Here is a 57671-nt window from a genome sequence, read left to right as displayed (position 1 = left end):
TCGGTCAGTATAGGTTTCAAAAATGGGATCTGATGCATACGCTCTCTCTTAATGCCAACAATATATTCAATACTACCTACCGCAATCATTTATCACGTATAAAAGAAATCTATCCCGAACCGGGCCGCAATATCTCTTTGTTATACCGCATGTACTTTTAAGACTTCAAAATAACCAAGTACAAAAGCAGATATCTAATGTTCAACCATTTGACCAGCAGATTTAGCAAGATCCTCACGCTGCTGGTTGGAGTATGTCTGATTGGTACTGCTTTTCATATCCATCAGCTGCATCCGGATTACACGCTTCAAGATTCAAATAATCCTCATCATCTGAGCGTTGATCAGCCGGATTGCGTTGCGTGCATGAATCTAATGCAGGCCCTTGCCGATGTGCACGACACTGGCAATACTATTCGCGATGATTTTATCTCCATTTCGTTACTATCTGATCAGATTTTAATCCTTGAGTTTGTTTCTGATCTCAATAACAAATCTCCGCCTGTCTAATTACTGACTTACCTTTCAAAGATTAAAACACTAAAAAGATATTTATTCAGTAATTATGAATTATTCATTTACTAAATCACTACTTTTTGTTGTACTGTTTTGTCTCTCGACATTGCTCGGAGTGCAAACCACTTATGCTCAAACAAAATCAAACACCGTCATTAAAGGAACCGTTACCGATGACAACAATGAAGCCGTTGCCGGCGTAAATGTTGCCTTTCCACAGTTGAATCGTGGTACCTACACAAAAGCAGACGGTTCTTATACTATTAAAGGTTTACCCAGCGGAACCTACACCTTGGTATTCTCATTCGTTGGTTATGAAAACCAAAACAAAGAGGTAAGACTTAAAAAAGGAGAACCCTTAACGCTTGATATCTCGCTGCAGCGAACACTTATTCAAGAAGAAACCATAACCGTTACCGGCACGCCTTATGCCTCGGATCCGCTTACGACCCCGGCCGATGTAGATATCTTAACCGGTGACACCAAGTTTTCTAAACAGCAAACCTCACTGGGTGCCTCTCTTGATGAGTTGGCTGGCGTCTCCAGCATCTCCACCGGAAGCCAGATGGGCAAGCCCGTCATTCGCGGGCTAAGCGGTAGCCGCGTCCGTGTCCTTGACGACGGCGTAGCCATGGACTATCAGCAGTACGGGGTTCGTCATGGTCCCAACGTTGATCCCTTCACTTCTGAACGTATTGAAGTGGTACGTGGAGCAGCCAGTGTACAATATGGTTCTGATGCTTTGGGCGGTGCTGTAAATGTAATATCAAACTCACTACCCGATGCGGTGGATGAGCAGCCCTTCTTGCAGGGGCAGACGCTTGGTGAATTTGCTACCAACAATGATGAACTTGTGGGCGGACTGCATCTCAACGGAGCCTCTGGCCGGTTTGGTTTTACCAGTACCATTATTCGGCGCTCCTCCGGTAATATGAAAGCTCCTGAAGTAGCCACTTTCCAGGAATCAAATAACACCTCAGCCCCAAAATTTTCGGGAGAACTTGATCACACCGACTATGACCAGCTTAATGGTAGTTTAGGCATTGGATATCAAACCGGATTAGGTCAAATTTCTGCCGAATACACCCGCTGGCAAAACAATCATAACTTTTTACTTCCCAATGGAAAAGGATTGGGACAAAACCTGGAAAATAATACTGTTCAACTTGAGGGGAATTTAAATCTCGGAAATAATTTTATCCTCAAACCTAACCTCACCTATTCCAGTAACTTACGACAATCAAGTCCGGGAGGTGGAAATGCAGTTCCCCGTAATGAGCTGCCCGACGAAGGATATGCGCATCTCGATATACTTCTGAAGAATTACAATGCCAAGATGGGGCTTGAACATCCCGAAATCGGACCTTTTTCAGGTACTATCGGGCTGGAATATAAATACCAAGATCAGGCTACCCGCGGTGTAGAACCACTGGTACCCAGCGCAACAGTACAAAACGTTGCGGCCTTTGTCTTTGAAAAAGCTGAAATCAATGATCTCACACTCTCTTTCGGAGCTCGAGTTGATGCTCGTTCGCAGGAAGCCGAGCCGAATAGTGATCTTAATCTTCCAGACCAGTCTGCCGGTGAAACCAGTGATGTTCTGGATCAATCCTATTTGGAATTCAGCGGCTCTGTGGGAGCTACCTACCAGTTTACGGAATCATTGGCTTTAGCCGGAAATGTTGGGCGTGGCTTTCGAGCTCCCAGCCTTTTCAACCTCCACGTTGATGGTGTGCACGGGGGCATCGCCGCCTACCAGGTTGGAAATCCCTACTTGGATTCTGAACACTCACTGAATACTGATTTATCATTACGTTGGAGATCAACAAACCTAAAAGTAAAAGCCACTGTTTATCGAAATGCAATCGATAATTACATCTTTTTAGTCAACACCGGGGAATTTGCAGGCCCCAATAACGATGGTCCCCCTATCCTTGAGACCGTCCAGGGTAATGCCCACTTAGTTGGTGCCAATGCAAATATTACCGCACAAGTATTACCATGGCTGCAACTCTCAGGTACCTTTGAAACGGTTCAGGGCGAAAACGTGGATCAGGATATCTCCCAGGTAGATGACCTTCCACTACTTCCCCCCACCAAAGTAAGCGGAAGCATAAAATTTGTTAAACGCGAGCTTGCCGCTTTTCAAAACACCTTCCTGACTATTGGTGTTGAACATGTCGCGTCAAAAGATGCAGCCGGTCGCTATGAGCCATTTTGGCAATTTGGGAACGCCCCCAAGTTCAGTAATTTTGGAGTAGCATCAACCGATGCCTATACCTTGGTTAATGCTACTGTTGGCGGAGAGATCCCTCTATGGAATCGTCCAATTTCTCTTCAAATTTCAGCCAATAATTTACTTAATGAAGCATATCGCGACTTCCTCGATACCTATAAAGGATATGCGTTAAGTCCCGGTCGCAATGTCAGCTTCCGGGTTAAAATTCCCTTCAGTATTCTGTAATAACCAAAATTGGGAGCATCTAATCTGCAGGGTGCTCCCATTTTTTTATTTTAGTTTACATTATCGGCTGTTTAATACCTACATTTCAGTATTAATGTAATACTTAATAAAACCCTCACCTCCTCCATCAAAACTGAACCGGTAAAGCAATATAGTTTCCTATTATTTTATCGGTTAAAATTAGCACTTCGAACTGTTTGTCCGTAATTTTTGACTCATTAAAAGTAAACAGAAGCTGCAATGGACAACATCCACCATTACGAAATCAAGCACGAACTGGGATCGGGACAACACGGGACGGTTTATTATGCCATCGATACTAATTTGAAGCGCCCCGTAGTTATTAAAATTGTACATCCCAGCCGGGCAAAAGAGAAAAAGATTCGGGAACATATTCTTGAAGAAGCCCGTATTGCCTCGGCTATTCAGCATCCCAACGTGAGTGCCATATACGAAGTCGGTCAATATGAGGAGCGCCCTTACATTGTTATGCAATATGTTCCCGGACGTACACTGGCCGAATTGCTGGAGGATGGAGCCCTTAATCTACAGTTTGCTCTTTCTTTAAGTATTCAGATTGCCGACGGTCTGGCGGAAGCTCACAAGCTGGAAATATTGCACCGCGATCTAAAGCCTGCCAACATCATGGTTACCGATGGTGGACTCGTTAAGATCCTCGATTTTGGACTGGCCAAGCGACGCGAAGCGTCTGAAATAGATACAATAACGGATGAAAAACAAGCCGGTGATAATAACAAAATGCAGTCCTCCCGGTTTGGTACCACCGCTTACATGGCCCCCGAGCAGTTTATTACACTGCGCAGCAGTAAACAAACAGATATTTTCTCGCTGGGCATCATCCTGTATGAGATTGTCACTGGCCAACACCCATTTCTGTTATCCAGAAATACAGAGGAAACAGATCTCATCAGGGTTATTCGATCAGTCAACCCCACACCGCCTCACAAGCTGCATTCTGATATTCCAGAATCCCTTAGTAATTTGATAATGAAAGCGCTGGATAAACAACCCAGCAATCGTTTTGAATCTGTTTCAAATCTCCATGGTGCGCTTAAAACGTTGATGAAAAGCATGGATTTTGAACAGGGCATTATCCCCGGTGAACGTTCGGCACTCCTTCCCTCCCCATCTCAAAAACAAGATACGCGGGAACACAAGGGATTCCTTTCCATGCTTACCGAGTTTTTTCTGCAAAAGGATACACAAGATATTCCTGAAAACTCTATTGCAGTACTCCCATTTAAACAGGTGCAAGAGAATGGCAAAACACAGTATTTTGGATTGGCAATAGCCGATGCCATCGCCACACGGCTCTCTCAAAACGCCTCGGCAGTCATTCGTCCCCCAAGCACCTTTCTGTCGCTGTCCGACCAATCCATTGACGATATTGAAGCCGGAGAAAAATTAGAGGCTGAATATGTACTTACGGGATCCTTTTTCAGCACCGATGAAGGTTTCACCTTAAACTGGCAACTTGTTGAAGTCAACACAAAGGCTATACAAGCCGGTGATACCATTTCGATACCTTCTTTTGATTTGCTGAAAGTGCAGAACGACATTACCGAAGCAATCTTCGATGCCCTGTTTAGTCTTGGCAAGCTCGAACAAAGACAACAGAAAACCCCTTTTGATGATCTGCCTATTGATCTCTCTGAACAATATCTTGAAGCACAGGCTTTGCTCTCTCGATTTTTATGGGGATCAAATAATCCTAAAGACCTAATTGAGGGAAAAGAAAAATTTGAAGAGGTGTTGGAAAAAGCGCCTAACTTTGCTGCAGCCCACGCAGGACTCGGGCGCACGCACTTAAATTATGTAATGAACGGATATGGGGGCCCCACCTATTTTATGAAGGCTCAACAGCACTTGGAGAAAGCCCTTGAGCTCGACCCCGATAATGTAGAAGCCAAGCTGCAACGTGCCTATACCTTTCTTTGGCGGGGCGAAAAAGACCGGGCACGACGAGACATCCAATACCTGTTAAAACATAATGGACGTAATACGGAGGTGTTACTTGGAGCCGGTATTATTGTTCAACTTGATGGGCTACATCGCGAAGCACTTCGGCTCCTCGGAAAAGCGCTGCAAAAAAATCCTGCTGCAGCTATACAAATCTACAATCGCCGGGCACGGCTTAATCATTATTTGGGACAGCTGGACTTGGCATGGCTCGAAGTTGACAAAGGACTTACCCTCGAACCCCAGCACTCACTGTTAAAAACAACAAAAGGATACCTGTTTTTTAGTGAAGAAGCATATGAAAAGGCTATACCCATCTTGGAATCCGTCATTGAAGACGATCCCAATCGTCGGGTAACATATCCGACATTAGCAATGTGCTACGTTAAGAATAATCAGCCCAAAAAAGCACACTCATTAATTACCGACGAGCTGCTTACCATTGCTGCCACAGATTGTGAGATGGCATTTCGGTTAGCTTCTTATTTTGCTGTGGACGGCAATCACATCGAAGCCCTGCATTGGTTGCGTAAGGCCATCTACCTCGGTTATGAAAATTATCCCTGGATCAAAGAAAATCCTATTTGGAAACCACTCCATAACAATCAAGAATTCAAAGAAATATTAACTGATCTGGAACGCGTTTTTGAAACAAATAAAACGCGTTGGACAAAATTTCTTAATGACTTTTGGGAAGAGACCTGATTTGCTTATTTCTTCAACAAAGCTGTTTGAATATATCTCCAACTTTGCCCTGTAGTTATGTAAATCAATTAAAAACCCCATAATAGGGTTTTAATTTCTGCCATTGAAACACTTTCTTTAGCTTCACTAATTGCATAAAGAAATAATTGGGTTTAGCAGTCGTTGACGAACTGTTAAATCATCTAAAGCAAATACCAATTTTTTATAATACTTCACATGACTAATACCATAAAATATCTTTCCGCTATTCTTTTGGCAGTCGCACTTATCGGGTGCCAAAATGATTCAACCGAAGAAAATACTTCCCAACAACAGTCTCAGCAACAAGGCCAGTTGGAACAAATGCAGCAACAAGCTCCTGATGTTGATGTTTCTGATGAAGAAGCTGCTACTTTTGCCGATGCTGCTATGAGTGCTCAGCAAGTACAAATGCAGGCACAAAAGAAAATGATGGGAATTATTCAGGAAGAAGGTCTTGACATCCAGACTTATCAAAAAATTGCTCAATCGCAACAAATGGGACAAGGAGACTCTACCCAGTTTAGCGAAGATGAGATGAAAAAATTTGAGGCAGCAACATCTGGGATTGAAGAGCTACAAACTGAAATTCGAGATAGTGTAACTAAGGCTATTGAAGATGCTGGAATGGAAATGCAACGTTTCCAAGACATCAGTCGGGCTGCTCAACAAGATTCAGCTTTGCAACAACAAATTCAGCAGCAAATCCAAAATAAAATGGGTGGACAAATGCAACAAGGTACCCCACCCCAGAACTAATCAATAAAACGAATTAGTTATATACAGTCCGCTGTGCCAAACAGCGGACTTTTTTTATTTCAGAACCCCTTCAATATTTTGAGTAAAATAAACTTCTTTAAACTGTTATCCATCCGATAACAGCTCATCAGGAATGGGGTTATCTTCCCGTTCGCTGTTCCAGGTAATATTGGTAATCCACCATCGACTTTGATCATACACCAACTGTACACTATTCACCCCACGGTGTGTCACTTCCCCATCCTTACCAGATTTAATTATATAGGATGTCTGAACTGTAGCTATTTCTCCAAACTGGAACACTTCGCGATCCATCTCTTCTTCCCAAAAATCATTATTGGTAAAATATTCATCATTGCGTTCTATATATTGATCAGGCGTCATTGATACATACCGTAGCTCTCCATCTTCTGTTTGGGTTATCGCTGCCATAGATACCCCATCTTTAAACAAGTTCCCAAATCGTTGCCAATCGCGCTCACCAGCCGGACCGGAAATAACATCATACATAGCCGTAATAATACCATCAATATTATCGACATCATCAGCATTAGCCCGCTGTCCATATGTAACGCTGCTCAAGGTAAATAGAAAAACAAAAATTGCTCCGTAAAATACTTTTACTTTCATAATAACGTACGTTTGTTGTGATGAATATTGAGTTTCTACTGCAAGCTAAGAAATAAGTTACACCTCATTTCTATTTAATCGGAACGCTATCTCCACACATTTTATTTACATGCCATGCACTAAACCATTAACCAACATAGCAAAATAATTTCTAACAGCAACCAATCCCTCCTTTCAGATCTAAACCTCTATCTCATTTTTGGAATCACCCTATCGGCGGTGATGGGCGTGTCCAGTATCGCCCCTGCCCTGCCCAAGATGGCGAACGTACTCGACGTATCGAATGAGCGTATAGGCCTGTTGATTACCGCTTTCACCATCCCGGGCATGTTTTTAACCCCCTTTTTAGGTGTATTTGCCGACCGGCTGGGACGCAAAACTATTTTAGTACCCTCCCTGTTTATTTTTGGGATAGCCGGCTCAGCCTGTGCTTTTGCAACCGATTTCACCTGGCTTCTCATCCTGCGTTTTATCCAGGGCATCGGTGGGGCTTCGCTCGGTGCTCTCAACGTTACACTCATTGGCGACCTTTACAGTGGTAACCGACGGGCCACAGCCATGGGATACAACGGTAGTATCCTTAGTGTGGGTACTGCAGCTTATCCCGCCATCGGTGGTGGGCTGGCTCTATTGGGATGGTTTTATCCCTTTTTTCTTACACTAATCGCCATCCCTGTCGGCCTTATTGTACTGTTCAAACTCGACAATCCTGACCCTGATAATCACAAAAACATAAAATCCTATCTGGGCGATATCTTAAACGCTCTCAAAAAGAAACAGGTTATTGGACTCTTTGCCGCAAACTTCTTCACATTCATCCTGTTATACGGAGGATATTTAACGTTCTTTCCTATCCTATTAGATGAACAGTTTGGCAAATCATCCCTCTCCATCGGCATTATGCTTTCCGGTTCTTCCCTTGTTACAGCTATTGCTTCATCACAACTTGGCAATTTAACAAAACGTTTTGCAGAATCGAGTCTCATTATATTGGCAGCCATTTTATACTTGGGCGTTTTTATTAGTCTGCCATTCATTGAAAATATCTGGCTTTTTGCCTTGCCCATTATTGTTTTCGGGTTTGCACAAGGCATCAACATACCCAGCATACTTAATTTACTAACCCACCAAGCACCCAAAGAATATCGTGCAGCTTTTCTCTCTGTTAACTGGACAGTCATTCGCAGCGGACAAGCTATAGGGCCATTTATATTGGGATTAGTATATGCTGCGGTAGGACTGCACGGAACCTTTTGGGCTTCGGCGATTGCCGCATTGTGTTTTATCGGTGTGGCTGGTTTGTTGATCAAAAAGTAATTTTTTGACCTTTAACTGCTAAACAAAATAACTGCTTGCAGAACCTGATTTTTCTGCTCGTTCAAATACAATCTCATAGCAAACGCCCTCATTTTCAGCTGTTTTTACATTAATTTCTGCATCAAGCTGTTTAACCAGTTGATTTACTAACTGGTAACCCAATGAATGCTCCGCCATTACTTCAAAATCTTTGGGCAGACCCGAGCCGTTATCAGCTACCAAAATATTTATATTCTCCCCTTGCTGCTTAAACTTAACCTCCAATTTATTATCCTCTCCCTCATGAAATGCATACTTAAATGAATTGGTAACGAGTTCGTTGATAATAAGAGCAGACGGTAAGGCCTGATTTATATTCAGATATATCTCATCACAATCAATATTGATTTCAACATCTTTTCCATCCCCATTCATATTCGTTGAAATAGTTTCTACGAGCTCTTCTACATAATTTTCCAGGTTTAAATTGGCAAAATCCTCAGATTTATAAAGCTTTTCGTGGATTTTTGCCATGGAATGAATACGCAACTTGCTCTGCATCAGCACCTCGTGTACAGCCGTATCCTCATCCCAGTTCATTGCTTCAAGAAGCAATAACCCCGAAATAATAGCCAGGTTATTTTTCACCCGGTGATGAATTTCTGACAACAGTATTTCCTTTTCTTTAAGTGACTTTTTTAGATTACTCTCTGTCCTTCGCAGCTTGGTAATATCAGTATAGATACCAAATGCCCCAATAGCCTCCCCATTAATTTTAACCGGCAATGCTCCCACAAGAAGATGTTTCGCTTCCCCCGCTTTAGTTACCCGCGTATCTTCATAATACTTTGAGCTGCCTTCAGCCGAAAATACGTTTCCATAAATTTTATCAATCTCGTCATGTCGTTCTTCGGGCAATTGATGCTTAAGCAGATCCTCCCCACGGAGTTGCTCCTCTGAGTAACCAAATAAGTCTTCGAAACTCTTATTAAGCTGTTGCACTTTCCCGTCAGTATCAATCATCACAATTGCAACGGGAGAATCTTCAAACAGGCTTGTAAATAATCGTTCACGACGCTTTAACTCCTGCTGTGCTTTCTGCTGTTCGGTTACATCCTGCAAGACCCCTGACATGCGTATCATATTTCCTTCACTGTCAAACCTGCTCTCGGCCCGGCATTTTGCATAAAGGATATCTTCATCTCCGGGTTTCCCAATTCGAAGCATATAATCGAGGGGCTCTTCGGTTTTACCGGCCTGGCTCATCACATCTTCGAACGTTGACCGGTCGTCCGGATGCACTAACTCATAAAAAGCTTCAAAGGTATTCCCAAAGTCTTTTTTATCTACATCCAGGATATCAAATAGCGCATCCGACCATATTACCTTATTTTCCTCGGCCTCGTAGCTCCACCAACCGATTCGAGCCAGGCTCTGAGCACGCTCAAGACGCTGTCTCTCGTCTTCTAACTCTGCTTGTACTTTTTTACGCTGTGTTAAATCTCTTAGAATAGCCTGGATAAAAATATTCTCATCTAACGAAATAGCATTCAGGCTTACCTCCGTCTTAACGATATCCCCGCTTTTCTTTTCATGCGTCCATTCAAATTTCTGGGATGCCCCTTCGATAGTCTCGGTGATTTTCTCTTCAGCCTTTTCTTTTGATAATACGCCATCCGGCTGATATTCGGGGGAAAAAGACAATGGTGTTTTACCAATGATTTCGTCTTTATCATAACCAACCATTTCAGAGACTCGTCGATTACAGTCAATGATCGTCATTCCATCCATCAGAAAAATACCATCATTTGCATCTTCAAATAATCGATGATATTTCTTTTCTCTCCTTATCAACTCCCGCTCGTACTCCTTGCGATCACTAATATTTTCAATAAAGGCCAGTACCGATTTCAGGGTCCCTTTTTTACTCCGAAGTGCCGAAGCATGAATCAATACATCCATTTTACTCCCATCCTTAAGATCTATGGCAGTCTCAAAGCGATCTTTGCTCTTCTTACCTGATGAAAGTTTTTCCAGGCGACGTTTTATCTCCTCATTTTCACCTTCAGCAAACAAATCCTTTTCAACAAGAGAAGCCCCCAGCATTTCATCTTTCGTATAACCAGTTTTTTCCTCCGCTCGCTGTGACCACTCAAGGATCCTAAAATTATTATCGTACTTCACCATCCCCAAGGGATTGTTCTCAATATGCTGGCGTTGGTCACGATATGATTCCTCAATTTCTTTTTTCAGCCGTATTGTTTCTGAAATGTCATGGATGTGTACAATCTTGGCATTTCTCTCATCCATTGGAAAAACCTGGGTGGCAATTTGCACATATAATATTTCTCCCTCTTTTGTCCGGTGGCGCAACGTGCCAATATCATAAGTCCTGGATTTGTTACCCTGCTCTTTAAGTTTTTTATGCAACATTGGAATATCCTCTGGCGGCCGAATATCCTCGATCGTTAACTGCCTGAACTCATCTCTTGAAAACCCATACTTTTTTGCTGCACTTTTATTGACTTCCAATATCTCCAGCGTATCAGTATCAAAAATAAACATAGGACTTGGATGATCCTCGAAAAATAGCGTAGGTATATCCATAATTACCCCTGTATTTACGGATGAGCCATCCACATTAACCTTTTTGAAACCTATAAATCCCGATGTATTACGTTGATAGCTAATTTCTATTAGCAACTAATATTTTATTCGAGATACAAGACTAAGATCCCATAATTGTTTCTACCAAAACATAGTTTTTTTTCACCTATATTCGGCACATTAAAACAGTAATAAGACATAAATCATTTCTACCCTCATATATTTTTTAACACTCTAAATGAATTCTGATCTATATGAGCTGGAAAATGACAACAAAATTATTAGAAGTGAGTTATTATTTAAAAATAAATGCACTATTGTTCGATCTTGATTACTTCTATAAAAGCCTTTATGTAGAATTGAAATTGCTCACTCGCTATATATAAAAAAAAGAACCCCGAGAGTATCAGTCCCGGGGCTCTGTGCTTTAGGTTTCAGCATTTAGGAGTGACTAGAGTATCTGGTTGGCTAACCAGATGGGGTCTAGAGAGACAATAAATAGTGCGTTCTGTTTGCAAGAGTATGGCGCGGCCCTTTTGTTACAAATAAATTTATTTATCCTGATGAACTTATTATTATGGCACTTATGAAAACCTATTACGAATCTCCCATCGGCGGGTTAACACTTACAGCTTCGGCTAATTCCCTGCAGTCCATTACCTTTGGAGATGACCAATCCGAAGCTAATTCCACCTCATCAAACGAAATTTTAGATATAGCCATCAAGCAACTCTCCGAATATTTTGAAGGTCAGCGAACCTCCTTTTCTCTGCCATTATCTCCCGAAGGGTCCGACTTTCAACAATCCATATGGGAGCAATTGCAAGATGTTCCATACGGGCAAACCATCACCTATGGGGCCTTAGCTGACAAGCTTGGTGATCCCAATAAAGTACGTGCCGTAGGTAGTGCCAATGGACAAAATCCCATTCCCATTATCATTCCCTGTCATCGTGTTATCGGTGCAAATAACAATTTGGTTGGGTACAGTGGCGGCATCGAACGCAAAGAGTTTCTCCTGAAACATGAAGGAGCTTTACTTCTTTAATTTTCTAAAACGAATATACAGTTCTACCCTCATCTCTTTACCTAACCAAGCAACATAGAGAATAGATCTGCATAAACTCCTCTATCCAAGCATCTTGAGCAGACTACTCAAGGTGCTTGAGTAACCTACTCAGACTGTTTGAAGTTATAAGGAAACAGTGTATGTAGTTATAACCTCAAGCTGTTTGACCTTATAACTACATACTCCATGAGCTGTATAGCAGGGAAAATGACACCCCATTAATAACATTTAAAATCTTTTACTATCATCCCCAGCATTTGATTATTACATTCCATCAAATATCAATTACCGATACCGAAAACATGATCAAATACGTAGCTTCCATAGCATCTCTCTTCTTACTCTTTATCATTGGAATCAGTGCTACCCATGCCCAGGTACAAGAAGCCCCCGATCGAACCGAAGGCGAAGGCCCTTTTGATCGCCTTATTATCCGAGGCGTTACCCTTGTGGATGGTACCGGCTCTCCTCCCCGCGGACCGGTTGACGTGGTCGTTGAAGAAAACCGTATTACTTCCGTACAATCAGTGGGATATCCCGGGATCCCGATCAACGAAAATCGTCGCCCAAAAGCTGATGAAAATACCAAAGAAATTGACGCTGAAGGTATGTATCTGCTCCCCGGGTTTATTGACATGCACGCACATACCGGTGGTGAAGCCCAAGGCACGCCTGCCGAATATGTCTATAAGCTCTGGATGGCTCATGGTATCACCACCATCCGTGAACCCGGTTCTTTTAATGGGATGAACTGGACCTTACGACAGCGCGACCGAAGTGCTGATAATGAAATCACTGCTCCCCGAATTTTTCCCTACATCGGTTTTGGAATGGGCCATGACAGTGAAATAACATCCCCAGATGAAGCCCGTGAATGGGTGCAAATGATTGCTGATGAAGGAGCCGACGGCATTAAATTTTTTGGGGCTTCGCGTCCCATCTATGCCGCTGCCATTGAAGAAGCCAATAAACTGGGACTCGGCACTATGACTCATCACGCTCAAACACGTGTGGTATATAATAACGCCCTGGAATCAGCTCGACTGGGGCTCACAAGCATCACCCACTGGTATGGTATTCCTGAGGCACTTTTTACCGATCAGCAAATTCAAGACTACCCGATGGACTACAATTACAATAATGAACAGCACCGATTTGAAGAAGCCGGAAAACTCTGGGAACAAGCCGCTGAACCATATAGCGACAAATGGAACAGCGTAATGAATGAGATGCTGGAATTAGACATTACGCTTAACCCTACCTTTACCATTTATGAGGCCAGTCGCGACCTGAGTGCCCAGCGTCGCGCAGAGTGGCACGAAAAATATACCCTACCCTCGCTTTGGGAATTCTACAAACCCAACCGTATCTCTCATGGTTCATACTGGCTCAACTGGGGCACCGAACAAGAAATAGCCTGGAAAGAAAATTTTAACCTGTGGTTCAAGTTTGTCAATGAGTTTAAAAACCGTGGTGGTCGTGTGACACTGGGTTCCGATGCAGGCTATATCTACAAGCTGTACGGATTTGGCTATATCCAGGAAATGGAGATGCTGCGCGAAGCAGGTTTTCATCCATTGGAAATATTCCAGTCAGCATCCTTAAAAGCAGCAGAAGTTCTCAATATGGATAATCAGCTTGGTACTATCGAAGTTGGCAAACTGGCTGATATGGTGCTCGTAGATGCTAACCCACTTAAAAATCTAAAAACGCTCTATGGTACCGGAGCAGTCCATCTTAATGACGATAACAAACCCGTTCGAATAGGCGGCATCAGATACACCATCAAAGATGGTATTATCTATGATGCACAAGAGCTTCTCAAGGATGTAGAAGAGATGGTGCAGAAGTCGAAAGAAGAAAAAGATTATAAAATCACGCAACCGGGACTGGATTATTAACGACCACAGAAACTAAACCAGTGAGCTTGACGACCCTTTTATATCTTGCTTTGCAAAGGTGAAGGTAAACGAAAGGCCGTTATTATTTTCTATTTTTTGCTCAGCTTCAAGTTGCTTAATAAGTGTTTCGATAATAGTAATTCCTATCGATTTTTCACTCCGATAGTCGGAATCATCGGGCAATCCGCGACCGTTATCTTTTATATTGACGGTAATATTTTCGCCATTTTGCTTTAGTGTAACTTCGATTAATCCCTCTTTTTTATCCACAAAAGCATGCTCAAAAGCATTGGCTACTACTTCGTTAATGATAAGCGCACTGGGTACGGCCTGATTAACATTTAGATTAAAAGAATCATAATTCAAATCGATCTTAATCTGCTTATCAATTGCTGAAACTTTTCCAATATTCCCAAGCAGGTCTTCAACGTATGAACCGAAATCAATTCTGGAAAGCGAAGAGGATTCATACAGCTTTTCGTGTATCAATGCCATCGTTTTAATTCGGTTTTTACTGTCGTCCAATAGCCCTTTCACCTCTTCATTGTCCGTATTAAATGTCTGCAGTTCCATCATACCCGATACCACCGCCAGATTGTTTTTTACCCGGTGATGAATTTCCTGCAACAGGGTTTCCTTCTCTTTAAGTGAATCTTCTAATTCTTGTTCGTATTTCACACGGTCAGAGACATCTGTACAAATTCCACACATGCAGTTTTCCAAACCTGGTATTCCCCTGAGAGGATATTTTATAGTATGATATAATCTGCTTTCGTAGCCATTTGTCCTTTCTTCTTCCACCTCTATGGTTTGCTGATCCTCTAACACCTTATAATCCTGACCTAATGTCTGATCAGCAATTTTTTGTCCATGAACCTCACGATCTTTTTTTCCTATAACATTCTCTCTTTTTAAGTTGTAAAACGCTAAATAACTATCATTAACTAACCTGTATTCCCCACTTTGATCTTTAATATAGATCAGTGATTTCGTTTGATTCACCACGGCATCAAGAAGTTCACGCTGCTGTTCGAGCTCATACTGCGCTTCTTTGATCGCAGATAAATTCATACAGAAACCGACAATATAATTGTTGTCCCCTCTGCTAAATCTTTTTGCCGTAATATAATAAGGTTTGAGATCGCCACTCTTCGATACCATCTGTATTTCCGTTTCAGCACTACCCTCTTTGAAAGCTTCCAGAATTTTGGAGGTTATAAATTCCCGGTCTTCTTCCCGATAAAAATCCAGGGGATCCATATCTTGCACTTCCTCATCGGTATAACCTAACTCCTGCTCAATATTATTCCATTTGATAAAATTCTGTTCCTCATCAATCAGGTAGAAAAGTTCGGGCAGACTTTGTATCGATTTGTCAATAAACTCCTTCTCTTCCTGGAGTTTTTTCTCAAACTCTTTGCGTTCCGAAATATCACGGGTACTGGCCTGTACTTCTATAATTTCGCCAGTTTCTTCATCTCCGATAGGTCTTAATGCTGCCTCAACCCACTTAAAGTTCCCATCTTTTGTCTGCTTTCTGAATTCCCAGCGCTCTATTTTTGAGTCTTCAAAATCCTTTACTTCATCCTGCAGCCTTTCTTTATCATCGGGATGAATATTCTCAAACACATTCTGTCCGATCAACTCTTCGGGTGTATAACCTGTTAACTCCTTACTGGCTGGAGAAGCATATAAATACGTCCCATCAGGCTTGTGAAGCGATATCATGTCGGTCGAATTGTCGGCCAGCAACTGGTATTTGCGTTTTTCTTCTGCCAACTCTTTGTTTTTCTGTTCGAGCTGTCGATTTTTTTCTTCCAGCTTCAAAGAGTATTTCCGCTGCTGTAAAAGTAATTCGATCCGCGATTTCATCACTTTTTTAGAGGCGGGGATATATATGACATCATCGGCAAATTCCAGAAGTGCAGAATCACTTCTAACCTGATCCTTATTTTGAGAAAGCAATAACATTGGCAGGAACACCGGAGTCGACTGATTCTTAAGCTTTTGAAGCACATTTCTGTAGATCGGTAAGGTCTGCTCGTCTACAATGCAGAGATCATATGCATGACGGTCAATTAAATCATCAACAAATCGAATATCTATATACTGCGGGCCCGGCAAAAAGTTTTGTATTAACTGGCGATCTTTGGGATTGCTCAACGACAGTAATACAGTAAACTTATCCTTCTGGGCGGAATGGTTGCCATCAATATTTAAAGTTAAGTTTTCCATACATTTATATCCGCATAGTCAATGCTAATCTAATAGCTCGGGATTACCACTTAAAATACCGCGCATATTTTCCAACGGCTGACCTATCTTAATACCTTCAGAAGTAATTTTGAATTCACGAATGAATTTCTCAAAATCACTTAATCGTTTTTTTAATACTCCTATAGACTTTCGAAGTTGTCCATTTATTTCGAGGTAACGCAGGAATAAAATATTATCGGCCAAGTAGCTGGCATTCATATTAGTAGCTTTAAACTCTCCCGTTACAGTCTGGGCTTCGTTGATAAGCAAAGAAGTAACCCCCATGTTCTGTAGATAGACTGTGAGCTCATGCAGCCGTTCAAGAATATCTTCCTCCTGAACAGCCAGCCTGTATCCTCCTATAGAATCAATCATCACTATTTGAGTTCCATTTTCCTCCACATCAGTCCGTACCATTTTCGTAAACTCATCTGGGGAATAAGACAACGGCTCAATCGGCATAATATTCAGATTCCCAGATTCGATCATATCCTCAATGGGGATATTCACATTTTTAGAGCGCTCGAGAATAAGCTCTTTCGACTCTTCAAAAGTATAAAGTGCCGCTCGTTCATTCCGGGAGGCCGATTCTTTTAATAACTGCAGGCCCAGGTTTGTTTTACCAACACCTGTGGCTCCTACTAAAAGACTCACCGTTCCCTTTTCTATGCCACCATGTAGCATTACATCCAACTCATCAATTCCAGTTGATAATGATTCTGGTTGGAATTTTCGATCATAATTATTCGCCCGCAATCGGGGAAACACCGTTACTCCCTGCCCGGTAATTTTAAATGCATGATCACCCGATTGGTAATCTGATCCCCGAAGCTTAGTAACTTTTAGCCTGCGCCATGTTGTATCACTTTCCAGCTTAATGATTCCATCTACCCAAAACGTAGCATCTTGTTCAGAAGAATCATCCATTGACTCTGAAATCATCAACAACGTAGCTTCACGCTCGGTAATAAACTTAATAAACGACAGCGCCAACTTTCGCATCTTGAACGGATCTTTGTTCAACATCCGCAACATGGTTATAGAATCAAGCACAACACGATTAGGTTCATACTTCTCAACAGCCTCAATTATGGCATCCATCATTGGCTGCTGCTCAACTTCTGCAGCCGAAAATACGCTGTATGAATTGGAATCTTCATTTAAATTTTCTTTCGGACTCAAATCCAAAAAGGATACCCCCGAAAGATCAATATCCAACTGCGAAGCATTTTCTTTGATACTCTTCTCGGATTCACCCAGCGTGATATATAAACCACTTGCATTGTTTTTGCTTACCTGACTGAGAAAATGAAGACCCATAGTGGATTTACCAGAACCCGGCCCTCCCTGAATCAAATAAGATTTTTGAGGTATCAATCCTCCATATAAAATTTCATCTAATCCAGATAGTCCAAATGATTTTTTTTGTAAGCTATTCATAAATTGATGAGAAATTTTTTAATACTGGAGCTAAAAAACTAACACACATTTAATAGGTACCACTATAATTCGTGTATTCCCAATAACTATAATTACTTAATAAAAGTAAGCGATTAAATCCGAGTTAGAAATAGCACAAAAGACCTAAATTGGAAATAGGCGTTTTCTGCAAAAAATAATATGAAGGGAACTTTGCAAAACCATACCATGTCATACTGTCCCGACCAGTACCTCTTGCCATAAACCGTTTAACACTGCTAAACCCCATTTTTTGCTAAAGATCTTCAAATAAAATCAGGGTGACATAGGTTTCTATAAATCCTCTATGAATGTACGGTCCAATAATTAAACGGGACTATATGCCATTTTCCGATTCTGAAATCGTTCGTATAACCACTCCTTCTTTACTTGATATACAAACAACCGTAATACTTTATACTGCTCCGAATTCAGAATATGCAGCAACTCCCAGGTTGGAAGATTTTTTATCTACTGAATCAACTTAAAACACAATTATAAAAAGACTGGTATCCCGCTTGTAATCTTACACTTCTAAGTAAGAAAATGTCCGTTTTAAAACTTACCTTTAAATAACACTGTTAACTTCTAATAACTCTATTAAGAATCAATCATATTGATGAATAATCGCGTCCGAAAGAAAGCAGAAGAGCTCCACGTTGATAAAATTGAACGACATATTTTCCTCTGTGCTGATCAGACTAAACCCAAGTGCTGTAAAAAAGAGATTAGTCTTGAGGCTTGGGAATATCTTAAAAAACGGCTAAGTGAACTCAATCTTGATGGTGCCGGCGGTATTTATCGAACCAAAGCCAATTGCCTACGCATCTGCAAAAAAGGCCCCGTCGCTGTTGTATACCCCGAGGGAATCTGGTATCACTCCTGTAAACCGAAAGTGCTGGAACAAATCATTCAAGAACATCTCATTAACGGAAATCTGGTTAAAAAGTACATGTTTGCCGAACAGCCATTACTCCCACCTGAAGAAGGTTAACAGTAACTTTTTAAAATTTTTATTCATCCTTAGCTTCTGTAATTTGTGCTTTCCCAGCAAATATTTTGTTGGTAATCTTATTACTCAATTTCACCCGATGCCAGATGAAGCGCTATCAAAAAATTGTGGTTGGGGTACTCATCAGTGCAATTGTACTCATTGGCAGCATCCAAATTTATATTAGCTTTTTTCTGGATGAGCAGCTAAAGGAGACAGCTGTTGAACGTTTTCATGAAGCAACTGATGATGCTTATGAGCTTGAGATTAAAGATTTTGATCTACAAATATTGGGGCGACAACTTTCCCTTTCCGGTATTCAACTATCAAAAAAAGAAGCCTCTTCAGGAAGCGATATACAGCTAACACTTGATGAATTCAATGTATCGGGAATTGGGGTAATTAAACTGCTATTACAGCACGAACTTTCCCTCAATAATATTGAGATTATCAATCCCGATATATATGTAACAGCTCCCAAAAAAGAATCCTCAACACAAAAAACACCCTGGCATCGCCCCTCTCAACAACTTTCTAAAATGGTTCTAAAAGTTGTTGATCAAATTTCAGTTCCCAACCTTAATATTACCGGACTTTCTCTATATTACAATCGCGCCAATTTACCAGTTGCCCCCCTCTTATCATTATCTAATAGTGATATCAAACTTCACAACATCACAATTGATTCTACCTCACTTAAAGATGAACGTGTAATTCCTGCTGATGATATCACTATAGCTTTTCGAAATGTCCAGTTTCAAACGCCAAACGAACTCTACAAGATTACTACCGGTGATGTGGATTTTTCGACTACTGATTCCCAATTAGTATTGCGTGAGTTTTCCCTGATTCCACAATTCGACAAACAAGCGTTTTCGGATAACGTAGGTCACCAGATAGATCGGCTGAATATGGATATCAAAGAAATCAAATGGGATGGAATTGATATCGAAATGTTAAATAAAGCAGAAAGTATTACTACCCGTCTTATCAATATTACGAATGCCGATATCAATATATATCGTGACAAACGCCCCCCCGAATCTCCAAAAAAATACAAACCCCTGCCACAGGAAATGATTCGGGATATCCCTTTTCCAACTACCATTGACAGTATCCATATTAGCAATAGTAACATCCGATATACCGAACGGAAACCAAATACTGAAAAAGCAGGATATATCGAATTCGCTCATTTATCAGCAGATTTTACCGACCTAACGAATGTTGAAGCCCATTGGGACAATGGAAGAACTCCTACGTTGCACGCTACCACTAATGTTATGAATAAGGGTCAGCTCGAGGCACAGTTCACCTTTATGATGACGAGTGATAACCGACAGGAAATTAAGGGAAGCTTGCAATCGATGGATATGCAACCATTGAATGACGCTTTAGAACCCATTGCTTTTGTACGTATTGAGGAGGGTAACATTCTTGGGCTCGATTTTGAAATGAATCTTTCCGCAAAAAACGCCGGGGGCAGTCTTACGTTAGAATATGAAAATCTAAAAATTTCTCTACTTGATGAGGGTTTAAGTGAAGAGTCATTCGGCAATAAAGCAAAATCTTTTGTTGCCAATACTTTTAAATTAAAATCAGATAATAAGAACGATGATCTTCGCTCAGCCAAAGTTGACTTTGAACGAGTGGAACATAAATCCGTTTTTAATTATTGGTGGAAATCTTTACTCTCAGGCCTAAAATCAAGTATCGGTCTTTAACCAATTTTTAATGACGGAATCTTTAAAAATGAAAATCCCGACGTTTAAAGAAGTTCAAAAAGCCTACCTTAAAATTCGTGAAAAGGTACATCGCACACCCGTTTTAAGTAGTCAAAAAGTTAACGACCGTGCGGGCGGTGAGTTATTTTTCAAATGTGAAAACTTTCAAAAAGTAGGAGCTTTTAAATTCCGTGGAGCAACCCACGCTATTGGTAACCTTGCCGATGAAGATGCCAGGAATGGAGTGGCGACACATTCATCGGGGAATCATGCCCAGGCAGTAGCGCTTGCTGCTAAACAGCGGGGAATAGCTGCTCATATTGTGATGCCCGAAAATGCCCCAAAAGTTAAGGTTAATGCCGTTCGCGATTATGGGGCCAATGTCACCTTTAGCAAATCAACACAAGAAAGCCGGGAAGCAACGCTTAACGAAGTGATCCAAGAAACAGGAGCAACATTCATTCACCCTTATGACAATCCTGACATCATTATGGGTCAGGGAAGTGCAGCCATTGAGTTGTTGGAAGATCAACCAAATTTAGACATAATTCTGGTTCCTATTGGTGGAGGCGGACTCATTAGCGGAACGGCTATTGCCGCATCAGGATTTGCCCCTGATACCAACGTTATCGGTACCGAACCCGAAGTAGCGAATGATGCCTACTTGTCTTTTAAAACCGGCGAACGTCACCCCGTGCAAAGTACCGATACTGTTGCCGATGGGCTTCGGACCTCCCTCAGTGATCTAACATTCAACTGTATCCAAAAACATGTCGATGATGTAGTGACTGTAACGGAAGATGAAATCATTGATGCCATGCAATTTATCTGGGAACGCATGAAAATTATTATTGAGCCTTCAAGTGCTGTGCCCTTAGCTGCAGTATTTAACGGTAACGTTGATGTCGAAAATAAAAAAGCCGGAATAATTATCAGTGGAGGAAATATGGATTTAAATACTCTGCCCTGGCAAGAGAACTAAAAATTGGAAATTAGGATTTAAGATTTCATGTCGGATAAAATTATTGTGATTGGTAGCGGAATTTCGGGGGTAACCACGGCTCTTACGCTACAGCTTTTGGGATACAAAACAGAGATCATCACAGAAAAAGTACCCACAGACATTGCTAATAAAAATGCCCATCCCGAATTTGCAAGTCTGTACCCTTCGGCCTCGGTCATTCCACATTCGGTGTATTCTGACCAACTGGAATCTATTTTTAAAACATCCCAGGCCTTTTTCTATGAACTTCGCAAGCTCACCTTTCCGGGCTTAGTGATGCACAAGCACTTTGAAGTTTTTGAAGAAGATCCCGGTGATCCCAAATACCGGCACTGGATGATGAACCCGCGTCCTATTTATGATTTAGAGCCTGAAACTATCCCCAAAAGAAAACACAGCTCCAACCTGCATGGGTGGGTATTTGATTGCATTTTTACCGATTGGCCACTCTATTTTCCTGCTTTGATTCAGGTCTATAAAGAAAGTGGTGGACAAATCATCCAACAGAAAGTTGAGGAGTCAGATCTTGACGAGCTTCCGGCGGATATTATTATTAATTGCAGCGGTACTGGAAGTCCGGAACTTTTTGATGATCCCATTGAAGAACAGCTCATCATGCAGGGACACCTGCTCCATAAGCCAAATGCTGATCTGATTACAAATAACCAAAATGAAATTATCTCCTACAATTATACGCCCCAAGCATCACTCTATGCCGATCAACAGGGTGAGGCCTGCGATGTGTACTGTTATCCACGGAAAGATGGATGGGTATTGGGGGGCAGCCGTCAAGCGGGTCAGTTAAGTCAGCAAAAATGGTCCCAAAAAAGTGATACCGATCATTATGAGATCAATAACATCACATTTCCAAAACCCATTATTGATCTCAATAACGAAATCCTAAACCATACTTTCGGGTTATCACTCGAATATTCCAAGGAGCTGACCCCATCCGTAGGCTACCGGTACATCCGAAGTACCAACAACGGATTACGCCTCGATCAGGAAACAATTTCGGGTAAAACGGTCTATCATAATTATGGACATGGAGGCGCAGGTGTTACCCTTTCGTGGGGCGCGGCCTTGCAAATTGCCCAACAGTTAACAGGGGGGCAAACAACAGAGATACAAGAACAATTACTACAAAAAATAAAAGAGAGCGATCTTGAGCATCTGATTTAATACCCACTACAACATGGAAAAATATCCCTTGGCATTACGATACTTGGTTAGATTATTACTGGCTTTTACAATAGTTGCTGCACTGATTATTACCAGGCAACTTTTGGTTCCCCTTGCGCTGGCCGTTCTCTTTGCCTACCTCTTATATCCCGCTGCTCAAAAACTTGAGCAAAAAAGCATTCCCCGAATTGCCACCAATTTTATCCTCATTATAGGATCAATAATAATTGTAGTCGGTTCTGCTTATGGAGTTATTCTACTTATCACTACTTTTACCGACAATTTGCCGGCAATAAAAGATCAGGTTGATACAAATATAACCCGATTTCGCTGGGCATTAGGACGTACGTTTGGGGTTACCGCCGAACAGCTCGATTCCATTGTAGAAAGTATAAAAGGATCGGGAGAATATGTTGCTCAATTTTTTACCGGTACAGCCAATACTGTTCTTACCGTCGGCTTAATTCCCGTTTATACCTTTTTGCTACTTTTCTATCGCGATAAATTTCGCACCTTTGTAAAAATACTGGTACCCGAAAGGCAGCAAAACGTAGCCCAAAGTATTATTGATCAAGCTGCAAATGTGGTCCCCAGCTATCTTAAAGGACTCTTTATCGTGTTTTTTATTTTGATCGGTATTAATAGCCTGGGATTTTACCTTATCGGAATTGAATATGCCCTGCTGGTGGGACTGATGGCAGCTATCTTCAATCTTATCCCGTATTTGGGTACGGTCATCGGTTATGGAGTGGCTTTTTTGTTTGTATTGGCTACCCAATCGCCAACGTTGGCTCTCGGGGTAGTTGTACAATTTTTTATCGTTCAGTTTATCGAAAATAATATTCTTACACCCAATATTACTGGCTCTTATGTTGAGATTAATCCGCTTGTAACGATACTTTCGCTAATAGCCGGCGGCATGATCTGGGGACTGCCCGGCATGTTTATGGTGATCCCCTACCTGGCAATTCTGAAAATCATCTGTGAAAATATTGAAGAGCTTAAACCTGTGGGATATCTGCTTGGTACACGAGGTGCCGAAGAACACTCCCTGACTCTGAGAGATATCAAAGATAAACTTAGCTGGTAAATTAGTTATTTACCTGTTTTTCGGCACAATCGGGACAATCCAACCAGTTTTCAGTAGGCATTTTAGGCAACGCCTTAGGACTGCTCCCCTTCTCAAAAACAGGTCGGTAGAGCACATCTCCTTTTTCGTGCGATTCTCCACAACTATGGCAATGCTCCTCTCCATCGAGCTCTTTGGGCGTATATCCCGCAATAACCCATCCCTCATGTCCAGCATGTACGGCTAAACTTTCTAATGCCGCTCTTACCGTTTGAGATTTATTACCATTGTAAAATTTTCCTGCTAATTCTTCCAGCAATTTTACCGTCTCATCATCGAGTGTAAAGTTTAGTCGTTTCATACCTTACAACCTTCAGTGTGTATTTGTTGATGGTGTTTGTAATTTTCCCAGTGCCCTGCTATCAGTAGACCACTACCAATCAATGTGATAATAGATTCCCCCCATAATCCTACCCATTCGTGCAGTAGCCAAGCCAACGCTACCACAACCAATCCCGAATACAATAATCGTGGAATAATCTTGGGGATATCAGAATTTCGAAGTGCGTAGTATACCGTTGGGACAATCAATAAAAACAGGAGAGGATGTGTCCAAAAGTGAATTGCTTCAGCAACGGGCCAGAGCGGTAACAGTACGATTACAACGGGGAAAAACAGGCAATGAATCGCACAAAAACCAGATAAGCTTATACCGATGCGATCCCAGAAAGATTTTGAAAACAAAGTGTTGGATTTGTCTAATTTTCAGTGTGTATGAATATACACACTCATTAGAATAAAAACAATCACTCATACAAGAAAATCTTACCGGGATCACTATCAATAAAAAATTGTGTCTCGATGATTTAAGACATCGGCAGCCCTCTTTTTTCTTTGAGGGCCTCAATCAATTCTTCTTTATTCATTTGTGAATAGCCTTCAATTTTCTCTTTTTTTGCCCGTTCATAAAGCTCCTCTTTGGTCCACTCCTCGAAAGAAGTAAGCTTTTTTGCTTTTTTAAGAACCTCTTCACTTTTGTTCTTAGTCTGTTCACTCAGCTCATCAAACTCTTTCTTCGTTGCCTCGGCTCTTCGCTGCAGGTAAGCACGAATCTCAGCGAGATCATTTCTAATGGTCTCTAAATACTCCTCGCCTTTTTGAGATATCTTTTCTCTCGTTTTTGTGCCTTTATCAGGAGCAAACAGCATACCCACTACAACACCGCCGGCCAAGCCTGAAAGAGTAGCAATAAGCAGTTTATCAAACTTTGAATTATCCATAATGTATTTCACAATTTTATAAGTTATAATTAACGGAATCTTATTTCCGAACAAGCTTTTGCGGACGCTCATAGCCATAGTGCTTATAAATATTATCGATAAATTCAGATCTTGCTTCCGTGGGCCAATTGTCTTTGTCGAAACCTGGGGCATTTTCCAGCTTTTCTTTTGTCACATCCATCGTAATGATGTGATCATCGTCTTTTCTTGTAAAACGAAGCGCCTGCATAGGTACAGCAAAATATTTATCTCCCATACCTAAGAATCCACCGAAAGAAAGTACGGCATATTCAATATTGCCTTCTTCAAAATTAACCATCAGATCTTGGATTTTACCAATATCCTCATTGCGGCGATTTTTTACTTTAGTTCCCTTTATTGTTGTGGCTGATAACATGTTATTTTTCATGGTCTTACCCTCTTTTATTAGGTTGTTTTGTCATATAATAGTTTAAACCCTTGCCTTCATATTCATCATCTCAACGGCAAGATCGGTTAACTTTTCGTCGGCTGTTCGCTCTTCTTCTAAAGACTGTTCCAGCAAGCGGGCAGCTTCTCGATGTCCGAGTGCTTTAGCATACTCAACCACCGTGCCGTAAGCGGCTATTTCATAATGCTCAACACGCTGGGCGTTGGCAATCAGCCCCGCATCGCGCACCTTTGATTCTGCTTCCTCCTTCATAAAATCTTCGGCCTCTGTAATAAGCCCCTTCATCCCTTTACAGGTTTCACCAGTAAGCGTAATATCTAAGTCATCTCCGATATTATTTAATCGCTCGATCTGTGTTTCCGTTTCCCTTAAGTGATCATTCAAAGCTTGTTTTAACTTTTTGCTTTCTGCATTCTTAATCATTTTAGGAATGGCAGACTTAATCTGCTTTTCAGCGCTATAAATATCCTTTAGTTGATGTTCAAAAAGGTCTTCTAAATTTTTTAAAGAACTCATTATTTAACTCCTCAGTTTTTGTTTAACAGGATCTCATAAAATTCAATAATTTATATCTTTACCTGTCACTATTGGTTCCCCTAAAAAATTATTTCTATTGAACTTACCACAGCCATAATAGAGATTCCATTACAGCACTACTGACTTAATAACTACGACCAGAAAGATTAACTTTAGTATCATCCTCCGGTTACGTCTTTCAATAAAATGGAATCTAATTCATGGTCGGGATCACTATGATGAAGCACCGAAATATCCCCGGTTGACTCCATCACAACAGCCTTAACCTGACTTAACTGCGTCACATTTGCTTCTCTTAATTTTGCCCGTAAATCAGAAATTGTTACTCCTGCCTTATCCAAATTACCGTCCAATATTTTGGATTTGTCCATAAGTAAAATGGGTTTGTTATCAACCATCTTGCCAATACCAATATTTTTAACTCGTAATCTAGCAACCGTCATCTGCACCACGTAAAGAACTCCCAAAGCAGTAACAGCTTGAAGTAACGGAGGATCGGACGACAAAAGAGAAGTTGCTACAATTGATCCAATAGCTACCGTTATAGCAAAGTCAAAGCTCGACATTTTAGAGAACGAACGAAGTCCCCCAAGCCGTGTAAAAACAATCAATGCGATGTAAATTCCCACAGTCGAAATAACAACCATCAAAAGTGCATCCCGTGTTGTTAAGATCCAGGATAAATCCATAATAGTCCCTCTTTTATTATTAATGCTTATTTGAAATATATACTACCGCTCTCCACTAAAAGTTCATCTAAATAAAAAAGGCCCCGGAATATCCGGAGCCTTATAATCAGTTACTAAGTAAAAAAGACTTAGCTTGCTTGCGCTTTCTTTTTCGCTTTAAAGCGATTGATCACGCCACCGTGCAATACAGCTTCTTTCTGTCGGTCACTGAAGCTATGTTTAACCGTGTACTTTTTGCCTTTTGTCTTGTTATGGATGACCACCTCGTTACCATTTTTAATGGCTTCTCGGATGTCATTCACTTCAAGGATATCTCCCTGGTCGATATCTTCGTAATCCTCATCATTCGCAAATTCGAGTGGAGGAATTCCGAAGTTCACCAAGTTTTGCCAACCAATTCGAGCATAACTCTTGGCAATAACAGCTTGCATACCCAAGTATCGGGGAGCAATTGCTGCATGCTCTCTACTGGATCCCTGAGCATAATTCTCACCAGCAATTACTACGTGCCCGCCATGCTCGTCACGAGCTTCCATAGCGCGATCATAGAAATTGTCGTCCACTACATCGAGCGTGAATTTACTAATTTCCGGAATGTTACTACGGTAAGGAAGGACCTCAGCACCTGCGCGGAGAATCTCATCCGTAGAGATATCATCCCCCATCTTAAGCAGAACAGGCACGTCAAAATCTTTGAGTTCATCAAAGTCGGGCATCGTAGAAATATTAGGCCCTTTCTTGATTTCTCCTCGTTTCTCTTTAGGCTTTGGAGGAGTAAGCATTTCTGTATTAATATGAATCTCCTTCGGATGCTCATACTTCGGATACTCCATATTATATAAGTCTTCAAGATCACGGGGATCGGTAATCTTTCCGGTCAATGCAGAAGCAGCTGCCGTTTCAGGGCTAACCAGAAATACTGAATCTTCTGGGGTTCCAGAACGATCCGGGAAGTTACGGGGTACAGTACGCAGACTGTTTTGTCCTGATGCCGGCGCCTGTCCCATTCCAATACATCCGTTACATCCGGCCTGGTGGATACGTGCACCTGATTGAACCAAATTAAACATCACATTATTCTTGACCATATTCTCAATGATCTGTCGTGATGTGGGGTTAATATCCCAAGAAACATTGTCGTTAACTGTTTTGTCTTTCACAATTTCAGAAGCTATCCAGAAATCACGATACCCCGGGTTCGCAGAAGATCCTACATATGATTGATAGATATCTTGACCTTCTACTTCACTAATAGGAACGACATTACCGGGACTGCTGGGCAGCGCAATCAGCGGTTCAACATCGTCAAGTACGAGCTCTTCATACTTATCATATTCAGCACCTTCATCAGCTTTCAGCTCAACAAATTCGTTTCCGCGTTCTTGCGACTCCATAAAGCGACGCACTTCACCGTCGGCGGGAAATACTGTACTTGTAGCCCCCATCTCAGTACCCATGTTCGCAATTACGTGACGGTCCATTGTAGAAAGATTCTTTAGTCCTTCACCGAAATATTCAATTACATATCCGGTAGCACCATCTACATCGTAACGACGAAGCATTTCGAGCACCACATCTTTGGCGCTTACCCAATCAGGAAGGTTCCCTTTTACCTCAACGCCCAATACTTTCGGCATTTTGATGTACAAAGGTTCACCAGCAATAGCAAAAGCGACATCCAAACCGCCTGAACCAATTGCAAGCATTCCCATACATCCGGCTGCGGGAGTGTGACTATCAGATCCAGCCAGCGTCTTGCCCGGAATTCCGAATCGTTCGGTTTCAATCGGGTGACTTACCCCATTACCGGGACGACTAAACCACATACCAAACCGTTCAGCAGCGGATTTCAAAAATACGTGATCATCCGGATTTTTGTAATCCGTTTGGATCAAGTTGTGGTCAACATATTGACAAGATAGTTCCGTTTGAGCCTCATCCAGTTCCATGGCTTCCAGTTCAAGCATCACCATTGTTCCGGTGGCATCCTGTGTAAGGGTCTGATCAATTTTCAAACCAATTTCTTGGCCGGGAACCATCTCCCCATCAACCAGGTGACTTTTAATTAATTTTTCTGTGACGTTCAGTGGTTTACTCATAAATATTTTTGATTTGTTTCCGCTGTATAGTTGATTAACTAAAGTAAAATCCTACAAAAATCGTTTCTTAAAATACCAGACAAAGGCCCTATTCTTCAAGTAAATGCACAAGAAATAATAATTTATACATATTCTAAGCTACAGGTGGAAATATATACTTAGTTTTTAAAGTTTTTTTTCTTAATTAGAAATGTCTGAACAGAAAAAACAATCTGTACTTCATTCGTATGAATACAAGTGATTTAGTGGCCAAACTTGCTGATCATTGGGATATGACCCAAAGCGATGCCCGGGAATTACTGGATACAATTATCCATACGTTTAATGATAATATTGCCGCCGGTAAACGATTTACGGTCCCCGAGTTGGGAACGTTTGGGACAAATACCCGGAAAAAGCGGAAGTCATTTAATCCACATTACGAACAGTACATGATGTTGCCTCCTAAAAGGGTGGTAGAGTTTAATGCAAGCAAGGGTATTAAAGAAGATCTAAAAAAAGTAGACATAGACGATGAGTGAAAAAATCACATTCGGGGAACTCATTGAGTCAATTGCTGCTGAAACAGATCATTCAAAGCAGCTTACCCATGATTTTCTCAAAGATTTTGTAAACATCATCAATGGTGGACTTGAAGAAGACGGCAAGGTTAATATTGCCGGCTTTGGTAAGTTCGAATTAAAACACGTTGATGAACGGGAAGGCTATAACCCTCAAACAGAGGAGAAAATGACCATCCCTGCTCATAATAAAATCGTCTTTAAACCTTACAAAGATCTTCGTGAGCTCGTCAATGCCCCTTATGCCCACATGGAGCCCAAGCTCCTCGAAGCAACTCCAGCTGAATCTGGTGAACCTACTAACTCGGATTCAAAAAGTGAGGTGAATGAAACAAAGAACGTTGAAAACCCATCAACTTCTGCTGATGCAAATGATGATGGATCTGATGATTGCACATCAAGAGAAGGTAAACTACGCGAAGATGATTTTATTCCTACGGGTCCCCCTACTTCTCATGATGAGGAAGTATTAGAAAGTGCTCCAGATAATACCAAAGGAGATACAAACGACAATCCATTTAATTTTGCTGAAGATGATTCCACAAAATCACCTGAAGTAAAAAATGAGTCTGATGATGACAATGGGGATATCGTGGAGTTCGATGGAGATTCCTCTGATGAGGAAGATTCTGACGAAGAGATTCTTGAACAATTTATCGGTACTGAAGAAGAAATAACGCCTGAAGATGTTGACTCACAGGTTGATCTAACTCCGAAATCTGAAGAATATGAAGAAATACCCTCTGCTGATAGTAATGAAGAAATCTTAGCGGAAGAAGTTGAAAAATTAGAAAAGACCGCCGAAGAGCTGAAACAGCAATCTGATCAGGCGAAAGATGATCAAGAACCTAAGGAAGAGGAGAAACAAGATGTAGAAGCACTGCCAATGCTTGAGATGCAAAGATCTGACAATAGGACCTCGGCGGTTCCTTACGTGGCAGCAGCCGTTATTTTATTACTACTCGTTGTTGGAGGCACGTGGTATTACAGCAATATGTCTGATTCCAATATGCCGTTAATATCTTCGGAACAAACGACAGCATCGGCTGATGTCACGAGTTCGCAAGCAGCCGATGATCGGCAAGAAGAAATAAGTAACGAAGAAACCGACGAAGCACAACAATCAGAAGCTGCAAATCAATCTACATCAAACAATAGTAATCCCTCTAACAATACACAATCAACACAGCAAGCGGCACAACCGGTATCGACAACAACGCAAAACGAAACATCAGTAGAAATTGAAGAAGGACAAACCTTATGGAGTATGGCTGAAGAGCGCTACGGCAACCCCCGATTATGGCCCTGGATTTATGGCCACGACGGTTCGCTGGACGATCCCGACGTTATTTATGCCGGCAGCTCACTTTCGGTTCCGTTGCCATCAGGCCCACAAAACACTCTCAATGCTACCGATTCTGTTGGGGTTGCAAAAGGATTTTTAGCTACTTATAAATGGTATAAAAGCAATGAAACGGCAGTAGCCAAAAATCATCTTTGGGCTGCTAAACGATATCACAAAAACCTGCAACAAATTGCTGATATATCCATAGACAAAGCAGATCTCTCTTTCGCCAACTCAGCCCGTTAACGGTCTGATTGACATAACTCAAAATGATATAAATAAAAATTTGTAATAAAAGCACACCAGAGGAGAATATATATGATTCGTCACGTAGTAATGTGGAAATTAAAGGAAGAAGCAGAAGGTGCCACCAAGGAGAAAAATGCTGAAAAGATGAAACTTATCCTGGAGGGACTAAAAGTAAATATCGATGAAATAAAAAACGTTGAGGTAGGGATTAATATGTCTGACAATGACGACGAAGCTGGTTCACCCTACGATGTAGTTCTCATCTCGGATTTTGAAAGTGAGCTCGACTACACCATGTACACCCGAAATGACCATCACAAAAAAGCAGTCAAATTCATTAACTCTGTTATCGAAGAGCGCCACTTTGTAGATTATAAGATGGACACCTAATCTCCAACTATGACATATTATTATACCTCACAGGGATTTGCTTCGGCGAATCCCTGTTTTTTTAGCTCATTTTAGAGGCTTCTTGCACCAACCTTGCAAAAATACGGCGCTGTGCCGGAATTTGAGGTAAATATTCTGGATGCCATTGCACCCCCAGCACATAACTTTTTTCTTGATGTTCAATAGCTTGAATAATACCATTTTCTTCTTGGGCAGCCACTTTCAGCTTATTTCCTAAAGCATCCACCGCCTGATGATGGAGCGCATTCACCCATACCTTCTCAAAAGTCAGAATATCACGAAGCTTACTGCCAGCCTCCACTTCCACCATCTTCTTGGGCCAAACGCTTTTCACTCGCGGCACCTCGGTATAATAGTTCGCAATATCCTGATGAAGTGTCCCTCCGAAATAGATATTCATAAGCTGCGCACCACGGCAAATTCCCAAAATAGGAATATTTTTTTCTACCGCCTCTTCCACTAACGCAAATTCCATTTCATCGCGATCTTTATCTACTCCCGCCTCGGCCGTAGAAAAAATCTTTCTAAGCAGATAAATAAACGGAAAAAAAACAATAGTAAGCAGGTAATAAAAAAAGATCCGAATACTGGAAACTTTTTCATCCTTTGAAAACAAATCCTGTAGTTCTTCGTGCCCATACCTTTCTGGGTTGATATCTGCTCCCCCACCAATAATAAGCCCATGAATATCTTCCTCAGGCAATCCCTTTTGGGGATGAATACGGATTGCCCTCCCCCCTTGTAGAAACACAGCAAACCAGGTAAATAACCAAGCCGCACGTCCTCCCTTATCCGGTCCTGTCACTCCAATATTTGGCCTGCCTTTACTCATCAATATCCAATAAAATTTCTATAGTATCAGCCCACTCCTTCCGAAACGAAATAACCGTTTGTTTTCTACGCAGTAGATATAACCGACTTAATTTATCAAGCATTTCATCGTTCTCAGCAAGTTCTTCAACAACCAGCCAATGGTCCCACTCCAGCTCAAATCGCCAATTGGAGTCATCAATCCTGCTATTAGGCAACCGGTAATGAAAAGTAGGACGCGGATCATTCTTTTCACCCTCCATAACCGGGGCTATCAAATCCTTATTCAGCATGCCAAAAATGGGCATCATATCTACGGGACGATTCCGGGTGGGATTAACCGCAATATAATCCTCAATAAGTTTATCTTTATCAGGAGAATAATCAGGCGACAAAATTTTACGTACATACTTTTCCGGAAACGGATCTACAAAAGGAGAAATACGCCGCGTCATATCAATATTTAAAACCTTCACAAGCCAGGGATAAAGAATCACAAAGCTCCGCAGATATCGCAATAACGTATCTACAGAAAGATCCGGAGCTTCAATATTTAAATGCATCCCAAAAGCGTGTATCATCGACGCATGGGTCCCCTCTGCCTTATTTTTTTGCAACGCCTGGCGCAATTGTTCCAATGTATCAAGCTCCGAAATCGGTATTGGGGGCATTACAATTTCGAGCGGTACAACCGTTCGAGCCAGTTTGTCAACAATATCTTCAATTGATTTACGAAAATTATCTTCCTCCAGCTCAATACCCAGCTTATCAAAAATATTTTCCTGAGCCATCCGACGAAGAATGCGAGCATCTAACTCCACTCGAAAGTTTCCCAGCGAAGTATCTACCACTTCAATACTATAGCGATGCTCTTTTTTTATTTCCCCTCCATAAAGTTCTGTAATAATTTTAGCGGTTTCATCGGGCTCTATACCGGCAAATTCAATTTCGAGACCCACCTGACGTTCATTGCCTTCGGTTGTTTGTACAGATGGGGGCAATCGGTAAGACATATAATATTATTTGATTTGAATAATGACGGTGCATCACCTATATAATGCCATGGTATGTAAAAGCTTGAAAATCAAACCTCACAGCATTTGCCATACACAGTGCTAATTAGCATAATCAACTTTTCGAAAACGCAAAAATATCATAAACAAAAATCAGGGACAATTTATGAAACGATTTATTCAAATTGTGCTGCTCATCGTCTTTTGTATTCCGATGGCAGTAGCAGCTCAGCAAACTAAAGTTTTTACAGGAGCTAAAATTATCCCTATTGAAGGGGAACCTATTGAAAATGGTGTATTAGTTATTCAAGGAGATAAAGTTCTCGATGTAGGTACTGAGGGTGAAGTTGACATTCCATCTAATGCGCGTAAATTCGATGTGAGCGGTAAAGTGATTATGCCCGGACTCGTCGACTCCCATTCACATATTGGTGACGGCGATGGCGGAGATCGCTCCTCTGCCCTACATCCTGATGCACGCATAATAGACAGCATTGATCCCCACAGCGAAACCTTTAAAAAAGCGCTGGCCGGCGGCGTAACGACCGTTAATGTAATGCCGGGATCGGGTCATCTTATGAGTGGTCAGACGGCCTACCTAAAACTCCGTAATGCAGATAAGATTGAAGAAATGCTGGTCGTAGACCCCGAAGAAGGTATTGCTGGTGGACTCAAAATGGCTAATGGGACAAACTCCATTGGCAGTGCTCCCTTCCCCGGTACGCGTGCAAAATCTGCTTCCATGGTTCGCGAACTATTCAACAAGGCCCAAGATTATAAAGGACAGGTTGAAGAAGCTGATGGTGATCCCGATAAGATGCCTAAACGTGATGTGGGTATGGAAGCCTTGGTAGAAGTATTAAATGGTGAACGGATTGTACACTTCCATACGCACCGCCATTACGATATTTTAACTGCCATTCGACTGTCAGAAGAATTTGATTTTCGATTAGTACTCCATCACGTGAGCGAAGCCTGGAAAGTTGCTGATGAAATTGCTAAATCGGATGCTATGGCTTCTATAATTGTGTTAGATTCGCCGGGTGGAAAACCAGAGGCCTCTGATATTAAATACGAAAACGGTGCCATATTAGAAGAGGCTGGCGTGACGGTGGGATACCATACCGATGCATCTATTACTGATACCCGATTATTTCTGCGATCAGGTGCTTTTGGAGTACGGGCAGGAATGAGTCGCAATGCAGCTCTTAAAGCGCTAACCATCGAAAATGCTAAAATGATGGATCTACAAGATCGCGTAGGCACCTTAGAGCCGGGCAAAGATGCCGACTTTGTGGTACTAACGGGTGATCCGCTTAGCGTTTACACGCGTGTACAACAGACGTGGGTAGAAGGCATCAAGCAGTTTGATTACGCGAATCCCCGAGATCGTAAATACTCTACCGGAGGATTCAAAGTATTTGACGGCGCAGCCCACAACCATCACTTTGGTGACTAAGGCATAACCCCAAACTTACGTTTAGAACGTAAAAAGAATTTAAGTTTTAAATTTTTAGCATTATGAAAAACCGAATAACACTTTTTCTTTTTGCCATCCTTTTTGGATTCGGCACGTTAGCCAATGCCCAGATAGCAGTGCAGGCTGACACTCTTTATACAATGGAAGGCGATAAAATTGTAAATGGAGTGGTGCTCATCAATAATGACAAAATTGAGGCTGTTGGTTCAGCTTCTGAAGTAGATATCCCATCTGCTTATGAAACCCATCAAGCATCTGTTGTAACCCCGGGATTGGTAGATGCCCACAGCGTTGTAGGCCTGGCCGGTATCTATAACCGTGATGATGACCAAAACCAGTTGGAAACCTCCAGCCCCATCCAACCACAATTACGAGCTTTTGATGCCTACAATGCACGTGAAGAACTCGTCAAGTTTGTGCTTAATAAAGGAGTAACAACAACCCATACCGGCCATGGCCCGGGAGCACTGGCAAGCGGGCAAACGATGATTGCCAAAACGCCCTATAATACCGTTGACGAAGCATTGGTGGAATCGGCTACGACCGTAGCCTTTACATTAGGCCCTTCGGTTGAACGCAATTTTAGCAGTCCCGGTACCGATGCAAAAGGGATTGCGATGCTCCGTCAAAAGTTTATTGATGCTCAAGATTATCTTGAAAAACGCAATGCTGACGATCCCGAGAAACGTCCATCCAAAAACCTTGAAATGGAAGCACTGGCAGATGTTCTTGAAGGCGAACTTAAAGCATTGATTACCGCCCAGCGTTCTACTGATATCATGAACGCCCTGCGACTTCAAGAAGAGTTTGGCTTTGATCTTATTCTTGATGGTGCTGCAGAAGCATATCAGCTGATCGATGAAATTAAAAAAGCCGATGTGCCGGTTATTATTCATCCTACGATGGTCCGTACGTATGGGGCAACACAAAATGCCAGCTTCACCACGGCCTCTAAACTTGCTGAAGCCGATATCCCTTTTGCTTTTCAAAGCGGATTTGAGGGCTACGTACCCAAAACGAGAATCATTCTCTATGAAGCAGCCATTGCTACCGCCTACGGTTTAGATCGCGAAAGAGCTCTATATGCCCTTACCAAAGCACCGTCCGAAATTCTGGGTATCGATAACCGGGTAGGCTCATTGGCTGAGGGTAAAGATGCCGATCTTGTACTTTTTGATGGCGATCCCCTGGAATACACAACGCATATTAGTTCAGTAATTGTGGATGGAAAAGTCGTAAAGGAAAAGGAATAGAGATATCTCAATCCCTCAGGAGTTAAAACTATTGAATCTTTTATGTAGACTCTGAATTGTTGTAAAATCCTGAGGGTCTTAAATCCTATTTTTAATTATTCAGATAAGCTTCGCAGATTGTTCTGCGGAGCTTTTCTTTTGTTGGCTCATTCGTAAAAGCGTGATCAATAGCCTCCAAATTAGCATCCAAAAATCGCTCCTTATCCCAATCAAAAACCTGTTCCAACAATTGGTATTCGCTATCCAACGTCACATCTGAAATCGTTCTCGTATCAGTATTTACGCTCAGCGAGATACCATTATTAGAAAGTGTATTTATAGAATGATCTTCAATCGTTTCAAAAACATTCGTTTGTACATTACTTGTAGGACAAACTTCCAAATGGATATCGTGCTCGTTTAAATATTCCATTAGCTCCGGGTCCTCGACACTCCGCACACCGTGACCAATGCGCGACGGCTTAAACTGCTCCAGGGTTTCCCACACACTTTCTGCCCCACAAGCTTCTCCGGCATGAGCGGTGCAATTTAATCCCTTTGCATTTGCATACTCAAACGCCGAAACGTGTTCATCAATCGGGAATCCTGCCTCATCAGCAGCAATATCAAATCCCACTACCCTGCTGGAATCAGCAAATTCCTCAACCAGTTGTACCGTACGCATACTTTGCTCCTCCGAATAGTGACGGAGCGTACACAATATTATCCCCCCTTCAATACCAGTAGTTTCCACCTGCTCTTCTACCGCCTCATTAACAGTATTTACAACTTGTTCTGCAGTAAGATCTTCTTGTATATGTAAAAGTGGTGCAAAACGAATTTCAACATAGATAATGTTATCCGCTTCAAGCTGATTAAAGAGATCCCCAACAACAAGCCGCAAAGATTCTTCATCCTGCATTAAGGAAACAGCATTTTCTGATCGTCGAATATAATCTGCCAGATCGCGACATTTATCGGGAGCAACAAAGCGGCTACGGTACTCTTCCCTGCTTATTTTGGAATTAAGTTGCTGAACAACATCAAAACTGAGTGAACAGTCCAGATGTAGATGGAGCTCCACTTTAGGAAGGGCTGAAAAATCCATAGTGCGAAATTTGTTGTAAATTAAAATAGCTCTCCGAAAATCGGGATTTTAACGGAGAGCACAAATCAAAATTCTAAATTCATATATAACATTTGCCATGATCAACATTTCTATGTGGTAGTTGGGTTCCTTATTTTAGCAAACCATTTTTGAAGTAATGCACTCGACTCTACCTATTATCAATGACGTATCTTTCTACTGAAAATCTATCCAAAAACTTTGGCCATAAAGTTCTTTTTGAAGAACTTACATTTGGAATATCCCAAGGTGATAAAACAGCCCTTATCGCCGAAAACGGCACCGGAAAATCTACTTTACTAAAAATATTGGCCGGCAAAGAAACGCCTGATGAGGGTAAAGTGATGATCCAAAACGATGTAAGTATCGGTTTTCTTGAGCAAGACCCCGATCTGGATAAAGAACTGTCGATCCGCGACTATATTTCGCAAAGCAACAATAAGATGGTACGCCTCATTCAAGAATATGAGCGCGCCGTTGAAGCCCAAGCCAATAATTACAATGAAAAAACGCAGCAAGCGTTTGATAAGGCAGCCTCTAAAATGGATGCAGCCAACGCCTGGGATTACGAGCAGCGCATGGAACAGATCTTGGGCAAATTGAACATCCATGATCTTGATCAATCCATTGATACTCTTTCCGGTGGACAGCGAAAGCGGGTGGCTCTGGCTTTTGTTCTACTTGACGACCCCGATATGCTCATTTTGGATGAGCCTACCAACCACCTTGATATTGAGATGATTGAGTGGCTCGAGGATTATCTCAAATCCACCAACAAAACACTGCTGATGGTTACGCACGACCGCTATTTCCTGGATCGGGTTTGCGATCATATCATTGAGCTGGAAAACGGCAAATTGTACCATCACCAAGGCAACTATCAGTACTTTTTGCAGAAACGCGCCGAGCGACGTGAAATTGAGCGAAAACGCGCCCATAAAGCCAACCAGCTATACAAGCAAGAACTGGAATGGATGCGTCGATCGCCCAAAGCCCGGACCACCAAATCAAAATCACGTATTGATGACTTCAAGGAACTCGAAGATGAACTCAACACAGGGCCCGAGGATCCCGAATTACGCCTGCAAATGGATATGCAACGGATGGGAGGCAAAATTCTGGAACTACTAAATGTATCCAAAAGTTACGGCGACGAGCAGATCCTTGACAGTTTTTACTACGATTTTCAGAAAGGCGAACGCATCGGCATCATCGGAGAAAATGGTGTAGGTAAAAGTACCTTTTTGAAAATACTGACCGGTGAAGAAGAACCTGATTCTGGCAAGCGTCGTGTGGGCGAAACCATCGCCTTTGGACATTACCGGCAGGAAGGACTCAATTTTGATGAGGAGCAACGTGTTATTGACATCATCGAAAGTGTTCGAAAAGTAGTTGAGCTGGCCGATGGCTCAAAGATTTCAGCCTCCCAATTTTTGAAGCACTTTATGTTTACGTCCGAGATGCAATATACACCGGTTGAAAACCTCAGCGGAGGTGAAAAACGTCGGCTTAGCCTCATGATGGTACTGCTCGAAAATCCCAACTTTCTGATCCTTGACGAACCAACCAACGACCTCGACCTGCTTACACTTAATAAACTCGAAGAATTTTTAATGGGATTTGGTGGCTGCCTGATCATCGTTTCGCACGATCGCTTTTTTATGGATAAGCTGGTGGAACACTACCTTGTTTTTGAGGGGGAAGGCAAAATTCACGATCATCATGGCACTTACGAAGAGTACCGTGAGCTAAAAAAAGAACAAGAAACCAAAGAACGTACTAAAGAGACACCTGAGGCTACTAAATCTCCAAATGGTCAGAAAAAATCGGATAACAGTTATGATGAACGCTTAAGCTACAACGAGCGAAGAGAGTACAAAAAGCTGGGAAATAAAATAGATAAGCTTGAAAAACAGAAGGAAAAACTTGGAGCCGAAATTAACAGTGGTGAGCTTGATCACGAGGAACTTCGAGAAAAATCCGATGAATATGCTGCCCTGGAACAGCAGATTGAAGAATATACCGAACGCTGGTTTGAATTAGCCGAGCGAGCGTAGATAAACTGCCATCAAAATGAAAAGTTAACCCTGAGAGCTACACTATTGGACCCGGCCGATGGGGTGATTTCAAAACGTTTTGATTGAATATTTAAATGTTTTTTCGATAAATAGTAACCCATCGAAAAACCGATAGCTGCTCCAGCAGTCACATCACTTAGCCAGTGACGCCCTTTTGCGACACGGGCAATAGCCGTCCCAACAGGTATGGCCATCATCGAATAAGTAAAAACGTTGGGATAGTAAATAACCCAAGGCGTTACCAAAGCAAAGGCCGTAGCCGTATGCCCCGAAGGCAAAGAAGTATGGCCAAGCTCTGCAAATTCCATCTCGTAGGGGCCTTCATTTGTGTGGGGACGCTTTCGGGCAAACAAAAACTTACCGGCATTAACAGTAAGATTGGTCATCACCAATGACTGCAGAGACGTAAACGCTACATCCTGAAATTTTGAATTTTTAGTCAGTAATGACGCCCCAAAAATTCCAGCCGAAACAGAGACCGCCAATGGCCATTCGCCCCATCGATTTGTAAAATTCAAGACTGGCGACCCTTTATATTGATCTTGAATATTAGTACTCAAGGGACCGTCACTCAACGAAATGGCAGCTATCCCCAATCCCACAGAGGTCCCTCTTAATACTTCCCTCGATCCAATATTGGAAAACATATCAACAGGATCGTTTACCGTCCAGCGTAAAAAGCGATGGGCATCCTGCTGACAATAGGCACACTGAATACCTACCAGCAAACAGAGAAAAGCCGTAAATACTATAGTTCTTCTGTTATACATTATTTCTATATAGCAATAAACACATAAAAAACAAACACTTATAAATGATATTATGATTAAAAAAATACCTGCAACAGACAGCTAAATCTTTGTATCATTATTTTCTTTAAAAGAACTGATACACTATGGCTCAACAACTACCCATTGACGGGACTTTAGATTTGCACACCTTTGATCCCAATGAACTGGGATCTCTTATTCCCGCATATATCAAAGAATGTCTGAAAAAAGAAATTTATGAGATCCGTATCATCCACGGTAAGGGAACGGGTAACTTGCGTCGTTCAGTACATGCTCTTTTAGATCGAAATAAGCATGTGATCTCCTACTCCCTGGCAAATGACCGCAGCGGATGGGGTGCGACGGTTGCTACTTTAAAAACTGAAACCGAATAGTAAGTGTAATGCTCATTCAGGTTCAAATATGGTGAGTTGCCTTAGCAATATTAAATTGGTAACCTGAGCAAGGTTAAATTTTTTATAGTGATACATCAAAACGTATTTAATGAGCATTGCCCAAAGCATTTCAAACTTTTTTGAAGAGTATTATCCGCATAATGATGAGGGACTTGAGGAACTATCCTCAGCTTTTACGTCAAGAGTAATTCCGAAAGGTACCACTATTCTCAGAGAATCAACCACCGACGATAAACTTCGTTTTTTGAACAGAGGAACCATAAGGGAATACTATCTAAGCGGTGTCAAAGAAGTGAACATCAACTTTTATCTACATCAGCAATTTATAACTGATTTATCATCATTTATAAACGCTACCAAAACAAAGAAAAACCAAGAAAGCCTGTCAGAAATTGAGGTTTTTGAACTTGATCGGGAACCGTTTCTACGATTGCTGGAGAAATATGAGTGTGCCCAGGATCTTATAGACCAATTTTTTCAAAAGTTGTTATCATCCCGCGAAAAGTTTGAATATAACCGTATGACCAAAACTCCTGAAGAACTTTATACTGAACTTCGCATTTACAAGCCTGAATGGCTACAGAAAATTCCTCAGTACCATATTGCTTCCTACTTGGGCATTACTCCTGAAACATTAAGCAGGATACGAAGTCGCATTTCTTGATCTGCATCAATGACATTCATTCTCTTCCTCTTTTTCTTAGGAAAGAATGTTAATCAACGATTATATCATGCAGATACATCATATCCGAAATGCGACCATGGTTATAGAAACGGCTGACAAAGTATTCTTGGTTGATCCTATGCTTGGCCCTAAAGGCAACCTTCCCCCCTTTACCCTGTTCAGGTTTAAGCCACGGAAAAATCCGATTATTCCTCTTCCCGAAAATACTGATGCCCGGCTGCAAAAAGTCACGCATTGCATCATCACCCACCAACATCCGGATCATCTTGATGACGAAGGACGGCATTTTCTGAGAGAAAAGAACGTGCCCATTATATGCAGCGTAAAGGATCAAAAATCACTCAAAAAAGAAGGGCTTAATGTAACCCAAACGCTGAATTATTGGGAAACGCTTAATTTCAGCGGCATCAAAATAACAGGCATACCAGCACAACACGGCTATGGATTTGTCACCAAATTAATGGGAAATGTAATGGGATTCTATCTTGAAATTCCTGATACGCCTTCTATCTATTTGAGTTCAGATACCGTCTACACAGATGCGGTTCATAAAGTCTTGACGGAACTTAAACCGGATATCAGCGTTGCGGCATGTGGAGCAGCACAATTTGACATCTTCAAACCACTGCTTATGGATATGAATGATATGCTAACCTTCTTCACCAATGCTCCCGGAAAAGTAATTGCCAATCACCTGGAAGCGGTGAATCACTGTCCTACCACTCGTGAGCAATTAAGAGAAAAACTACGTACTCATAATCTTCGGGACAAAGTATTTATTCCTGAGGATGGAGAAACGATAACATGGAATGCATAATTAGCAGCTAAACCATTCTTTCCTCAAAAAATCATCTATTGCTATTTAACTCCGCCAATGGTAGTTGAAAGCTTTTTCGCTCATCATTTAACTACCTAATATTTATTCATATCCTGCGAATGCTTGCAAATTTGGGGTGATATTTATATCAATACGAAGATCTCCAATTTTTACAACCTTAATTATTATAGGTTGTAAGAGAACTTCAGAACATCAGTTAAAAACTGAAAATAAGGGAATTCATTATGCCAAAAAGAAATAAAATTATCTATTGGGCCACCACCGGCTTTCTTGCATTAGGTATGACGGCTGGCGGCGTACAGCAACTGTTACAAATAGGTGGCTATGTCGAAATTATTACGGGATTAGGTTATCCCCTATACTTTATGTCTATCCTTGGAGCATGGAAAATTTTGGGAGTTATAGCCGTACTTACCCCTAAATTTCCATTAGTAAAAGAATGGGCGTATGCTGGATTTTTCTTCGCAATGTCCGGAGCAGCAATTTCACATATCTCTGCAGGTCAACCCTTTACTGAGGCAATTCCTTCGTTGGTATTACTAATCATAACGGTGGCATCATGGTATTTTAGGCCTCCGGATAGAAAAATCACTTCCACTAATCAATAGATAAACATCATGAGTCGTCATAAAAAGGAGTTGTCATCAAAACAGCAAGAAAGCCTACTCAAAACTTTAAAACAACGTTTTGAGGACAACATGGACCGACATGCTAATCTTAAATGGCAGGACATTCAGGCAAGGCTGGAAGCCGAAGAGTCGGCAAAAAAATTATGGTCGCTCCATGAAATGGAACAAACTGGTGGGGAACCTGATGTGGTCGATTATGATAAAAAAACGAGTGAATATATATTTTTTGACTGTTCAGCAGAAAGCCCAAAAGGTCGCAGAAGTGTTTGTTATGACCGTGAAGGACTGGAATCACGAAAAAAACACAAACCAGAAGATAATGCCATTGATATGGCAAAAGACATGGGCATTGATCTCTTGACAGAAAAACAGTATCGGGCGTTGCAACAACTTGGAGAGTTCGATACAAAAACATCCAGCTGGATAAAAACGCCTGCTGATATCAGAGAGCTGGGGGGAGCCCTCTTCTGTGATCGCCGCTACAACCATGTTTTCGTATATCACAATGGAGCGCAATCATATTATGCCTCCCGGGGATTTCGTGGCGTCCTGAGAATCTGAATTTCACAGTAATTTAAATAGTGAGTACATTGCTATCACCGAGAAATAATAAATTCTGTCAACTCCATTACAAATCTTGATAAAATGAATAAACACGAATCCATAAATTATGTCGAACTCCCTTCGAATGATTTATCTGTTACAAAAGACTTTTACAAAAAGGTTTTCGAATGGAGTTTTGAAGATTATGGGTCAGAATATACAGCCTTTGTAGATCCTGGTTTAGAAGGTGGCTTTTTCAAATCTTCAAAACATTCCACCACAGAAAATGGAGCTGCTCTAATTGTATTTTACAGCACTAATCTGGAAGCCACGCAAGCTAAAATCGAAGAAGCTGGTGGAAAAATCATAAAACCAATATTTTCATTCCCAGGTGGCCGTAGATTTCATTTTTCCGATCCAAGTGGTAATGAGTTGGCGGTTTGGTCAGACCAATAATCTTTGCCCCAATATTATTAGGGATATAGTTTAAACAGTTTCTCCTTATATCAAACAACAATTTCCACTCTACGAATTTTCTGTATATTCAACGAGTAATTACCCAATCAAGATAATCAACTTGTAGGCCCATGAAATCAATACAATTATTATTAATAATACTGGTCGGCAGTCTTATGCTGGCGGCTTGCGAATCATCCAATCAAGAAGATACAATGAGTGATAACCCTCTATTTTCGAAAAGTACCCTTCCCTTTGAAGCACCCGATTTTGATGCCATTAATGAAGAGCACTACCGTCCTGCTTTTGAAGCAGGCATGAAACAGGAGCTGCAAGAAATGGAAGAGATTGCCTCCAATTCCGAAAAGCCCACATTTGAAAACACCATTGTAGCGATGGAAAAAAGTGGACGACTGCTCCAACGCACAAGTTCGGTTTTCTACAATCTTACCTCGGCACATACCAACGACAAGATTCAGGAAATTCAATCTGAAATGGCTCCCAAGCTGGCAGCCCATTCAGACGATATCCTGCTCAATGCCGACCTATACGAACGCGTTAAAACGCTTTATGATAAACGTGATGAACTTGATTTAGACGAAGCATCACTGAAATTGCTGGAAGATACACACCGCGAATTTGTCCGCGCCGGTGCTCAGCTTACTGAGGATGAAAAAAGCCGCATGCGCGAAATTAATGAACGCATGTCATCACTGACAACAGAGTTTCAGGAAAATTTATTAGCACTAACCAAAGAACGTGCTGTTCTTGTCGACAGTAAAGAAGAACTGGACGGACTGAGTGACGACCGCATTGCTGCGGCCAAAGAAGCAGCTGCTGAAAGAGACCACGATGACAAATATTTGCTAACCATCACCAATACCACTCGCGTTCCTATCCTCAAAAACTTGAATAACCGTGATCTGCGAGAACGGGTATGGAAAGCATCAGCTTATCGCGGTATTGGAGAAGACGGTGGTATTGATAACCGTCCCATTATTTTAGAGCTAACTAAATTGCGCGCTGAAAAAGCAAATTTGCTGGGATATGATAACTATGCTGCTTACAAACTCGATCCCCAAACAGCTAAAACGCCCGATACTGCTTTGGATATGCTTAAGGACCTCATTCCTCCTGTCTTAAATAATACTGAGGCCGAAGCCAACGCTATTGAAGAAATGATGCGTAAAGATGGGATTGAAGGTGATGTAAAACCGTGGGATTGGAACTATTATGCCGAAAAAGTCCGTCAAGCCGAATATAATATCGATGAATCTGAAGTACGCCCTTATTTTGAACTTGATCGCGTACTTAAGGACGGCGTTTTCTTTACAATGAACAAGTTGTTCGGTGTCACTTTTGAAGAACGCCACGACCTGCCGGTTTATCATGAGGACGTTCGTACCTTTGATGTGTACGACGAAAACGGGGAACAAATTGGGCTGTTTTATGCGGATTATTTTGAGCGTGATTCTAAACGTGGTGGTGCATGGATGAACTCTTATGTTTCGCAATCACATCTGCTGGATAAAAAGCCCGTGATTGTTAACGTGATGAATATTCCCCCACCCGCCGAAGGAGAACCGGCACTTATCAGTTTCGATAATGTAACGACCATGTTCCACGAAATGGGTCATGCCGTGCATGGACTCTTTTCGGATGTAAAATACCCTTCACAATCGGGTACCTCTGTGCCACGAGACTTTGTTGAGTTTCCATCCACTTTTGAAGAAGACTGGGCTATCCAACCCGAAGTGCTCGAAAACTATGCCATCCATTACGAAACCGGTGAACAGATTCCCCAAGAATTGCTCGATAAAGTGATCGAAGCCAGTAATTTCAATCAGGGCTTCGATACCCAGGAATATCTTGCTGCCACTATGCTGGATATGGAATGGCACTTAGTTGAAAAGGATAATCTTCCTGAAGATGTACAAGCATTCGAACAACAGGCACTGGCTAAATACAATCTCGACCAGGAAGCCATTCCCCCGAGATATAAATCTCCCTATTTCGCACATATCTTTTCAGGTGGATATTCAGCCAATTATTACGCCTATATTTGGAGCGAAGTTCTGGCAGCCGACGCTTTTGCTTATATGATGGAAGAAGGCGGTCTTGAAAAAGAAAATGGCGACCGTTTCCGTGAATATATTCTATCCCAAGGCGGAAGTAACGAAGCGATGGAGCTATATGAAGAATTTCGCGGACAGGAACCGGACGTAAAACATCTGCTGGAACGCCGTGGCCTCAATACTGAGAATTAACATTCTCTCTTGATTATAAAACTTTAAAAGGCGCCGTAACATTGTTGCGGCGCCTTTTTATTGATAGTAGTTTTTACAATTCTACAAAACAAACCCAAGTATAAATATTATGGTTAATTGCTTGGCATGTTGGTCCAAGGGGCAGATCTATAGCAAAAGACAATGACTCAGACACGATGAAAGAAACTGGACGTGCAATTGAAGACCGCATGAAGGAAAATATGAACCGTACTCAAGGGATTCCTTACCGATCAATTTCTTCAATTTTCAATCAATTCAGAAACCTGTAAATAGCTAATTATACATAGTCCTATACTTTGCCAAATCTTTGGGTAATTCTATGCTCCAATATTTTTACCCTGCTAAAAATGGCAAATCCATTCCTACAATTGATAGAATTGGGTATAAAATGCTTTTCTCATATAAAGAACTAAACCCAATAATAGAGTTGATGTTTATGAATTAAATTATTTATAGTTAAAGTAACTTTAACTAATTCCATAGACATGCAAAAAAAACTCACCTCACTCCTCATTTTTATTTTCTTAGTGCTTGGCGGATTACCGTTGGTAGCACAGGACAGTGAAATAAGTATATCAGAAGCTAATTACAGCGGACTCGAACTCCGTAATATTGGTCCTGCCCTTACTTCCGGGCGCATTGCCGATATCGATATTCACCCCAATGATGCAGACACATGGTATGTAGCAGTCGGCTCCGGCGGTGTCTGGAAAACCACAAATGCAGGCACTACCTGGAACCCAATTTTCGATAACCAATCATCCTATTCTATTGGAGCAGTGACCATCGATCCCAACAACCCAAATACCATTTGGGTGGGGTCTGGTGAAAATGTAGGGGGTCGCCATGTTGGATATGGGGACGGCGTCTATAGAAGTACCGACGGCGGTGAAAGCTGGGAGAATATGGGACTCGTAAACTCTGAGCATATTTCGAAGGTCATAGTGCATCCCAAAAATTCTGATGTTATCTGGGTTGCTGCACAAGGTCCGCTTTGGGAGAAAGGGGGTGACAGGGGTTTGTACAAATCCACCGATGGCGGTGAAAGCTGGAATAAAGTACTTGGCAATGACGAATGGATTGGGGTGACCGACATAGTAATAGACCCACGTAATCCAGATCAACTATATGCCGCAACCTGGCAACGACATCGTACGGCGGCAGCCTACATGGGCGGCGGACCCGGTACGGGAATTTTTCGTAGTAACGACGGAGGAGAAAGTTGGCAAGAGTTAGAAAATGGACTTCCAAGCTCAAACATGGGTAAAATTGGCTTGGCGATTTCTCCCCAAAAACCTGATATCGTGTACGCTGCTGTAACGCTTGATCGGACAACAGGCGGAGTTTTTAAATCCGAAGATCGCGGCGCTTCCTGGAAGAAAATGTCGAATACCGTGGCCGGAGGAACGGGCCCACATTATTATCAAGAACTCTATGCATCACCTCACCACTTTGGTACTATTTATTTAATGGATGTAACTACGGAAGTATCCAATGATCATGGCAAAACATTTCGCGACTTACAGGAAGGTTCCAAGCACTCCGACAACCATGCTATGGCCTTCCGCAAAGATAATCCCGACTATCTTTTGTTAGGATCGGATGGCGGCCTTTATGAAAGTTATGACCTGGCTGAAACCTGGAACTTCATCAATAACATGCCCATTACCCAATTCTACAAGGTAGCCGTGGATAATGCGAAACCTTTTTACAATGTATACGGGGGTACACAAGATAACGGTTCACAAACCGGCCCCTCACGTACTGATAATGAAGACGGTATTCGCAATGCCGATTGGTATAAAACGCTATTTGCTGATGGCCATGATACGGCAACTGAACCAGGTAATCCTAATATCTTTTACGCCGAGACTCAACAGGGTGGCCTGCATCGAATTGATCGTACCACCGGCGACCAAGTATTCATTCAGCCACAGGCCGGTAAGGACGAGGAGTCAGAACGCTTTAATTGGGATTCGCCTATAGAAGTAAGTCCACACAGCCCTACAAAGTTACTTTTCGCTTCACAGCGAGTATGGATTTCAGAAAATCGGGGAAACAGTTGGACTGCTATCTCAGGAGATCTGACCCTGGATCAAAACCGTCTGGAGTTGCCCATTATGGGTAAGCAACGCAGTTGGGACAATCCCTGGGATATGAAGGCCATGTCTAATTACAATACGATAACTTCGCTGGCCGAATCACCACAGCAAGAAGGATTGATCTATGCCGGCACCGACGACGGCCGCATTCAAGTTACCGAAACCGGTGGTAAGAACTGGCGCGAAATTGAGCTTTCCGATATCGACGGCGTGCCCGACAAAGCATTTATTAATGACATTAAAGCCGATCGCTTTGATGCTAACACCGTTTATGTTGCGATGGATGATCACAAAAACGGTGACCTTTCCCCTTATTTAATTAAAAGCACCGATCGAGGTGAAAGCTGGTCTGTAATCAGTGATGATCTACCAGACAGACACTTAGTCTGGCGCGTAATTCAGGATCATGAAAAACAAGATCTGCTTTTCGCCGGTACCGAATTCGGCGTTTTCTTTACCGTGGATGGTGGCAATAATTGGCAAAAATTAAATGGCGGTGTTCCAACTATTGCTTTCCGCGATCTGGAGATTCAACGTGATCATGACGATTTAGTAGGGGCAACATTTGGGCGCGGGTTCTATATCCTTGATAATTACAATCCGTTGCGAGAAATTGACAACCAAACGTTGAATCAAGAAGCCAAACTTTTTACGCCACGCGAAACCTTTTGGTATGTTGAAAACAGCGTTGTGGGATCGATGGGTGACGATTACTTTAAAGCAGAAAATCCTCCTTTCGGCACCGTGTTCACTTATTATCTCAAAGACAATTATAAATCGCTTAAAGCTCAGCGACAGGAACGTGAACGAGAGCTGGATGAAGATGAGGACGTATCTTTTCCTGGATGGGAAAACTTGGAAGCCGAGATGCGTGAAGAGGAACCCAAAGTTATCATTACCATAAAAAATGAAAGCGATAATGTAGTGAACAGAATTGAAGGGCCCACTTCTGAAGGATTCCATCGTGTTAACTGGGAGCTGAACTATCCGTCGAAAGACGTTGTAGAAATGGAAGAGTCCAGTGGTGGTTACTTTAACGATGGATTTATGGCAACACCCGGTACGTATACAGCTACTCTCTCTAAAATTGTCCGAGGTGAAGTCACCCAACTGTCCGAACCCGTTACCTTTGATGTAGTGCCCCTACGAGACGGAGCACTCGATGGCGCATCCAAAGAAGAAATTACGGAGTTCCGGGAAAATCTTGAACACTTCCAGCAAGATCTCACACAAACCACAAATACGCTTCAAAATCAACTCCAAAAAGTTCGTGCCTTGCGTCGTGCACTTTCTCGTGCAGACGAGGAGGCTCCAGATTTAGTTTCGAAACTGAACGATGCACGACTGAAGCTACAAGAACTTAACGAACGCATAAATGGTAGTGAAGCCAAGCAAGAGGTTGGTCAGCTTAATGATGAAACATCACCCCGCTCCCGGTTATTTGTAGGATACCGTGCACTTAACACAACTTACGGCCCTACACAAATGCATCACGAAGCATTGAAAACGGGTAAAGAAGAGTTGTCAGCATTTCAAAAAGATCTGACTGATTTCACCGAAAATGTAATGCCCAAACTCGAAAAAGCTGTTCAAAATGCCGGAGCACCTCCAATAAAGGACAGCTAATAATCACACATTCATATTTATTTTAAAGGGATGCTTTGGGCATCCCTTTATTTTTTTAGAAGCATCTAAACCTTAAGATCAAAAGAATAAATTGACTGAAACATCAATTGCTACACTTTCGTAAAGCCATTGGTAACATATAAATTTTCAACTTTTAAAAATTATGTCATTGGTATTAGCACTTATTTGATTTATAATAAATTTATTATCGAAATCTTTATTTTTATAGAACATCACTTTCCCTGCAACTAAAATTTAACGGCTTAATGTATTTACGAATACTTGGGGCAGCACTGATTATGTTGAGTGCTGTAGCTTGCCAATCCACGAAAGAAACAACAAGTAAATCAGAATCCTCTGTATCGCAAGATACCTCAGAACTTGAAGAACTATACTGGCAACGTATCGATGAAAAAAAATCCTCTTTTACTGAGGCTGATGTAAAATTTATGACGGGCATGATTGCTCACCATGCCCAAGCCCTTGTTATGTCACGGCTGGCGCCTAAAAATGGAGCAAGTCCTGCCGTTCAGCGGCTTGCATCCCGGATCATTAATGCCCAGCAAGATGAAATTGCTACTATGCAGCAATGGCTTAAAGATCGAGATCAGCCAGTTCCTCAGATTGAGATCGATGGTCTTAACCTGATGATTGAAATTAATGGCGAACCCTATACCATGTATAAAAAGATGCGGGGCGTTCTTTCCGACCAACAGATTGAGGAGTTGGCTGCTGCAAAAAATTCTACATTTGATAAACTTTTTCTCAAATACATGATTGAGCATCATTCCGGAGCGGTATATATGGTCGAAAACCTGTTTAGTAAAGATGGAGCAGCACAAGACCGTGCAGCGTTCCGTCTCGCATCCGATATTCAGGTAGACCAACGCACCGAAATTGATCGGATGCAACAAATGCTCGATCAGCTTACCAAATCAGGATAAGAATAAACATTAACTTTACTTCTAACTTAAATCAGCTTTATGAACTCTTACTACAACCGTATACGTTCTGCTGTGAGTATAGACGGGATGAGTAAGCACTGGCTGGGGCTATTATTTATGATCGCTCTATTCGGTACTTACGCCTGTTCAACCTCTTCAACAGCAACCGACAATCAATCAGATCAATCGACCGAGACATCCGAGATCAAATCATTGGATGAGATATCTCCTCCTAATCCGGATCCCCGTGTAGGACTCCAAGCTGGGCTCTTTGATGCTGAGGAAGCGATCTGGAATCTTAATATGCTTTCCCATACCCCTCCGCCCGAAGATTTTGTTGGATCAACCAACTCCGACTTGGCTTTTAAAGGAAACTACGCCATTCAGGGAAATTACAATGGTTTTATGGTTTGGGATATCAGTAACCCTGCTTCTCCAAATCTTGTAGTCGACTTTCTCTGTCCGGCATCACAAAGTGACGTTTCCGTTTATGGTAACCTGCTTTTTGTCTCCGGTGAAGGTTTAGGAGGACGTCTTGATTGCGGTACAGAAGGAGTCAATAAACAAGCAAGTAAAGAACGACTGCGTGGAATTCGCATTTTTGATATCAGTGATATCGAAAACCCAGAATACGTTTCGAATGTGCAGACCTGCCGCGGATCGCATACCCACTCGGTGCTTGACGATCCCAATGACGACGAAAATGTCTACGTTTATGTTTCAGGATCTGCTCCCGTTCGTCCCGAGGAAGAACTTCCAGGATGTTCTGATGCTCCCCCATCCGAAGACCCCAATTCTGCCCTTTTCCGTATCGAGGTCATTCAGGTTCCGTTGGATAATCCCGAGGATGCAAAAATTGTGAACTCTCCTCGCATTTTCGAAAACCTGACTGAAGCTCCAACACACGGCATGTCTCCTGCAGATATGGAACAAATCCGTAAAGCTGAAGAGGAAGGAGCATTCGTTGCTGAAGTATTCGGCCAAAAACGAATTATTCCTGATCGTTATGTTCAACAAATGCTTGCTCAAGTTGTAAAACAACGTGGTGGTGAAGGCGAACCAACGGCACAAGACAGTGCCATGCTTCGTGAGAATATTGGACAAATGATTGAGGAACGCTTTGGTGGAAATGATGACGACGGAGAGGAAAACCTAATGGAGAACCGTGGTCCCAACCAATGTCATGATATCACACTTTATCCTGAAATCGGATTAGCTGGTGGCGCTTGTGAAGGATATGGTCTGCTACTTGATATTACCGATCCCGCCAGTCCTCAACGCGTTGATGCGGTAGCTGATTCGAACTTTGCCTACTGGCACTCAGCCACATTCAACAATGAAGGCGACAAAGTGTTGTTTACTGATGAGTGGGGCGGTGGCGGACAACCTAAGTGCCGCGAAAAAGATCCTATGGAATGGGGCGCCAATGCCATCTTTACCATTAGCGATGACAATAAGATGGACTTCCAAAGTTATTTTAAAATGCCTGCGCCACAAACTCCTCAGGAAAACTGTGTGGCACATAACGGTTCCTTGATTCCGGTGCCTGACCGTGATATTATGGTCCAATCATGGTACCAAGGCGGTATCTCCATTTTCGACTGGACGGATCCTAACAACCCCGTTGAAATCGCATACCACGACCGTGGACCCGTTGACTCTACCCGTATGCAGATGGGCGGAAGCTGGTCGGTTTACTGGTACAATGGCAAGATTGTGAACTCAGAAATTGCGCGTGGACTCGATATCTTTGAGCTTAAGCCAAGTCCTTATCTCACTAAAAACGAGATTGCCGCTGCCAATACTGTTACGTTTGAGCAATTAAATCCACAGGGACAGCCCAAGTATGATTGGCCTGCCACTTTTGCCCTTGCCAAGGCTTACATTGACCAATTGGAGCGTAGAAATGGACTTTCAATGGATCAGCTAACATCGGCCAGAGAACAAATTGCCAACGCTGAAAATGCTTCTGGTTCTAATCAGTCAAAAATCCTTTCTGGATTGGCGACAGAGCTTGACAGACAAGCCAGTAGCTCCAGCCAAACAGCAAAAGTCAATAAGCTGGTAGATACCCTACAGAAATTGGCTGAATAAAAGGATTCCCGCTTTTTAGACGGTAATCTTTTGATAGATTTTTAGGCTCTCATTGGATATTTATTATCCGGTGAGAGTCTTTCTTTTTTAGCTGATTTTTTTCATTCCTTTCTCTATCCTTTGGCATAGCAATTTCATCCCAAATCTTACTACATGAATACCTATTCACGACAGTCATTACAAAACGCACTCCAAAACCAAGTCCGGCGTTTACAACACAAAATAAAATCCCTTGATCAACTAAGCGGGCGACTCTCGATGGGTCGGCTTGCAGGATTTATAGGAGGACTTGCCTTGGTTTATACAGCTGGACAATGGGGACCGGAATGGCTGTTTTGGGTTACACTTTTACTTTTCATTGTAGGATTTAGTCAGCTGGCCCGCTTTCACAAAAAGGTAGAACAACACCAAGAAGAATTTGAAATTTGGAAAGCCATCCGTCAAAAACATATTGCACGACAAACACTGGACTGGCCTCAGATTCCAGAACGTTCTCCTTCTAAAAATTACGAAAAACATCCCTTTGCTAACGACCTCGACATTATTGGCAAACACTCCCTGTTGCAACTTATGGATACCTCAACCTACCAGGGAAGTACTGATAAGCTCACAGAATATTTGTTGGAGCGTAAACCCAATCCCCAAAAAACAAAAGATCGTCAGGCCATTATTAAAGAGCTAACCAATCTGCCGCAATTTCGGGACCGACTGCACCTGCTGGCCGAGCTAAATGGTAAGCAAGAACTTGATAACGACTGGGATCTTGATCAGCTGTTGGCCTATCTGCATAAATCAGAAGTCGTCAACTATATCCTGCCTCTTGCCGTACTCGGTACTCTTGCCGGGGTAAACATTGTTTTACTGGTATTATATTTAATGGGCATGATGGCTCCTTATGTAATTATTACTTTCGTGGCTTATTTGGTGATCTACAACTTTAACAGCGAAAAAATATCTGGCCTTTATACCGAAGCTCACCAAATTGAGAAACAGCTTAGCAAATTTAACGGGGTCCTTCATTTCCTGGAAACCTATAACTACGATTCTAAAGAAAAGCTCAAAGCTTTTTGTAGTCCCTTTTGGAGCAGCGACTATTCACCCTCAAAATATGTGAAGGGAATTATTCGAATTGCCGGAGCCGCCTCATCGCAACAGAGCGAAATTGTGTGGGTACTACTTAATTTTTTGGTCCCCTGGGATCTGTACTTTGCGCAAAAATTGAGTCGCTATAAAAAAGAGTTAGCACCAAAACTGGATGAATGGCTCACTCATTTCTATCAGCTTGAGGCCTTCAGTTCAATGGCTAACTTCGGTTGGTTACATCCGGAGTACCAGTTTTCAATTCCTGATAAAAAATCTGATAACCCGTTTACTGCCAAAAGATTGGGACACCCTCTCATTCCTCATGATGAAAAAGTAACCAATGACATTTCAATTGATGAGAAAGGTGACATCCTGCTAATTACTGGTTCTAACATGGCGGGGAAAAGTACTTTCTTGCGAACGATGGGAATCAATCTGTCACTCTGCTTTGCTGGTGCCCCCGTTAATGCTTCATCGTTTCAAATTATTCCGTTTCGTATTTACAGCAGCATCAACGTCACTGACTCGCTGGACGATGGGCTTTCTCACTTTTACGCTGAGGTCAAACGCCTGCGCGGCTTACTTGAACTGCTCAACGATAATCATGAGACACCGGTGTTCTTTCTGGTCGATGAGATATATCGGGGTACGAACAATCGGGAACGCCTGCAAGGCAGTGAGGCTTTCTTAAAAAATGTAGCCGGTAAAAACGGTGTGGGATTAGTTTCCACGCATGACCTGGAGTTGGCTCAATTGGAAGAATCAATTCCTGAATTAAGTAACTGGCACTTTGCCGAAACCATTGAAGGCAACAAGATGAGATTTGAATATAAGTTAAAACCCGGCCCCTGTCCTTCTACCAATGCGCTCAAAATTATGGAGATGGAAGGATTACCAACTTGATCTTTTATAATCAGGAATTGAAAATTCTGAATTAGTTAGTACCTGTTATGAACTTATTTGAAGAAATTGAACAGGCGTACAAGCGTATCAAAAATGATGTGTACCAAACACCCCTGTTATATTCCAACTGGTTAAGTGATCACTGCAACGGAGATGTATATCTAAAGCTGGAAAGCGAACAAATTACCGGGTCGTTTAAAGCACGAGGCAGCCTTAATAAACTCAAGTGGATTCAAGAACAAAATATTAACGCATTACCCGTTACCGCATCCACCGGAAATCACGGACTGGGTTTTGCCCGCGCGTGCGACTTATTGGGAATTAAGGGGAAGGTTTTTCTGCCGCATAATGCCGTTACCTCTAAAGTAAAGGCTATTCGGGCATTTGATATAGAAATCGAATTCCACGGGGATGATCCCTATACAACAGAAATGTATGCTCGTAAAACTGCTGACAAACAGGGATGGATCTACATATCTCCTTATAACGATACACAGATCATTGCGGGTCAGGGAACCATCGGCATAGAAATGCTCTCCCATATATCCCCTCCTGATAATTTACTGGCTACTGTGGGCGGCGGTGGGCTTATCTCGGGCATTGGCAGCTATCTAAAAAAGCAATCTCCTGATACCAAAATTATCGGATGTCAGCCTGAAAACTCACCGGAAATGAGTGTGAGTGTACAATCCGGAGAATACAAAGAAGTAGAATCGAAGCCAACGCTTTCGGACGGCTCGGCCGGGGGATTTGAACGAGACTCCATCACCTTTGACCTGTGCAAAAAACTGGTGGATGATTTTATTTTAATTTCTGAAGACGAAATTGCCGGGGCAATTCGTTCTATGATCAAGCACCACAGCAAGTTAGTAGAGGGATCGGCGGGCGTTGCCATTGCCAGTTTATTAAAACATCCCGAACGTTTTGCCGATCAAACCACGATTATCGTTGTTTGTGGGGCCAACATTTCGGAAGATAAATTGCAATCCGTTTTATGTGAGTAATATATAATCCAAATAAAGATATTTACACTATGAGAACACTGACATTATTTATTTCACTATTTTTAATTACGACCATTGCTCAAGCTCAAAATGAAATTTCTATCAATGCCACTGCCCAAGTGGCCGTTCCCGCTGATGAAATTGCCTTTCAAATTAATCTGAATGCAGAGGCTGAAACTTCACAAGAAGCATATGACTTGCATAAAAAACGAGAAAAAGTACTTGTAGAGCTCTTGAAAGAACATGATATCAAGGAAGAAAATATCGATTTTGAACCTATTTCTATCAATAAGAGCTACAGTGATCAATATTCCCGAGACCAGAAGGAAGTTATCCAAACAAGCCAGATGGTGGTGCTAACGTTGAGTGATTTTGATATCTATGAACAAATCCAAATCACCTTAATTAGCAATGATTTTGATGAATTCAGTGGTAATTTCATGTCCAGCGAATCGGAAAAAGGAGAAGAGGAAGCACTAAAAAAAGCACTTAACATGGCGCGTGATAAGGCAGAGCTCATTGCCCAAGAATCAGGAGTAACGATTACAGGAATTAAAAACATTAATTACTCCTACCATCACCGCCCACCGCAACCCATGATGGAAATGTCAGCAAGAAAATCATCCGACAGCCTCCTCGAATTTGACCAATCCGTAAGCGTATCAGCGAATGTTTCCGTTGTTTACACTTTTGAACAGTAATAGTTTGAGAGATGCCATCCTTCAAAAGATGGCATCTCGATTACTAAATATCATCACACAAACTGCGCTTCTTCGGTAGACCCACTAAGTGCAAGCGTTGAACTTTCTTTTCCATCAATCGATTTTTTAACCGTATCGAAGTAGCCGGTACCGACCTCTCGCTGGTGCTTTGTAGCAGTATAGCCATACGCCTCACCCGCAAACTCAGCTTCCTGCAGCTCCGAATAAGCAGCCATACCTTCATCGCGATACCGCCGAGCAAGGTTAAACATGCTGTAATTGAGCGAATGGAATCCGGCCAGTGTCACAAACTGAAACTTATAGCCCATAGCCGCTAATTCACGCTGAAAAATGGCAATATCTGTATCTGTAAGATTCTTTTTCCAGTTGAACGATGGTGAACAGTTGTAGGCCAGCAGTTTATCGGGGTACTTCTCATGGATGGCATCAGCAAATATACGCGCCTCATGAAGATCCGGTTTAGACGTTTCACACCAAACCAAATCAGCATAAGGAGCATATGCCAGTCCGCGAGAAATCGCCTGATCCAATCCATTTCGGACATAATAGAATCCTTCCTCCGATCGCTCTCCCGTTAAAAACTTGTGATCATGGGGATCAATATCGCTCGTTAACAGCTGGGCTGCATCAGCATCTGTTCGGGCAATGACAAGCGTGGGTACATCCAGTACATCAGCAGCTAAACGCGCCGCAGTAAGCGTTTTAATAAATTGTGATGTAGGAACAAGTACCTTTCCCCCCAAGTGGCCGCACTTCTTCTCTGATGCCAGCTGATCTTCAAAGTGGACACCTGCAGCACCCGCCTCAATCATCGCTTTCATCAATTCAAAAGCATTCAGTACACCGCCAAATCCCGCCTCGGCATCTGCTACGATAGGTGCAAGCCAATGTGTAGACTTATCTCCTTCCATGTGATGAATTTGATCAGCCCGCAGCAGCGTTTGGTTAATCTTTCGAACAATTTCCGGGACGCTGTTGGCAGGATACAAACTCTGATCGGGATACATATTTCCAGCCATATTTGCATCTGCTGCTACTTGCCAACCGCTCAAGTAGATAGCTTTCAACCCCGCCTTTACCTGCTGCATGGCCTGATTTCCCGTTAATGCTCCAAGTGCCCGAACTAATTCTTCTTCGTTCAGCAACTTCCATAAACGTGCGGCTCCAACCTCTGCCAACGTCTGGCGAATTACTACCGATCCGCGCAACTTTAACACTTCCTCGGCTGTATAGTTACGTTTAATCCCTTTCCAACGAGAATTTGTTTCCCATTCATTTTGTAATTTTTTTACCGTATTCATGACGTCCCTCTCTTAATTTTTAATGTTAGTTTCCCTTAGTGCGGTATTAAAAAAATCCGGTAGATTTTCGAGCAAAAATACTGCTCCCACATCCTTCCGAGCCTTTTTAAATTGATCTTGCACCTTTTGTATTGCAGATGCAGGCTGTCCCTCCATCACTTCTTCAACCTCATCCAAAATCGTATTCAGTTCTTCATCAAACAAGGTATCTACCAAGGCACGAGTAATCATTCGTCCATCCGTTGTAACTACTTTGTGATGAATCCACTGCCAAATTTGAGCCCGTGAAATTTCCAGCGTC

At 42.0% G+C, this 57671-nt stretch carries 49 protein-coding genes (2 of these 49 only partly in view); 32 read left to right on the top strand and 17 right to left on the bottom strand.

Annotated features, from left to right (window positions below; translation table 11 throughout):
- From AAFH98_RS09525 to AAFH98_RS09505, 5 genes are all read left to right on the top strand, one after another.
- Positions 1-161 carry the final stretch of a TonB-dependent receptor gene (locus tag AAFH98_RS09525; RefSeq protein ID WP_342522471.1) on the top strand. 2107 nt of this gene lie to the left of the window's left edge, so the window shows 161 of its 2268 coding nt (coding positions 2108-2268); the start codon falls outside the window, past its left edge; it ends in the stop codon at positions 159-161.
- 36 nt (positions 162-197) lie between these two features.
- Complete coding sequence (locus AAFH98_RS09520) at positions 198-509, top strand: hypothetical protein (protein ID WP_342522470.1); 312 nt, start codon at positions 198-200, stop codon at positions 507-509.
- 55 nt (positions 510-564) lie between these two features.
- Positions 565-2979: a TonB-dependent receptor gene (locus AAFH98_RS09515; RefSeq protein ID WP_342522469.1), complete on the top strand. Its 2415-nt coding sequence runs from the start codon at positions 565-567 to the stop codon at positions 2977-2979.
- 240 nt (positions 2980-3219) lie between these two features.
- The gene (locus tag AAFH98_RS09510) at positions 3220-5664 is read left to right on the top strand and encodes a FlgO family outer membrane protein (protein ID WP_342522468.1); all 2445 of its coding nucleotides are present in this window, start codon (positions 3220-3222) and stop codon (positions 5662-5664) included.
- A 216-nt stretch (positions 5665-5880) separates the two neighbouring features.
- The gene (locus AAFH98_RS09505; protein ID WP_342522467.1) at positions 5881-6441 is read left to right on the top strand and encodes a DUF4168 domain-containing protein; all 561 of its coding nucleotides are present in this window, start codon (positions 5881-5883) and stop codon (positions 6439-6441) included.
- A 105-nt stretch (positions 6442-6546) separates the two neighbouring features.
- Here the strand turns inward: AAFH98_RS09505 and AAFH98_RS09500 are convergent, their stop codons facing one another.
- On the bottom strand, positions 6547-7071 hold the full coding sequence (locus AAFH98_RS09500) for a hypothetical protein (RefSeq protein ID WP_342522466.1): 525 nt from the start codon (positions 7069-7071) through the stop codon (positions 6547-6549).
- 126 nt (positions 7072-7197) lie between these two features.
- Between AAFH98_RS09500 and AAFH98_RS09495 the strand changes: the two genes are divergently transcribed.
- Entirely contained in the window at positions 7198-8388 is a 1191-nt protein-coding gene (locus AAFH98_RS09495) for an MFS transporter (protein ID WP_342523460.1), read from the top strand.
- Positions 8389-8406: 18 nt separating this feature from the next.
- Here the strand turns inward: AAFH98_RS09495 and AAFH98_RS09490 are convergent, their stop codons facing one another.
- Positions 8407-11070: a PAS domain S-box protein gene (locus AAFH98_RS09490; protein ID WP_342522465.1), complete on the bottom strand. Its 2664-nt coding sequence runs from the start codon at positions 11068-11070 to the stop codon at positions 8407-8409.
- Between the two features lie 481 nt (positions 11071-11551).
- Here AAFH98_RS09490 and AAFH98_RS09485 point away from each other — a divergent pair, with 481 nt between their 5' ends.
- Positions 11552-12022 carry a methylated-DNA--[protein]-cysteine S-methyltransferase gene (locus AAFH98_RS09485; RefSeq protein ID WP_342522464.1) on the top strand — a complete coding sequence of 157 codons (471 nt, stop codon included), beginning with the start codon at positions 11552-11554 and terminating at the stop codon, positions 12020-12022.
- Positions 12023-12345: 323 nt separating this feature from the next.
- A complete protein-coding gene (locus AAFH98_RS09480; protein WP_342522463.1) occupies positions 12346-13944 on the top strand; it encodes an amidohydrolase family protein in 1599 nt (532 codons plus the stop codon).
- A gap of 12 nt (positions 13945-13956) precedes the next feature.
- Here AAFH98_RS09480 and AAFH98_RS09475 read toward each other — a convergent pair whose 3' ends face one another.
- On the bottom strand, positions 13957-16179 hold the full coding sequence (locus tag AAFH98_RS09475; protein ID WP_342522462.1) for a PAS domain S-box protein: 2223 nt from the start codon (positions 16177-16179) through the stop codon (positions 13957-13959).
- A gap of 24 nt (positions 16180-16203) precedes the next feature.
- Positions 16204-17640, bottom strand: a complete 1437-nt coding sequence (locus AAFH98_RS09470) for an ATPase domain-containing protein (RefSeq protein WP_342522461.1) — start codon at positions 17638-17640, stop codon at positions 16204-16206.
- Positions 17641-18277: 637 nt separating this feature from the next.
- Here AAFH98_RS09470 and AAFH98_RS09465 point away from each other — a divergent pair.
- The 5 genes from AAFH98_RS09465 to AAFH98_RS09445 all read left to right on the top strand — a co-directional run bounded on the left by AAFH98_RS09465 (position 18278) and on the right by AAFH98_RS09445 (position 23648).
- Positions 18278-18652: a (2Fe-2S) ferredoxin domain-containing protein gene (locus AAFH98_RS09465; protein WP_342522460.1), complete on the top strand. Its 375-nt coding sequence runs from the start codon at positions 18278-18280 to the stop codon at positions 18650-18652.
- Positions 18653-18756: 104 nt separating this feature from the next.
- Entirely contained in the window at positions 18757-20373 is a 1617-nt protein-coding gene (locus tag AAFH98_RS09460; protein ID WP_342522459.1) for an AsmA family protein, read from the top strand.
- A 10-nt stretch (positions 20374-20383) separates the two neighbouring features.
- Positions 20384-21355 carry a threonine ammonia-lyase gene (locus tag AAFH98_RS09455; protein ID WP_342522458.1) on the top strand — a complete coding sequence of 324 codons (972 nt, stop codon included), beginning with the start codon at positions 20384-20386 and terminating at the stop codon, positions 21353-21355.
- A 27-nt stretch (positions 21356-21382) separates the two neighbouring features.
- On the top strand, positions 21383-22558 hold the full coding sequence (locus tag AAFH98_RS09450; protein WP_342522457.1) for an FAD-dependent oxidoreductase: 1176 nt from the start codon (positions 21383-21385) through the stop codon (positions 22556-22558).
- A gap of 13 nt (positions 22559-22571) precedes the next feature.
- Positions 22572-23648, top strand: coding sequence for an AI-2E family transporter (locus AAFH98_RS09445; RefSeq protein ID WP_342522456.1), 1077 nt, complete (start codon positions 22572-22574; stop codon positions 23646-23648).
- Position 23649: 1 nt separating this feature from the next.
- Here AAFH98_RS09445 and AAFH98_RS09440 read toward each other — a convergent pair whose 3' ends face one another.
- The 7 genes from AAFH98_RS09440 to AAFH98_RS09410 form a co-directional block, all read right to left on the bottom strand.
- Positions 23650-23988, bottom strand: a complete 339-nt coding sequence (locus AAFH98_RS09440; protein ID WP_342522455.1) for a ribbon-helix-helix domain-containing protein — start codon at positions 23986-23988, stop codon at positions 23650-23652.
- Positions 23985-24371 carry a MerC domain-containing protein gene (locus AAFH98_RS09435; protein WP_342522454.1) on the bottom strand — a complete coding sequence of 129 codons (387 nt, stop codon included), beginning with the start codon at positions 24369-24371 and terminating at the stop codon, positions 23985-23987. Before AAFH98_RS09435 ends, AAFH98_RS09440 begins: the two co-directional genes overlap by 4 nt.
- A gap of 122 nt (positions 24372-24493) precedes the next feature.
- A complete protein-coding gene (locus tag AAFH98_RS09430) occupies positions 24494-24907 on the bottom strand; it encodes a YtxH domain-containing protein (protein WP_342522453.1) in 414 nt (137 codons plus the stop codon).
- Positions 24908-24947: 40 nt separating this feature from the next.
- A complete protein-coding gene (locus AAFH98_RS09425) occupies positions 24948-25316 on the bottom strand; it encodes a PRC-barrel domain-containing protein (protein ID WP_342522452.1) in 369 nt (122 codons plus the stop codon).
- Positions 25317-25358: 42 nt separating this feature from the next.
- Complete coding sequence (locus AAFH98_RS09420) at positions 25359-25853, bottom strand: ferritin-like domain-containing protein (RefSeq protein WP_342522451.1); 495 nt, start codon at positions 25851-25853, stop codon at positions 25359-25361.
- A 179-nt stretch (positions 25854-26032) separates the two neighbouring features.
- Positions 26033-26563 (bottom strand): DUF421 domain-containing protein, encoded by a 531-nt coding sequence (locus tag AAFH98_RS09415; RefSeq protein ID WP_342522450.1) that lies wholly within the window; start codon positions 26561-26563, stop codon positions 26033-26035.
- Positions 26564-26691: 128 nt separating this feature from the next.
- Positions 26692-28662 carry an aconitate hydratase gene (locus tag AAFH98_RS09410; RefSeq protein WP_342522449.1) on the bottom strand — a complete coding sequence of 657 codons (1971 nt, stop codon included), beginning with the start codon at positions 28660-28662 and terminating at the stop codon, positions 26692-26694.
- 227 nt (positions 28663-28889) lie between these two features.
- On the opposite strand from AAFH98_RS09410, the gene AAFH98_RS09405 reads away from it, so the two are divergent.
- From AAFH98_RS09405 to AAFH98_RS09395, 3 genes are all read left to right on the top strand, one after another.
- Positions 28890-29183: an HU family DNA-binding protein gene (locus AAFH98_RS09405; RefSeq protein WP_342522448.1), complete on the top strand. Its 294-nt coding sequence runs from the start codon at positions 28890-28892 to the stop codon at positions 29181-29183.
- Complete coding sequence (locus AAFH98_RS09400; RefSeq protein WP_342522447.1) at positions 29176-30813, top strand: HU family DNA-binding protein; 1638 nt, start codon at positions 29176-29178, stop codon at positions 30811-30813. The genes AAFH98_RS09405 and AAFH98_RS09400 overlap by 8 nt, the downstream gene beginning before the upstream one ends.
- A gap of 72 nt (positions 30814-30885) precedes the next feature.
- Positions 30886-31206: a Dabb family protein gene (locus tag AAFH98_RS09395; RefSeq protein WP_342522446.1), complete on the top strand. Its 321-nt coding sequence runs from the start codon at positions 30886-30888 to the stop codon at positions 31204-31206.
- A 61-nt stretch (positions 31207-31267) separates the two neighbouring features.
- Here AAFH98_RS09395 and AAFH98_RS09390 read toward each other — a convergent pair whose 3' ends face one another.
- Both AAFH98_RS09390 and AAFH98_RS09385 read right to left on the bottom strand, forming a co-directional pair.
- Positions 31268-32059: a gamma-glutamyl-gamma-aminobutyrate hydrolase family protein gene (locus tag AAFH98_RS09390; protein ID WP_342522445.1), complete on the bottom strand. Its 792-nt coding sequence runs from the start codon at positions 32057-32059 to the stop codon at positions 31268-31270.
- Positions 32052-33050, bottom strand: a complete 999-nt coding sequence (locus AAFH98_RS09385; RefSeq protein WP_342522444.1) for an amidoligase family protein — start codon at positions 33048-33050, stop codon at positions 32052-32054. Before AAFH98_RS09385 ends, AAFH98_RS09390 begins: the two co-directional genes overlap by 8 nt.
- A gap of 166 nt (positions 33051-33216) precedes the next feature.
- On the opposite strand from AAFH98_RS09385, the gene AAFH98_RS09380 reads away from it, so the two are divergent.
- Together AAFH98_RS09380 and AAFH98_RS09375 are read left to right on the top strand one after the other, a co-directional pair.
- Positions 33217-34509, top strand: coding sequence for an amidohydrolase family protein (locus AAFH98_RS09380; RefSeq protein WP_342522443.1), 1293 nt, complete (start codon positions 33217-33219; stop codon positions 34507-34509).
- Positions 34510-34571: 62 nt separating this feature from the next.
- Entirely contained in the window at positions 34572-35783 is a 1212-nt protein-coding gene (locus AAFH98_RS09375; RefSeq protein WP_342522442.1) for an amidohydrolase family protein, read from the top strand.
- A 91-nt stretch (positions 35784-35874) separates the two neighbouring features.
- On the opposite strand, the gene add is transcribed toward AAFH98_RS09375, so the two are convergent.
- Positions 35875-36870: an adenosine deaminase gene (gene add / locus AAFH98_RS09370; RefSeq protein ID WP_342522441.1), complete on the bottom strand. Its 996-nt coding sequence runs from the start codon at positions 36868-36870 to the stop codon at positions 35875-35877.
- Between the two features lie 182 nt (positions 36871-37052).
- Between add and AAFH98_RS09365 the strand changes: the two genes are divergently transcribed.
- Entirely contained in the window at positions 37053-38945 is a 1893-nt protein-coding gene (locus AAFH98_RS09365) for an ABC-F family ATP-binding cassette domain-containing protein (protein WP_342522440.1), read from the top strand.
- 11 nt (positions 38946-38956) lie between these two features.
- Here AAFH98_RS09365 and AAFH98_RS09360 read toward each other — a convergent pair whose 3' ends face one another.
- Positions 38957-39736, bottom strand: a complete 780-nt coding sequence (locus AAFH98_RS09360; protein ID WP_342522439.1) for a phosphatase PAP2 family protein — start codon at positions 39734-39736, stop codon at positions 38957-38959.
- A gap of 125 nt (positions 39737-39861) precedes the next feature.
- Here AAFH98_RS09360 and AAFH98_RS09355 point away from each other — a divergent pair, with 125 nt between their 5' ends.
- The 13 genes from AAFH98_RS09355 to AAFH98_RS09295 all read left to right on the top strand — a co-directional run bounded on the left by AAFH98_RS09355 (position 39862) and on the right by AAFH98_RS09295 (position 56048).
- Entirely contained in the window at positions 39862-40131 is a 270-nt protein-coding gene (locus AAFH98_RS09355; protein ID WP_342522438.1) for a Smr/MutS family protein, read from the top strand.
- Positions 40132-40240: 109 nt separating this feature from the next.
- The gene (locus AAFH98_RS09350; protein WP_342522437.1) at positions 40241-40816 is read left to right on the top strand and encodes a Crp/Fnr family transcriptional regulator; all 576 of its coding nucleotides are present in this window, start codon (positions 40241-40243) and stop codon (positions 40814-40816) included.
- 67 nt (positions 40817-40883) lie between these two features.
- Positions 40884-41654, top strand: coding sequence for an MBL fold metallo-hydrolase (locus AAFH98_RS09345; protein ID WP_342522436.1), 771 nt, complete (start codon positions 40884-40886; stop codon positions 41652-41654).
- A 245-nt stretch (positions 41655-41899) separates the two neighbouring features.
- Complete coding sequence (locus AAFH98_RS09340) at positions 41900-42283, top strand: DoxX family protein (RefSeq protein ID WP_342522435.1); 384 nt, start codon at positions 41900-41902, stop codon at positions 42281-42283.
- Between the two features lie 9 nt (positions 42284-42292).
- Positions 42293-42865, top strand: coding sequence for a DUF4256 domain-containing protein (locus AAFH98_RS09335; RefSeq protein ID WP_342522434.1), 573 nt, complete (start codon positions 42293-42295; stop codon positions 42863-42865).
- An 84-nt stretch (positions 42866-42949) separates the two neighbouring features.
- Complete coding sequence (locus tag AAFH98_RS09330; protein ID WP_342522433.1) at positions 42950-43303, top strand: VOC family protein; 354 nt, start codon at positions 42950-42952, stop codon at positions 43301-43303.
- Between the two features lie 131 nt (positions 43304-43434).
- Entirely contained in the window at positions 43435-45570 is a 2136-nt protein-coding gene (locus tag AAFH98_RS09325; protein WP_342522432.1) for a M3 family metallopeptidase, read from the top strand.
- Between the two features lie 506 nt (positions 45571-46076).
- Positions 46077-49319, top strand: coding sequence for a VPS10 domain-containing protein (locus AAFH98_RS09320; RefSeq protein WP_342522431.1), 3243 nt, complete (start codon positions 46077-46079; stop codon positions 49317-49319).
- Positions 49320-49585: 266 nt separating this feature from the next.
- Positions 49586-50263 carry a DUF305 domain-containing protein gene (locus AAFH98_RS09315; RefSeq protein WP_342522430.1) on the top strand — a complete coding sequence of 226 codons (678 nt, stop codon included), beginning with the start codon at positions 49586-49588 and terminating at the stop codon, positions 50261-50263.
- A gap of 72 nt (positions 50264-50335) precedes the next feature.
- On the top strand, positions 50336-52357 hold the full coding sequence (locus tag AAFH98_RS09310) for an LVIVD repeat-containing protein (RefSeq protein WP_342522429.1): 2022 nt from the start codon (positions 50336-50338) through the stop codon (positions 52355-52357).
- A 153-nt stretch (positions 52358-52510) separates the two neighbouring features.
- Positions 52511-54343, top strand: a complete 1833-nt coding sequence (locus tag AAFH98_RS09305; protein ID WP_342522428.1) for a MutS family DNA mismatch repair protein — start codon at positions 52511-52513, stop codon at positions 54341-54343.
- Positions 54344-54390: 47 nt separating this feature from the next.
- A complete protein-coding gene (locus tag AAFH98_RS09300; RefSeq protein WP_342522427.1) occupies positions 54391-55347 on the top strand; it encodes a threonine/serine dehydratase in 957 nt (318 codons plus the stop codon).
- A 29-nt stretch (positions 55348-55376) separates the two neighbouring features.
- Positions 55377-56048 (top strand): SIMPL domain-containing protein, encoded by a 672-nt coding sequence (locus AAFH98_RS09295; RefSeq protein WP_342522426.1) that lies wholly within the window; start codon positions 55377-55379, stop codon positions 56046-56048.
- Positions 56049-56101: 53 nt separating this feature from the next.
- Here AAFH98_RS09295 and aceA read toward each other — a convergent pair whose 3' ends face one another.
- Positions 56102-57370, bottom strand: coding sequence for an isocitrate lyase (aceA, locus tag AAFH98_RS09290; RefSeq protein WP_342522425.1), 1269 nt, complete (start codon positions 57368-57370; stop codon positions 56102-56104).
- Between the two features lie 12 nt (positions 57371-57382).
- A protein-coding gene (locus tag AAFH98_RS09285; protein WP_342522424.1) for a malate synthase crosses the window boundary here: on the bottom strand, positions 57383-57671 show its end. The gene runs 1397 nt beyond the window's last position; 289 of the gene's 1686 nt are visible here — the last part of the coding sequence; the start codon falls outside the window, past its right edge; its stop codon occupies positions 57383-57385.

This window comes from Fodinibius sp. Rm-B-1B1-1 (assembly GCF_038594945.1).
Taxonomy (GTDB): domain Bacteria; phylum Bacteroidota; class Rhodothermia; order Balneolales; family Balneolaceae; genus Fodinibius; species Fodinibius alkaliphilus.
The sequence above is the reverse complement of the archived record's forward strand: the minus strand, read 5'-3'. Positions and strand labels throughout refer to the sequence as shown.

Bases quoted from the DNA above. Each gene is read 5' to 3' on its own strand.
- AAFH98_RS09520 (WP_342522470.1), top strand. From the start codon at position 198: ATGTTCAACCATTTGACCAGCAGATTTAGCAAGATCCTCACGCTGCTG.
- AAFH98_RS09515 (WP_342522469.1), top strand. From the start codon at position 565: ATGAATTATTCATTTACTAAATCACTACTTTTTGTTGTACTGTTTTGT.
- AAFH98_RS09510 (WP_342522468.1), top strand. From the start codon at position 3,220: ATGGACAACATCCACCATTACGAAATCAAGCACGAACTGGGATCGGGA.
- AAFH98_RS09505 (WP_342522467.1), top strand. From the start codon at position 5,881: ATGACTAATACCATAAAATATCTTTCCGCTATTCTTTTGGCAGTCGCA.
- AAFH98_RS09500 (WP_342522466.1), bottom strand. From the start codon at position 7,071: ATGAAAGTAAAAGTATTTTACGGAGCAATTTTTGTTTTTCTATTTACC.
- AAFH98_RS09485 (WP_342522464.1), top strand. From the start codon at position 11,552: ATGGCACTTATGAAAACCTATTACGAATCTCCCATCGGCGGGTTAACA.
- AAFH98_RS09480 (WP_342522463.1), top strand. From the start codon at position 12,346: ATGATCAAATACGTAGCTTCCATAGCATCTCTCTTCTTACTCTTTATC.
- AAFH98_RS09475 (WP_342522462.1), bottom strand. From the start codon at position 16,179: ATGGAAAACTTAACTTTAAATATTGATGGCAACCATTCCGCCCAGAAG.
- AAFH98_RS09470 (WP_342522461.1), bottom strand. From the start codon at position 17,640: ATGAATAGCTTACAAAAAAAATCATTTGGACTATCTGGATTAGATGAA.
- AAFH98_RS09465 (WP_342522460.1), top strand. From the start codon at position 18,278: ATGAATAATCGCGTCCGAAAGAAAGCAGAAGAGCTCCACGTTGATAAA.
- AAFH98_RS09460 (WP_342522459.1), top strand. From the start codon at position 18,757: ATGAAGCGCTATCAAAAAATTGTGGTTGGGGTACTCATCAGTGCAATT.
- AAFH98_RS09455 (WP_342522458.1), top strand. From the start codon at position 20,384: ATGACGGAATCTTTAAAAATGAAAATCCCGACGTTTAAAGAAGTTCAA.
- AAFH98_RS09450 (WP_342522457.1), top strand. From the start codon at position 21,383: ATGTCGGATAAAATTATTGTGATTGGTAGCGGAATTTCGGGGGTAACC.
- AAFH98_RS09445 (WP_342522456.1), top strand. From the start codon at position 22,572: ATGGAAAAATATCCCTTGGCATTACGATACTTGGTTAGATTATTACTG.
- AAFH98_RS09440 (WP_342522455.1), bottom strand. From the start codon at position 23,988: ATGAAACGACTAAACTTTACACTCGATGATGAGACGGTAAAATTGCTG.
- AAFH98_RS09430 (WP_342522453.1), bottom strand. From the start codon at position 24,907: ATGGATAATTCAAAGTTTGATAAACTGCTTATTGCTACTCTTTCAGGC.
- AAFH98_RS09425 (WP_342522452.1), bottom strand. From the start codon at position 25,316: ATGAAAAATAACATGTTATCAGCCACAACAATAAAGGGAACTAAAGTA.
- AAFH98_RS09420 (WP_342522451.1), bottom strand. From the start codon at position 25,853: ATGAGTTCTTTAAAAAATTTAGAAGACCTTTTTGAACATCAACTAAAG.
- AAFH98_RS09415 (WP_342522450.1), bottom strand. From the start codon at position 26,563: ATGGATTTATCCTGGATCTTAACAACACGGGATGCACTTTTGATGGTT.
- AAFH98_RS09410 (WP_342522449.1), bottom strand. From the start codon at position 28,662: ATGAGTAAACCACTGAACGTCACAGAAAAATTAATTAAAAGTCACCTG.
- AAFH98_RS09405 (WP_342522448.1), top strand. From the start codon at position 28,890: ATGAATACAAGTGATTTAGTGGCCAAACTTGCTGATCATTGGGATATG.
- AAFH98_RS09400 (WP_342522447.1), top strand. From the start codon at position 29,176: ATGAGTGAAAAAATCACATTCGGGGAACTCATTGAGTCAATTGCTGCT.
- AAFH98_RS09395 (WP_342522446.1), top strand. From the start codon at position 30,886: ATGATTCGTCACGTAGTAATGTGGAAATTAAAGGAAGAAGCAGAAGGT.
- AAFH98_RS09390 (WP_342522445.1), bottom strand. From the start codon at position 32,059: ATGAGTAAAGGCAGGCCAAATATTGGAGTGACAGGACCGGATAAGGGA.
- AAFH98_RS09385 (WP_342522444.1), bottom strand. From the start codon at position 33,050: ATGTCTTACCGATTGCCCCCATCTGTACAAACAACCGAAGGCAATGAA.
- AAFH98_RS09380 (WP_342522443.1), top strand. From the start codon at position 33,217: ATGAAACGATTTATTCAAATTGTGCTGCTCATCGTCTTTTGTATTCCG.
- AAFH98_RS09375 (WP_342522442.1), top strand. From the start codon at position 34,572: ATGAAAAACCGAATAACACTTTTTCTTTTTGCCATCCTTTTTGGATTC.
- add (WP_342522441.1), bottom strand. From the start codon at position 36,870: ATGGATTTTTCAGCCCTTCCTAAAGTGGAGCTCCATCTACATCTGGAC.
- AAFH98_RS09365 (WP_342522440.1), top strand. From the start codon at position 37,053: ATGACGTATCTTTCTACTGAAAATCTATCCAAAAACTTTGGCCATAAA.
- AAFH98_RS09360 (WP_342522439.1), bottom strand. From the start codon at position 39,736: ATGTATAACAGAAGAACTATAGTATTTACGGCTTTTCTCTGTTTGCTG.
- AAFH98_RS09355 (WP_342522438.1), top strand. From the start codon at position 39,862: ATGGCTCAACAACTACCCATTGACGGGACTTTAGATTTGCACACCTTT.
- AAFH98_RS09350 (WP_342522437.1), top strand. From the start codon at position 40,241: ATGAGCATTGCCCAAAGCATTTCAAACTTTTTTGAAGAGTATTATCCG.
- AAFH98_RS09345 (WP_342522436.1), top strand. From the start codon at position 40,884: ATGCAGATACATCATATCCGAAATGCGACCATGGTTATAGAAACGGCT.
- AAFH98_RS09340 (WP_342522435.1), top strand. From the start codon at position 41,900: ATGCCAAAAAGAAATAAAATTATCTATTGGGCCACCACCGGCTTTCTT.
- AAFH98_RS09335 (WP_342522434.1), top strand. From the start codon at position 42,293: ATGAGTCGTCATAAAAAGGAGTTGTCATCAAAACAGCAAGAAAGCCTA.
- AAFH98_RS09330 (WP_342522433.1), top strand. From the start codon at position 42,950: ATGAATAAACACGAATCCATAAATTATGTCGAACTCCCTTCGAATGAT.
- AAFH98_RS09325 (WP_342522432.1), top strand. From the start codon at position 43,435: ATGAAATCAATACAATTATTATTAATAATACTGGTCGGCAGTCTTATG.
- AAFH98_RS09320 (WP_342522431.1), top strand. From the start codon at position 46,077: ATGCAAAAAAAACTCACCTCACTCCTCATTTTTATTTTCTTAGTGCTT.
- AAFH98_RS09315 (WP_342522430.1), top strand. From the start codon at position 49,586: ATGTATTTACGAATACTTGGGGCAGCACTGATTATGTTGAGTGCTGTA.
- AAFH98_RS09305 (WP_342522428.1), top strand. From the start codon at position 52,511: ATGAATACCTATTCACGACAGTCATTACAAAACGCACTCCAAAACCAA.
- AAFH98_RS09300 (WP_342522427.1), top strand. From the start codon at position 54,391: ATGAACTTATTTGAAGAAATTGAACAGGCGTACAAGCGTATCAAAAAT.
- AAFH98_RS09295 (WP_342522426.1), top strand. From the start codon at position 55,377: ATGAGAACACTGACATTATTTATTTCACTATTTTTAATTACGACCATT.
- aceA (WP_342522425.1), bottom strand. From the start codon at position 57,370: ATGAATACGGTAAAAAAATTACAAAATGAATGGGAAACAAATTCTCGT.